This is a genomic window from Staphylococcus hsinchuensis (assembly GCF_038789205.1).
Lineage (GTDB): Bacteria > Bacillota > Bacilli > Staphylococcales > Staphylococcaceae > Staphylococcus > Staphylococcus hsinchuensis.
Genome location: NZ_CP128355.1, coordinates 1,325,036 through 1,382,706, shown reverse-complemented (window position 1 = coordinate 1,382,706; position 57,671 = coordinate 1,325,036). Strand labels below are relative to the sequence as shown.

Sequence of the window (57,671 nt, the reverse complement as noted above, 5' to 3'; positions counted from 1 at the left end):
TACATTCTTATATACTGAACCAACTAAACTTAAAAATCCACCTGAAGAATGGCCTAGAACAGCAAAATTTGAAGGACTGATTCATCGTTTCCGCCGTTCGTTTTTACTTAATGATAACTTTGAGAAAAAACGTTTTAAAGAAGCGATAGATCGAGTTGTTACTTCAAGTAAATGTCCAAAATGTGAAGGTAAACGTTTAAGTCAAGAAGTTTTAAAATGTAAAATCAACGGTCTAGATATAGCAGATTTTACTGCTTTAACAATTGATGAAGCGCTGAAGTTTATTCAACAAATTAAATCTGAAAAGGCTCAAGTCATCATAGAACCATTAAAAAATCAACTTGAATCACTCAGCTATATCGGGCTTCATTATTTAACATTATCGCGTGAAACGAACACGTTATCTGGTGGCGAATCTCAAAGAATCAAACTTATTCGTCATCTTAATAGCCCTTTAACAGATTTAGTTTATATTATAGACGAGCCGAGTATTGGTCTGCACCCAGATGATATTGAACGCATAAATGAAATCATTTTGTCTCTGAAATCTAAAGGTAATACGGTACTCGTAGTTGAACATGACCCTGACGTTATTCGTATCGCTGACCACATAATAGACTTAGGTCCGTTAGCTGGTAAAAATGGAGGCGAAATTACATTTACTGGTGACTACCAATCATTGATAAACTCCACAACAAGTACTGGACATGCACTGAGACAACAACATCATTTTAAAAATGAAATAAGAAAACATGAAAATTTCTTTAAGTATGCTCATATTAAGCACAACAACATTAACGACATTTCATTTAAAATTCCGGAACAAGCAATGACGGTTGTTACAGGTGTAGCAGGTTCAGGAAAGAGTTCACTAATCCATGCTGCACTTAATCATTCTGAACAATCTATATTTATTGATCAGAAGCCCGTTCATGCATCTAACCGTTCTAACTTGCTCACTTATCTTAATATTTTTGATGATGTGAGAAGTTACTTTAGTGAAAATACCAAGCTCAAGAAGTCTATGTTTAGTTATAATTCAGAAGGTGCTTGTCCAGAATGTAATGGTAAAGGTGTATTAAAGACAGAATTAGCATTTATGCCAGATTTCACACAAGTTTGTGATGTTTGTAAAGGTAAGAGATATAAACCGAAAGTATTAGAAGCTACAGTAGATGGTTATTCAATAGCAGATATTCTCGATTTAACTGTTGATGAAGCTATTCATTTCTTCAAAGAGAAACCTAACATTTCAACGCCATTGCAATCTTTAAAATCTACAGGACTTAATTACATGACACTCGGACAGTCTCTAGATACATTATCTGGTGGTGAAGTACAACGCGTTAAATTAAGTAGATATATGACACATACGGTTCAAGATAAAATATTTATCTTCGATGAACCTACTACTGGTTTACACGAAGAAGATATACCTGTGTTATTGGAGTGCTTCAACAACTTAATCGAACAGGGCAATACGTTAGTGATTATTGAACATAATTTAACAATGATGACGTTTGCAGATTGGATGATTGATATTGGTCCATATGCAGGTGAAAACGGAGGCCAATTACTTTATGAGGGAGAGCCAAACGGTCTGTTAGATTGCAAAGACTCAGTAACCGCAAAGCATTTACAACGCTATATTTCTAATTAATGATATTTAAAAAGACCCAGCCAATGTATATAACATTGGCTGGGTCTTTTTAAATGAAATTATAAACCTAAGGTCGCTTTCAATAATGAAGTTGTGTGTCCACCTGGGTAAAGTACATATAATAATATATATACTGCTACGCCCGTAATTGCTGTAAAGAACCATACAATCGAAGCAATTGGACCAACAAATCGATGCACTTTAAATTTATCTTTAAATGCAGTTATGATTTGGATTAGTCCAAGTACCCCACCAATTGTCGCTAAGTTGATATGGAATACAAGGAAAATCGTGTAGTACGTCTTTATAGAATCTGGACCACCGAATGCTGTATTTCCAATAAATATCGTTCTTGAAACGTATATGATGAAGAACGAAAGTGCGAATACAGCAGCGGTTAACATGATTTTTTTATGACTTTCAATTTGTCTTTTCCAAATTTTGCGCCAACCTATTGCAACAAGAATGGCACTTATAACTATGAAACTGGTACTTAATGTAGGTAATATTGGTAAATTCATAAATTTCATCCTTATAAATATATAATTAGAACATTTGAATAAGTGAGACCACAACTACGAGTACAAAGAATACTACTAAATAATTTAAGGAATAAATAAACATCTTTGTAGCCCATTTCGTTTGATCTGAATCCTTTTTAAAGCTTGTTAATCCCATATAAATCCAACTGAGATTTAGTAATGTCGCTAATATAATAAATGTAACACCTAAATCGCTTAATAGGAATGGTAATGGAAGTAATAGTACAAGCCAGATAAACATGCTTACTCTCGTACGTTTAAATCCTTTAACTGAAGGTAGCATCGGGATATTAGCTAATGAATATTCATCTTTTCTCTTGATGGCTAAAGCGTAAAAATGAATTGGTTGCCAACAAAATACGACTAAAAATAATGCAATAGCTACCATACTGATATTTCCTTCAATAGCAGTCCAGCCAATTAACGGTGGAACTGCACCAGGAAAACTACCTATTACAGTATTCCATACAGTGTGTCGCTTAGACCAAATTGAGTAAAAAGAAACATATCCTACAATGCCTAACAGACCAATGACCCCTGATGGAATATTTAGTGCAAACAATAATGCTTCCCCAATAAGCATCATCCCAAAACTTAAAATTAATAAGTTTCTATCGGAAATACGTTCATTAACTGTGGGTCTTTGTTGTTTACTAGGCATGATACGATCGATATCTTGATCGTAATAATTATTTACAGCACATGCCCCACCCATGATTAACGTAGATCCTACTATCATCATTAATATTTGTGGTACAGACGAGAGAAAGGAGTGGTTTGCCAACACTATCGCAAGCCAAGCACCTGCAAATGCAGGAATTAAGTTACCTTGTACAAGCCCCATTTTAATAATTTGCTGTAACTCTTTAAAAGTTAATCGGCTTGTGTCATGTGACAAAGTGATATCTTTGTTCATAATCTCCCTCCTAAATTTTTCATATAATACAATGATATATTATTTTATAGTGATTTACTACATGTTTATCTAGATATTTGTGACACTTTAAAGACATTCAAAAATCGTCAATTTTATGACACAATTACTATATCATTTATTGTTATAATTATAGTTAAGGTTTATTATACGTTAAACAAAGATTATATTTGGGAAGTTAAAGCGCAATATTATCATGTCTTTATACGCTATTACATTTTATAAAGTCCCAATAGTTATTTTTAAGTGGGGTGTTCATTATTGTTTAACAAACGAAATCTCAAATGGTTATCGGTAACAGCTACACTTATCATGGTATGGGTACAACTTGGTGGAGCATTAGTGACGAAGACGGGTTCAGCAAATGGTTGTGGCTCTGATTGGCCATTATGTCACGGTGCGCTCCTACCCCAAAATCTACCGATACAAACGATTATTGAATTAAGCCATAGAGCTGTTTCTGGATTATCATTAATAGTAGTTATCTGGCTCACAATAGTAGCATGGAAACATATCGGTTATATCAAAGAAGTGAAGCCATTATCACTTATATGTATCGCCTTTTTATTGTTGCAAGCACTTATCGGTGCAGCAGCTGTCATGTGGCAACAAAATGCATACATTCTTGCCTTACACTTCGGTATTTCTTTAGTATCTTTCTCTTCTGTATTTGTATTGACGTTAATCATATTCGAGGTGGATCGAAAATACGAAGCAGATGAGCTATTCATTAGAAAACCTTTGCGTATCTATACATGGATTATGGCAGCAATTGTTTATTTAACGATATATACGGGCGCACTTGTACGCCATAAAAAAGCAAGTCTAGCATATGGAGATTGGCCATTACCGTTTCAAGACATTATCCCTCATAACTCACAAGATTGGGTTAATTTCACTCACCGAGGTATGGCATTAATCGCATTTATTTGGATTATGCTCACGTTTATACATGCGATTAATCATTATAAACATAATCGCACTATTCGTTATGGATATACGGCATCGTTTATTCTTGTGATATTGCAAGTGACAACAGGCGCACTATCAATCATTACACATGTGAATTTATTTATTGCACTATTGCATGCACTATTTATCACACTGCTCTTCGGATTAATTACGTACTTTATCGTACTCATGTTAAGAACAATACGCAGTGCAAAGTAATTCAATTTAGGAAAAAGGCAACGTCACATCAATACGTGACGTTGCCTTTTTTACTCTTCAGATTCGAATTCTACTAATAAATCTCCTGTTTCAATTGCATCATCTTGTGCTACCGTAATATTTTTAATCACGCCATCAAATGGTGCTTGAATTGTTGTTTCCATTTTCATTGCTTCTGTAATAATGAGTGGTTGTCCACTTTTAACAGTATCACCAATTGTCACTTTCACTTCATTTACTGATCCTGGCATCTGTGCACCAATATGGTTTGGGTTAGATTTATCGGCTTTAGGTTTCACACTTGCGTTTGTTTGTGCGTTTTCATCAGTGATATAAATACGACGCGCTTGACCATTCATATCATAAAAGATAGTACGCACACCCTCTTCATCAGGTTCAGTGATAGTTTTGAGCGTAATAATTAAACGTTTACCTCTATCGATTTCAATCTCAACAGTTTCATTAGCACGCATACCAAAGAAAAATGTTGGTGTATCTAATAAAGATATATTACCAAATTGTTCTTGAGTTGCTCGATATTGTTCATAAACCTTTGGATATAGTACATAACTGATAATGTCTTGCTCGGTAACCTCATTTTGTTGTTTATTTTCTAGTTGTTTACGAATTTGTTCAAAGTCCACAGGTTCAAGATATTCACCTGGTCTCGCTGACAATGGCTTCTCACCTTTCAATATGACATCTTGTAATTGCTTGTTGAAACCATTAACCGGTTGACCAATTTCACCTTTGAAAAAGGATACCACAGATTCTGGAAAATCTAATTTATGTCCTTGATCAATTACTGATTGTTCGTCTAAGTCATTTTGTACCATATATAATGCCATGTCTCCGACTACTTTAGAGGATGGTGTAACTTTTACCAAATCTCCGAATAGGAAATTCACACGTCGGTACATATCTTTCACTTCATTAAATCGATGACCAAGTCCTAAACTTTTAGCTTGTTGACTTAAATTAGAATACTGTCCACCTGGCATTTCATGTTGATAAATTTCAGTATTCGGCGATTTTATATCACTTTCAAAATCACTATAATATTGACGAACAATATTCCAATAATGCGATAGCGATTCTAAACCGTTTACGTCGGTACGAATGTTACGTTCAAAACCATTGAGCGCATAAGCTAAGGAATTACCACTTGGCTGACTCGTTAATCCGCTCATTGCAGCCACTGCAGTATCTATAATATCTACACCTGCATCTATCGCTTCTTTATAAATCATTAATCCGTTACCACTCGTATCATGTGTATGCAAATGAATTGGTAAATCAATAGCCGCTTTCAATTCACCTACAAGTTCATATGCTGCTTTCGGCTTTAATAAACCAGCCATGTCTTTTATCGCTAACATGTGGAACCCTTCTCGTTGTAAGGTCTTAGCCATTTTCACATAGTAGTCTATCGTATAAATATCAGATCTGTTTGGATTTAAAATATCACCCGTATAACAAATAGTACCTTCAGAAATCTTACCGGCATTGAGCACCGCTTCATTGGCAACTTTCATTTGATCTACCCAATTTAATGAATCAAATATCCTGAAGACATCAATACCCGCTGCTGCACTCTCTTTCACGAACTTTTTAATCACATTATCAGGATAGTTTTTATAACCAACAGCATTTGATGCTCGTAACAACATTTGGAATAACACATTCGGAATAGCTGTTCTTAATCTTTCTAAACGATCCCATGGGTTTTCTTTTAAAAAGTTATAAGCCACATCAAATGTTGCACCGCCCCACATCTCTAAAGAAAAATGATCTTGCATTACATCTGATGTTTTCGAAGCGATATTCATCATATCTTTCGTACGAACACGCGTAGCTAATAATGACTGATGGGCATCTCTAAATGTCGTATCAGTCAATAGCACATCATCTTGGTCTTTAACCCATTTAGCAACTGCTTCAGGTCCCTTTTGATCTAATAATTGCTTAGTACCTGAAAGACTTTCAATGTATTGCTTCGACACAGTAGGCGTTTTAAAAGTTTCAAAATGAGGTTTCGGACGCTTATCTACGTTTGGAAATCCATTAATCGTGACATTACCAATGTATTCTAGTGTCTTTGTTCCTCTATCTAAAGAAGGTTGGATATCAAATAATTCAGGTGTCTGTTCAATAAATTTCGTTGTATAATCTCCCGTTTTAAAATTTGGATGACGCATCACATTAATTAAAAATGGTATATTCGTTTTGACGCCTCTTATACGCATTTCTTGTAACGAACGATCCATTTTTTCTTCGGCCTGCTTGTAGGACATGCCATGGGTAGATAATTTTACTAATAATGAATCATAAAAAGGTGATATTTCTGCACCTTGGAAACCGTCACCAGCATCTAGTCTCACACCGAACCCACCACTTGAACGATAAGCGATAATTCTCCCTGTATCAGGCATAAAGTCATTTAACGGATCTTCTGTTGTAATACGACATTGAATAGCATACCCTAATGTCTGAATCGAATTTTGTTGTGGCATTGAGATAGCTTCGTCAAAGAGTTTCTCACCATTCGCAATTAACAACTGCGTTTTGACGGTATCGACACCTGTAATCATCTCAGTAATGGTATGTTCAACTTGTACACGCGGATTCACTTCAATAAAGTAGAAGTCTTTACCCGATACTAAGAATTCAACAGTCCCAGCATTAACGTAACCGATATTTCTCATGAGCTTAATTGCTTCCTCACATATTCGCTCTCTCAAATTGTCCTTTAAAGCAACAGAGGGTGCTACTTCAACCACCTTTTGATGACGTCGCTGAATAGAACAATCTCGCTCATATAAATGTACGATGTTCCCATGTTCATCACCAATTACTTGGACTTCTATATGTTTTGGATTATCAATATATTTTTCAATATAAACTTCACTGTTGCCAAATGACTTTTCAGCTTCTGATTTAGCTCGGTAAAATGCATCTTCTAATTCTGATTCAGAATTAACTATACGCATCCCTTTACCGCCCCCACCACTTATTGCTTTAATCATTAATGGGTAACCAGCTTCTTCAGCGAAAACTTGCGCCTCATTATAACTTTCAATTGGTCCATCTGTACCAGGAATAACCGTCAAACCTGCATTAATCGCAGTCGTTCTTGCTTTAACTTTATCCCCAAACATATCAAGATGTTCAGTGTAAGGACCTATAAACTTAATTCCTTCTTCGGCACATCGACTGGCAAATGTTTTATTTTCACTTAAAAATCCATAACCAGGATGTATCGCATCAACGTCTGCATGTTTAGCAACCTCAATAATCCGTTCAATATTTAAATAGGATTCAGCCGGTCCAAGATCCTCGCCTACTAAATACGATTCATCTGCTTTATATCTATGTAAAGCACCTTTATCTTCATTTGAATATATTGCTACCGTTTGAATGTTTAATTCTGTTGCAGCTCTGAAAATTCGTATTGCAATTTCTCCTCGGTTAGCTACTAATAGTTTATTGATTTTTTGCACAATAAAGCCCCCTTAAAGTGATTGAATATTCAAAAAATTAGGGATGTGAATTTATTAAGAAAAATCAATTGCTTATGAATGAAACATAAAATACTGGAAAGTGAATACAGTACGACTGAGTCATCACTCCATGTATCAGTTTTTCCTCATATATTCGTAACAACTTTACTTACCTATCAAACATACTTTAAATTTACTTATTTCCTACATCTATTTTTCTTAATCCCTAGATAAAATATTTTATCATAAATATTGCATAATTAGAAGTTATACAAAATCATAATGAAAACTTATGTAAATAATTTATAGCTTACGACTGTTTTACTCTTACATATACACAGTGTATAAACGCTAATTGAAATTTAGCATGAACTAAAATAGGACTAGAACATTTCCTGTTCTAGTCCCTTTATTTATACATTATTTAACTACATTGAATCGTTTGGAACCTTGCTTTTTCTTAGCTTCATCTTTCTTGATTTGCTTAGCTGTTATTAATAATAGACCCATGGCTATACTTAAACTGATCATTGAAGAACCACCGAAACTAATGAAAGGTAATGGCACACCTGTTAATGGAATCGTACCTGAAATACCGCCTAAGTTTACAAATGTTTGTGAACCGATATAACTTGCAATACCTACACAAACTAATTTATAGAAAAATGAATTCGTTTTATTAGCTAATTCAAAAGCTCTATAGACGATATAAAATAATAAACAAATGACAAATAATCCACCAAGTAATCCTAATTCTTCACAAATAATTGAAAAGATAAAGTCGGTGTGTGGTTCAGGCAAGTAACCTAATTTCATAATACTGTTACCTAAACCTTTACCAAATAAACCACCATTACCAATTGCGATTAATGAGTTAGAAATATGGTAACCCGTACCTGATTCCTTATTGAATGGATTAGTCAACGTACTAAAACGTGCTGTTAAATAATCAGGCACTAAACCAACGAGTAGTAATAATGTTCCTATAATTGCGATTGCTAATAATATGACTAAACCAAATTTAATTGATTTTTCAACTCCGATTCCAGCATAGAATAGTATAGAGAAGAAAATAATAACAATTAATAAAGTTTGTCCAATGTCACCTTGTAAAAATACGAGCGCAATACAAAACGCCATTAAAATAATTGGTGACGTTAATAGTTTGGGTTGTTTAAAAATCTTTGGCCGTTTTTTCTCAATCATGTATGGTAAGTAAAGAATTAGTGCAATCTTTAATAATTCGGAAGCTTGTAAGTTCATAAATCCTAATTTAATCCAACTTCTTGAACCATTGATATTACTTCCGATTGCTAATGTTGCAACTAAAAGCACAATAATTCCCAGTATCATAATCTTTTGAAAGCGTGTTGTTTCAAGAATTTTAACATTCATGAAAAAGGCCATAAAGAACACGAGTATTAAACTCATAATTACATACACTAACTGTCGTGTGTAAAAGTAAGTCCCCGGCACGGACACCCCACCAGTCAATGAACCTTTCGTAGCAGGTACCATACTCGCACTATATACCATGACCAAACCAATGAGACATAAAAGTAGGTATGTAATTACTAATGGGAAATCGATATATTTGACGTTACTGCCTATATATCGAAAAAATTGCTTTATGTTATTCATTTGACATATCATCCAATTCTACTTATTATTCATATCAATTTTGTTATGTTCACAGTATAAATTAAATTTAAAAGCGAAATTTATCTAATAAACAGTGAGCTTGTTTCATTATATCAAACTTAGTCGTATTTTCTCGAATAAATATATCTTAAATTTAATATTTCAGTTTAACTATTGTTGTTTTGCCGTCAAAATTAAGAAAAGTGACTAAAAGATCATCAATGAGTTTGATATCCTAGTCACTCTTCATTATTTATATCGATTTATATTTATTGTTACTGTCAATTTCTTAAATAGATTTAAAATCAATATAATTTATCTTAGACCAATTATACATTTGTAAATGCATCGTGCAATTTAGAAAGTTCTTTCTCTAATCGAAGCATTAAATCTTTGCCCGCTTCGCTTTCTACTAAACCTAATTCGACTGCGAAATCTACTTCCTTTTGCAAACCATACATTTGCGTGTCAAGAACCTCTTCGTATAATGGGCATTGAGGTAAAGTAAGATTATCCATCTGTACTTTAATGAGTTGTAGAATACGATTTGCATCTTTATTTAATTGGTCATATGCCGCATTATTAAGCTGATCACGCTTGGCCATGACATACTCCCCCTATCAATTGTAACTTTATAATTAAAAGTGTATCTTACTAAATATTAAAAAGCAAGTAAATTTCCTAATATACTTTAAACGATTTTATGTGATAAAATGGACATTAAAGAAAAATTTATCCTTACTATTTATAGTTCTCAGATGAGTGTTTTAACTTAAAGTTAATAGAAAATTGAGAAGTATTCATTTTAAATTAATGATTACCTATTTTTTTCTGTTACTTAACTACATTTTATAAACAAACTATAAATAAATTAAATATATATTAGGAGTGGAATTATGATTCAAATAACGGGTGCAGTAAATTTTCCAATTACGTTAGATAGTACGACTTGGATTTTTGATGATCGAAAGGTTCAATTAGAAGATTTAGAAAATGGTGTCTTCGATGGTACTAAACCAATTAGCTTTGATGATAATCGCGAATGGAACCGTGCAATTTTAGAAGGTCAAACAAATCCTCCTACATTAAACTCAGAAATTAAGTATAAAAAACGTGCAGTATTAGAAGGTTCATTCGTTATCAACATGACACCATTCTTTAAAAATGCTGAAGTCAAACCGAATGGGACAGCAATTCGACTTTTCAATGATGAAAATCATATCGAAGTACCAATCGATTTATTACCATATTTATTCTTCCAATTTGCTAAAGATGGAAAGAAATTATATTCAGATAACGCCGTAGATAGTTTCGTATATATTCCTGAGGAAGGTTATTCTTATCAGTTCGAACACGTAACAAATATAGAGGTGATTTAAATGAAGAAAGTTCAATGTATCATTTGCGATATTGAAGTATATATCGATGAAAATACATTAGAAGCTAAACGTTTACGCAACGATCCTATGCATACATTTATGTGTGATGAATGTAAGAGTAGGCTTGATACACCAAAACATCGAAATCAAGAAACGACTTTCAATCACCATTAAAGATAAAAAAACCCTGAAGTACAGTAATTGTACTTCAGGGCTTTTTTATCTTTATTCTTCCTCTTGCATCATTTGTTTAACACGTTTTGCTTCTTTTTCACGTGCTGATTTATTAAGGATTTTCTTTCTAATACGAATTGTTTCTGGTGTCACCTCAACAAGTTCGTCATCATCTATAAATTGTAATGCTTCTTCTAAAGTCATAACTCTTGGACGTTTCATTGTTACTGTTTGGTCTTTGGTAGCAGAACGTATGTTAGTTTGGTGTTTTTCTTTTGTGATATTAACAGTTAAGTCATTTTCACGATTATGCTCACCAACAATCATACCTTCATAAACTTCAGTTCCTGGTTCCATGAAGTTTGTTCCACGATCTTCTAAGCCCATGATTGCATATGAACTTGCTTGACCTTTGTCTAATGAAACGAGTGCACCATTTCTACGACCACCTAGACGACCTTTCACGCGAGGTTTGAACTCTTCAAATGTATGGTTAATAATACCATAACCATGTGTTTGTGACATGAATTCAGTAGTGTAACCGATTAAACCACGTGCTGGAACCATAAAGATAATACGTGTAAGGCCATTGTCAGTTGTAACCATATCTAACATTTCACCTTTACGTTGTCCTAATGATTCAATTACTGCACCTGTGTACTCTTGTGGTACCTCACATTGTACACGCTCAAATGGTTCACATTGAACGCCATCGATTTCTCTTAAAATAACTTGCGGTTTAGAAACTTGTAACTCATATCCTTCTCTACGCATGTTCTCAATGAGAATAGATAAGTGTAATTCACCTCGGCCTGCTACTGTCCAAGTGTCAGGTGATTTCGTTGGTGTAACCTTTAATGAAACGTCTGTCTCTAATTGTTGATCTAGACGTTCTTCGATTTGACGTGCAGTAACGTAGTCACCTTCTCTACCAGCAAATGGTGAGTTATTTACTTTAAATGTCATTTCTAATGTTGGTTCATCTATTCTTAATACTGGTAATGGTTCTTGATTGTCGTGAGGCGTTACTGTTTCCCCAACGTTAATATCTTCCATACCTGAAACGGCAATTAAATCTCCTGCTTGTGCTTCGTTTACTTCTTCTCTTCTTAGACCGAAGTAACCGAAAATTTTCGTAACACGGAAGTTTTTAACTGATCCGTCAAGTTTTAATAGTGATACGTTGTCACCAACGCGCATCGTACCTCTAAATACACGTCCAACGCCGATACGTCCTACATAATCGTTGTAGTCTAATAATGCGACTTGGAATTGCAATGGTTCATCTTTATTATCAATTGGTGCTGGTACGTATTCAATAATTGTTTCATATAATGATTTCATGTTTTCATCTTGTTTATCTGCTTCTAAGCTCGCAGTACCATTCACAGCTGAAGCATAAACTACAGGGAATTCTAATTGTTCGTCAGAAGCTTCTAATTCGATGAATAAATCTAACACTTCATCAACTACGCCTTCTGGTCTCGCTTCGGGTTTATCAATTTTATTTACGACCACTACTGGTTTTAGGTCTTGTTCTAACGCTTTTTTCAATACGAAACGTGTTTGTGGCATCGTACCCTCATAAGCATCTACAACAAGGACAACCCCATCAACCATTTTCATAATACGTTCAACTTCGCCACCGAAGTCAGCGTGTCCCGGAGTATCTAAAATGTTGATACGTGTATCTTTGTAATCAACCGCTGTATTTTTGGCTAAAATTGTAATACCACGTTCTCTTTCTAAATCATTAGAATCCATCGCTCTTTCATCTACATGTTCGTTTTCACGAAATATACCAGATTGTTTTAATAATTCATCAACTAATGTTGTTTTACCATGGTCAACATGGGCGATGATTGCTATATTTCGAACGTCTTCTCTCTTATTAGTCATTTTACAATTTCCTTTCTAGAATAGATTCCCACTTTTCTTTGCAACTTATTTATTATATCATATAATATGTTAAAGAAAACTATAAAGGTGTGGTTGGATGCAACAAAAAAAATCAAAATCAATATTTTGGATTTTAGCAATAGTTGCAATTTTATTCTTGCTATTATTTAGCTTTAGTTTAGCTGCTTCTAATGTTCCAATGATGATTTTAACACTTATATTGTTCATTGCAACATTTGGTGTTGGCTTTACGCTTAAAAAGAAATACAGAGAAAATGATTGGTTTTAAATCAGTTATTTTGAGCTATACAACTTTTTGACGCAAGATCCTATGTAAAGGGAACTTGCGTCCTTTTTTATCAACATTAATAGTAGACATTTAGTTATTTAAACGTTCATGTAATAAATTTATCGTTGATTGATGTTTACTAAAATGTTGTTGCATTAATTCTTCATGTAATGATGGATTTGCGATAACTACAGAGTTTGCTTGATAAATAGATAAATCGCCACCCTTCAAGTTAGAGGCTTTACCATTTACTTCATTTAAAATAATAACGCCGCCTGCAAAATCCCAAGGCTGTAATCGTGGTGTCATATATGCTGCTAATTTACCAGTAGCAACCGCTACAATTTCCAAGGCTGCAGATCCGTATGCTCTAGAACTTCGAGCGGATTCAACAATTGGTTTAAACATTTCTCCTAACTTTGGTTTCGTTAGCCAGTTTGGATTGATTCCAATAATACTACGGTGCAGTTGAGTAGCTTCTATTTGAGGTAAAGGTTGTTCATTTTCAAATGCACCTTCCCCTCTTTTCGCATGATACAACACATCATTCATGACATCATACACGAAGCCAGCATAGGGTTGCCCATCTTGAAAAATTCCAATAGAAATGGCGAAATTTTCTTGTTGATGCACAAAGTTTAATGTTCCATCAATCGGATCAACTACCCATGTGATGCCTTCCACATTTGTTATATCGTGACCATGACCTTCTTCACCTATGATGGAATGGTTCGGATATGTTTTATTAACATTTTCTACGATATAAGCTTCAGTTGCTTTATCTACGTTTGTCACTAAATCATTTGGATTCGATTTAGTTTCAATATTAATATCTTCTTTCATTATTTTTTTAACGTTATTACCTGCCTCAATGATGAGCCCTTTCGCAAATTCATATACAGACATACAATCAGCTCCTTTTACACCTTTATTATAAGTTAAAAGCACAATAAATGCTGTTAATTATATAAAGGAATAATGTATGTACTTTAAAGCTTTATAATCATCGTTACCCTATTATCTTCCCGTTTACACTTACGATATTAACAGAACAAATATTAGCTAATCCTATGCGATGAGCCGTGATAAAATCTATGCTACAATAAATAAAAACGTGAAAAGATAGGAGAATTTCATGACTAAATATACTTTTAAGCCGAATGATTTTAAATCGTTTGAAGTTGAAGGTCTTAATGAACGAATGGAAGCCCTTGATAAACATGTTCGCCCACAACTCAATGAACTGGGGACGTATTTTGCAGAGTATCTAGAAACAACCACTGGTGAAACGTTTTACCCACATGTAGCCAAACATGCGCGTAGGAGTGTCAATCCACCAGTAGATACGTGGGTTGCTTTTTCCACTAATAATCGAGGTTATAAAATGCAACCTCATTTTCAAATAGGTTTATTTAGAGATCAATTATTTGTAATGTATGGCGTCATGCATGAGGCTAAAAATAAGGCTGATCAAGTAAAAGTGTTCGAAGATCAATTTAATAAACTGAAAAATTTACCCGACGACTATAGTATTAGCTTAGATCATATGAGTCAGAAAAAGACCTATATCAATGAAATGACTGACGATGACATTAAAAAAGCGATAGATAGAGTTAAAAATGTTAAAAAAGGTGAACTCTTTATAGCTCGTACTTTATCACCACAAGACAAGCAATTAAAAACTGATAAGGCTTTTCTAAGCTTTATCGAAGACACTTTTGAACATTTCTTAATGTTTTATCGATAAAGCGAAAGAGGTGTGGGCATGTAAGTAAATGCCCACACCTCTTTTTCGTTAAATAACGATATTTAATAAATATAAGGGTCGTTTTCTTTTTTCTGTTGATGTTGGTGGTTCATATCTTGTTCTTTATTCGTAAATTGCTGATTTTGATGCGTAGTGTGCTTTTTGCCATTACGTACAATGAGCATAATCGCTACGACCACCCAAAGCAATGCTGAGAGTAGATTCATAGTGAAAAAGACTAAAAGAGCAATAACAAAAAATAAGCATATACATAACACACGCTTTTTCTTCATAATCAATGTCGCAATGATTCCTAAAATAACAACCGCACCTAATATTCCTAAAAGGACAGGCATCGCCATTTGCGATTGTGCCATTGTTTGATCAGCATTAGCCCCTAATTGATTTGAACTTTTAAGACTAGCTTTAAATTGAGGCGCGTTATTCATGAATAAATAGGATATGAGTAATATTATAAAATATATTGCACTTATCCCTATAGCAATCCAAGAAATAATTTTCTCTGGCATTCTGTTCATCATAATTCCCCTTTCAAATATGTAGTTCAATCATATCAAAATTAAAACAATATCACTAACGACTATAACAAATTTAAGCAATCATGATTCAAAAAAAGAGTCTGAGACAAAAATAAGTGTCTCAGACTCTTTATCAATTTGGCAGTAGATGTCTGAATTGAAAATACGCTTAGAACAAGCTTTTTCAATCCTAGTCATCCTTGCCGGGGTGGGACTACGAAATCTCTATTAGAAAATTCGATTTCTGTTCCACTCCCTTTTACATTAAAATCGATATTATTTTTCTTCGTCGTTGTTAGTTTTTGAATTCGTCTCTACGTTTTCATCTTGAGTTGAATCATGAGAATGCATTTTTTTACGTTCATCAAAATTCATTCTACGTTGATTGACTGCACTTGGTTGTTGCTTTCTCAATTCTTTCTTACGACGTTTTCTTTCTTTCTTTTCTTGTTTGATACGTTCTTTTTCCTCAGCTTTTTGTTGTTTCATTCTCGCTGCTTCTTCACGTTCTTGTTGTTTACGACGCTGTGCCTCTTCACGTTCTTCTTGCTTTCTACGTGCTTCTTCTTCGGCTTGTTGTTGTTGCTGTCTTTGACGTTCTTCTTCAGCTTCTTGTCTTCTAAGTCGTTGTTCTTCTGTCTCTACGTGATTGCCTTTTTCATCATAAACATTGCTCACTTGACCAAACTCGTCTTTACTATTTTCAATATCATCACTATTGTCTTTTTGAGCTTTATTTTTATAATTGTATTTAGCTTGTCGAGACAACACTTGAGGTTCATCATCATCTTTTTTATTGTAGTCTGAATTAACCTTTTCTGCTACTGCTGAACTATAACCACCTCTTCTAAGTTGTTGATCTTGGTGATCGTCTTCATATGCATCAGAAGTAGGTTGATGTTTATAATGATTGTCTGCTTCAGGTTCATAATCATAGTCATAATCTGAATCATATTCATGTTGGTTACCAGCGTAATGCGCAGGCACGATTTCAGATTTGTCTTTTCTAGCAAACATCATAATTGCAATAATGAAAAATAGCACTGGTATAATTAATGTTACGAGTGGTACAACAAGTGGTAAAGTTATAACCATCGCTAATAAGAATAAAAATCCTGATAAAATTCTAATGTTCATGGAAATTAAAGCCAAGAATGATATTAATAAACAAATGATTAAATATACAATTAATGCCCAAATACCATTTTGCAACCATATAACAAATTGTGTCGTATTAAAATTACTTGTTCCAAGAATTTGTTGGATTAAATCATTATTATTTAAAAAGCTTTCTAAATTTCGAATTGAACTGTCATCACTAAATGATACTAATGCGATAAACATCGTTGCAATAGTTAAAAACAGTAAAAACAGCCAACTCAACCAACCCAATACCTTTTCTGCAAGACGGCTCACAGGACGTCTTACTTGAGTATATTGCTCTCCTGACATGTTTTACAACTCCTTACGTTTCTTATCAAACTATTATACCGAAATCATTATTAAATAACTACTCACATCTACTTAATTGAAACACTTTTAACCTTGGAATGAGGACATGTTTTAAGTGTTACGTTATTAAATTACATGTTTTGTTTTGCATAAAAATAACATATTTAGCTCATTAATGAAATCAATAAATAGTAATATATGTTTTACAGTAACTCTCACATTAATAAACACTTTCATTATTTAAATAATTTCTAAAAAGACAAATACCTCTAAAAATTATCATACAAAAGTATTTTTTGTGTTTTAACCATTATAACATTTTTTTACATATGAAATGTATACTACTTATATACGAGATAACAAAATTTCAAATATTAAATGCCTGAAGAGTTAAAGTATTTTTGGTCGTCATTTGAAGTTTGCACAGTTTTTACGGCTTTATAACTGTCATACCCACTACTCTTTTCAAAAGTTTTAAAAATTTGTTTTTCCTCTGCCTTACCTGGCACAATTTTTTTAAATTGCTTATAACGGTTTAGCAATGTTGTTCCTTCAACACGATCTTCATAAAATGATTCTACCGCATTAAAAAATGAGACAACTTCCATCATTTCCTCATTGGTCCAATCTAAATCTATCGGATATTGATATTCCATAATGAAATTTCTCCTCTTAATTTTTATTAAGTTATTTAAAGTAATTGAATGGTGCACCATAAATTGAAAAATAACCACTAGTAAGCATACCAGTGGTTATTTTCTGTAGATTATTTAAAAGTTCAGTTGTAATTATATAAATTACATAGTGTGGATTGGTAAACCTAAAGCTTTTTCAGCAGCTTCCATTGACATTTCACCTAAAGTTGGGTGAGCATGTACTGTTAATGCTAAGTCTTCAGCATTCATACCTGATTCAATTGCTAAACCTAATTCAGAAATAATGTCTGAAGCACCAGAACCAACAACTTGAGCTCCTACTAAAGTATTGTCTTCTTTAAGTGTTAACAATTTAACGAATCCGTTTGTATCATCTAGTGATAATGCACGGCCATTTGCTGCGTAAGGGAATTTAGCAGCTTTCACTTCTAAACCTTCTTCTTTAGCTTGCGCTTCTGTATAACCAACTTGAGCTAATTCTGGTTCAGTGAAGCAAACTGCTGGCATACCGATGTAGTCAACTTCTGCAGCTTCACCTGAAATAGCTTCAGCTGCTACTTTCGCTTCATAACTAGCTTTATGTGCTAGTGGTAATCCTGGAACGATATCACCAATTGCATAAATGTTTTCAATTGAAGTACGGCTTTGTTTGTCTACTTCGATTAAACCACGGTCAGCAAATTTCATACCTAATTCTTCTAAACCAAGTTCGTCTGTATTTGGTTTACGACCTACAGTTACTAATACGTAGTCAGCATCGATTGTTTGCTCTTCACCGTTAACTTCGTAAGTAACTTTAACGCCGTCTTCAGTTTCTTCAGCTGATTTAGCCATAGCTTCTGTGACGATTTCAACGCCTTTTTCTTTCATACCTTTCTTAACTGGTTGAGTCATTTGTTTCTCGAATCCACCTAAGATATCTTTAGCGCCTTCTAAAATCGTAACTTCTGAACCGAAGTTTGCGAATGCAGTACCAAGTTCTGAACCGATATATCCGCCACCAACAACAACTAATTTACCTGGTACTTCTTGTAAACCTAAAGCACCTGTTGAGTCGATTACGCGATTACCGAATTCGAAGTTAGGGATTTCAATTGGTCTTGAACCAGTAGCAACAATAGCGTTTTTGAAGTTATAAGTTTGTGCACTTTTTTCGTCCATAACGCGTAAGCTGTTATTGTCTACGAAGTAAGCTTCACCTTTAACAATTTCAACTTTGTTGCCTTTTAATAAACCTTCAACACCACTTGTTAATTTGTGAACAACTGATTGTTTGAATTCTTGAACTTTGTCAAATTTAAGTGAAACACTTTCAGCAATAACACCTAAGTTTTCAGAGCTCTTTGTTTCATCGTAACGATGAGAAGCATGTAATAATGCTTTAGAAGGGATACAACCAACGTTTAAACATACCCCACCTAGTTCACCTTTTTCTACGATTGTTACTTTTTGTCCTAATTGTGCTGCACGAATTGCTGCAACGTATCCTCCTGGTCCTGCTCCGATAACTATAGTATCTGTTTCAATTGGGAAATCTCCAACTACCATAATTTTACCCCTCCATTAATAATAATTCTGGATTATTTAATAATCGTTTGATGTGATTCATTGCGTTTTGTCCAGTAGCACCATCAATTTGTCTATGGTCAAAGCTTAATGATAATGATAATACTGGAGCTGCAATAATTTCTCCGTCTTTCACAATTGGTTTTTGTGCAATACGGCCAATTCCTAAGATTGCTACTTCTGGGTGATTGATAACTGGTGTGAACCATTGGCCACCAGCTGAACCAATATTACTAATTGTACAAGTTGCACCTTTCATTTCTTCTGAACTTAGTTTACCATCTCTTGCTTTAACTGCAAGTTCATTGATTTCATCTGAAATTTGGAACATAGATTTGCGATCAGCATGTTTAACAACAGGTACTAATAAACCTCTGTCTGTATCTGCTGCGATTCCGATATTCCAATAATGTTTATGCACAACTTCTCCAGCTTCTTCGTTGAATGAAGTGTTAAGCGCTGGATATTTCTTAAGTGCAGAAACAAGTGCTTTAACAACATACGGTAAGAATGTTAATTTCGTACCTTGTTCTGCTGCAACTTCTTTGAACTTCTTACGGTGATCCCAAAGTTCTTGTACATCAATTTCATCCATCAACGTAACGTGAGGAGCCGTATGTTTTGAATTAACCATTGCTTTTGCAATTGCTTTACGCATTGCAGGGATTTTTTCTGTTGATTCTGGGAATTCTCCTTCAGTTGAAACAGGTGCAGATTGTGCTGACTCTGGACCTTGAGCTTGACTTTCTTCACTTTGATCAGAAGATGCTGCTGCATCGCCATTTAAGTAAGCATCGATGTCTTCTTTAGTTGTACGACCATTTTTACCTGTAGCAGCAACTGCTTTGATGTTAACACCATTTTCACGTGCATATTTACGCACTGATGGCATTGCTTTAACACGTTTGTTTTCATCTACATCTTCATCAGAACTTTCTGATTTAGCTGGTTCTTCAGATGTTTCTGATTTTTCTTCTTTTTCTTCTTGTGGTTCTTCTTTAGATGAATCAGCTGAATCGTCACTATCGCTACCTTTAAATTGCATTTCTTCAGCATCAGGTGCGTCAATCTTAACGATTGTGTCACCAACGACCGCTACTGTCCCTTCATCAACTAATACATCTTCAATTGTTCCAGAAACAGGTGACGGGATTTCAACAACAGATTTATCATTTTGAACTTCTGCTAAAACGTCGTCTTCTTCAATTTGATCTCCAGCTTTAATAAACCATTTTACTATTTCACCTTCGTGGATACCTTCACCAATATCGGGTAATTTAAATTCAAATGACACGTTATTATCCTCCTAATATTCAATTTAACTCTAAATGAGACAAAGAACGTGTGACAAAATGTCAGTTCTTATCTTTTATATAAACGCTAATGAGAGAGATAAACGTCATCTGCTCTCATTAGTAGTTATTAAAATTCTAATGTTGCTTTAGCTTTTTCAATAATATCGTTTTTGTTTGGTAACCAAACATTTTCAGCTTGAGTGAAAGGATATACTGTGTCAGCAGCTGCAACACGTGCAATAGGTGCTTCTAATGAAAGGATTGCACGTTCTGCTAATTCAGATGCTACTGTAGCACCTACACCAGCTTGACGTTGAGCTTCTTGAACAACTACAGCGCGTCCAGTTTTTTCAACTGAAGCTACTAATGTTTCAATATCGATTGGTTGTACTGTTCTTAAGTCGATAACTTCAACAGAGTATCCTTCTTTTTCTAACTCTTCAGCAGCTTTTAATGATTCTTGAACCATTGCACCGTAAGCGATTAAAGTAATGTCATTACCTTCTTGCTTCACGTTCGCTTTACCGATATCAATTGTATATTCTTCTTCAGGCACATCTTCACGGAATGAACGGTATAATTTCATGTGCTCTAAGAATACAACTGGATCGTTACTGCGAATTGCAGAAATTAATAATCCTTTAGCATCATATGGGCTAGATGGGATTACGACATGTAAACCTGGTGATTGAGATAAGATACCTTCAAGGTTATCTGCGTGTAATTCAGGTGTATGTACCCCACCACCAAATGGTGCACGAATAGTTACAGGTGCTTGTTTTGAGTTACCTGAACGGAAACGTGTACGTGCAATTTGGCCTGCAATCGCATCAAATACTTCAAATACGAAACCTAAGAATTGAATTTCCATTACCGGGCGGAATCCTTCAGTCGTTAAACCTAAGGCTAACCCACCAATACCTGATTCTGCTAATGGTGTATCGAATACTCGGTCTTCACCGAATTCTTTTTGTAAACCTTCAGTTACACGGAATACACCGCCGTTTACACCAACGTCTTCACCGAAAAGTAACACGTCTTCATCGTTTTGTAATTCAGTTTTAAGCGCATTATTTATCGCTTGAACCATTGTCATTTGTGCCATCTGTTACTTCGACTCCTTTTCTTTATAGATTTCATATTGTTCTGCCAAATGTGAAGGCATTTCATCGTACATAATCTCCATGAGATCAGTAACAGATTGTTTTTCTGTGCTGTCTGCTTCTTTAATTGCAGCTTTAATATCAGCTTTCGCACAATCGATGACTTCGTTTTCTTTTTCTTCTGACCAAAGATCCTTAGCTTCTAAGAACTTTCTGAAGCGAACAAGTGGATCTTTTTTCTCCCATTCAGAGTCTTCATCTGAAGTTCTGTATTTTGTAGGGTCATCACCAGCCATTGTATGTGGGCCGTAACGATAAGTCACTGTTTCAATAAGTGTAGGACCTTCACCATTTACAGCACGTTCACGCGCTTCTTTAGTAGCTTGATAAACAGCTAAAGCGTCCATGCCGTCAACTTGCAATCCAGGAATACCAACTGCGATAGCTTTTTGCGCTAATGTTGTAGCAGCAGTTTGTTTACTACGTGGTGTTGAAATTGCATAGTTGTTATTTTGAATTACAAAGATAGCTGGTGCTTTATATGCAGAGGCAAAGTTTATACCTTCATAGAAATCACCTTGTGATGAACCGCCATCACCAGTATAAGTGATAGCTACAGCTTGTTTACCACGCTTCTTAATACCTAGTGCAACACCTGCTGTTTGTACATATTGTGCACCGATGATGATTTGTGGACTTAATGCGTTAACGCCTTCTGGCATTCTATTTCCTTTGAAATGACCTCTTGAGAATAAGAAAGCTTCTGTTAAAGGTAATCCGTGCCAGATGATTTGTGGTACGTCACGGTAACCTGGTAATATAAAGTCTTCTTTCTCTAATGCATATTGTGAAGCGATTTGAGAAGCTTCTTGACCTGCTGTAGGTGCATAGAAACCTAATCTACCTTGTCTGTTTAATGAAATTGAACGTTGGTCTAAAATACGTGTCCATACCATTCTTTCCATTAATTCAGTAAGTTCTTCATCTGATAAATCCGGTAATAAATCTTCGTTTGTAACATTACCTTCTTCATCCAAAATTTGTATCATTTCAAATTGCGATTGAGTATCGTTCAATACTTTCTCTGCATCGAATTGGGCTTGTAATTTCGGAGCCATTCAATTCACCATACCTTTCCCGTATAATAGAAATTCATTTTATCCTTTAATATTGTATCACAAAACTGTTATACTGTTAAACAATTATAAAAAGTTCTGTAACACTTGCAATGACTACAGTTAGAGAACTGTATTATTATTTATGAGCGGTCTGTATCACTCAATTTGCAAACATACATAAAACAGTGTGTTCTTTTATGTAAGCGCCCTCATTTAATATTTTATATCTTCACCTTTTAAATTTCAAATCAATATACTTGTTCAACTCTAAGCTAGCGAATCGACATCTGCCTTTTCTGTTTTCACTTTATTTGTTGCTTTGGAGTAATCTTTAAACGCTTTGTTCATCTCTTTATATGCTTTTGATACTGATTTTGATTTTTCATTAATTGTATTTTGGTCAACTTGACCTTTCGCTGTGTAGTTGAACATATCTTTTTCTTTTTTCATGATATTTTCGTAAACTTCAGCGTACTTATCGTGTGCTTTATATTTGTCTTTCATTGCATCGTTGAGTTGTTTAACTTCTTTTTTCTTTTTCTTATTTTCTATTTTACCTATGTGTTTTTCAGCTTTTTTAAATTCTTTTTCAGATTTAGCCATTGCATCTTGCTCTTTCTTAAATTGCTGTTGACGATCATCAACGTTTTTTACTACCTTATTAGATGTTTCTTTTACTTTTTGTTCATCTTTTCCATCAATATTTTGTACTAATTCTTGTTTCTTCTCTTCTAACTTGTTTAGTTTTTTACCTACTGATGTAAGAGATTTTTCTTCATCAAATGCACTTTGAATATTTTTATTATACGCTTTGATTTCTCCCTTATCAGTCGTACAACCTGCAACTAACAAAGTAGATGCTAACACAGCACCGATGCCATACTTTAATTTCATTTTTGAAAAATCCTCCTTTATTTGAATGTAATGTTATATAATAATTTATTATAAATCAAATGTATCACTGTATTTTACTGCCTAATCTTTGGTATATTTTACAATAAGGAAGGTGTATGAATAAATGTTAACTATGAAAGATATTATTCGAGATGGACACCCTACACTTCGTGCTAAAGCCGAAGATGTTCATTTCCCTTTATCAGATGAAGATCGAAATACTTTAAAAGAAATGCGTGAGTTTCTTATTAACAGTCAGGACGAAACGACAGCTAATAAATATGGTCTACGTTCTGGTGTTGGTCTTGCCGCTCCACAAATCAACGTTTCGAAAAGAATGTTAGCGGTATATTTACCAGATGATGGAAACGGTAAGAGCTACGATTTAATGCTTGTCAACCCGAAAGTAATGAGCCATAGTGTACAGGAAGCTTATTTACCGTCTGGAGAAGGTTGTTTAAGTGTAGATGAAAACATTCCTGGTCTTGTGCACCGTAAAAACAGAATCACGGTGAAAGCTTATGACATAGATGGAAATGAAATTAAGTTAAGATTAAAAGGTTATCCTGCCATCATATTACAACACGAAATCGATCATCTTAACGGTGTAATGTTCTATGACTATATCGATCAAAACAATCCACTCCAACCACATGATGATGCCGTTGAGGTTTAACATTCTTATGAAAATAGTTATAGCCATCAACTCTAGCGTAAAAGTTAGGTTGATGGCTTTTTCTTATAAAAAATCATCTCGACGTTCTGTGTACTCAACATTTATACCTTCTAATTGCTGTTTTATATGTTTGAGTTTATTTGTATCTATAAATTCAGGATCATGGTTGTGTTTGACATATACTTGATCCCCTTCTACGTTATCGATAATTTCGTCATAGTTAAAAAACATAATGACTTGTTCAGATCTAATTTCAAATGTAATTCCTGTAAATATTTTGTCAGAGCGTTTTTTCTCAACTTTAATATCCTCAATAATTTGCGTTACATGATCCAATGTTATCACCCTTACTTTTCTTTCTATAATGGTGCCCAATTATTCTAAATATATCGGACGCTTCACTTTAATCATAATGAACTTCTCACACTGACTCAAGCACAAATATATTCAATGTTAAAAATATTTTCCATTAAATGGAATTTAGTGTATAGATATTTATTTCAAAGCATTCATATTAAAAGAACAACAAAAATAAAACTGCTTTATTTATTTCTTCACATCATGTAAAATGAGTAATAACTGAAAACACATAGCTTAATAATGTATTTTTTTAGCGAACGAACAACAATAAATCCTAGCAACATACTTGGCACATTCGCTAGTATGTTATTTTATATTCGGTAATAAAACGATATAACAATAAAGTATTTTTTATATAGATCGTACGTTTTAATCGATGAATTTATAGGATTCAAATAAATAATAATTTCTAGTTATTACAGGAGGAACAGTCAATAATGGCAGTATTTAAAGTATTTTTTCAACATAACAAATCTGAAGTAATCGTACGTGAAAAGACACAAACGATTTATGTCGAAGCACAATCAGAAGAACAAGTAAGACGTTATTTAAAAGATAGAGACTATAATATCGAATTCATTACTAAATTAGAGGGCGCACATTTAGAATATGAAAAGCAATCAGAAGACTTTAACGTGGAGCAAGCGCAGTAATGAAACAAATCCAAAAAAATGAAGTTGCGATATACGCACTTGGTGGTTTGGGTGAAATCGGTAAAAATATGTATGCCGTTGAATACCAGAACGAAATTGTAATTATCGATGCAGGTATTAAATTCCCTGATGATAATCTTTTAGGTATAGATTACGTCATCCCAGATTTCACATATTTAGAACAAAACCAAGACAAAATTGTAGGATTATTTATAACGCATGGACATGAGGACCATATTGGTGGTGTGCCCTACCTATTAAAACAAATTAACGTGCCAATTTATGGTGGACCTTTAGCATTAGGTCTAATTAGAAATAAATTGGAAGAACATCATCTATTGAGAACAACAGAACTTATTCCGATAGATGAGTCCAGTGTTATTAAGTCTAAACATATGGAAGTTTCTTTCTATTTAACGACACATAGTATACCTGAGGCTTATGGTGTTATAGTAAATACGCCAGAAGGTAATATCGTGCATACTGGTGATTTTAAATTTGATTTCACGCCAGTTGGTGAACCAGCAAATATAGCTAAAATGGCAAAACTTGGTGAAGAAGGCGTACTTTGTTTACTTTCAGATTCAACCAATTCGTTAGTTCCAGATTTTACATTAAGTGAACGTGAAGTTGGACAAAATGTCGAAAAGATTTTCCGTAATTGCACAGGAAGAATCATATTTGCAACCTTTGCATCAAATATATACAGAGTCCAACAAGCTGTCGAAGCTGCAATCAAATATAACCGTAAAATAGTTACGTTCGGTCGTTCCATGGAAAATAATATTAAAATTGGAATGGAACTCGGTTATATTAAAGCGCCACCTGAAACGTTTGTAGAACCAAATAAGATTAACAGTATTCCGAAACATGAATTACTCATCCTTTGTACTGGTTCTCAAGGTGAGCCAATGGCAGCGTTGTCTCGTATTGCGAACGGTACGCATAAACAAATCAAAATTATTCCAGAAGATACAGTGGTATTTAGTTCTTCACCAATTCCTGGTAATACGAAGAGCATTAACCGTACAATTAATGCGTTATACCGAGCTGGTGCAGATGTCATCCATAATAAGGTTTCAAATATACACACTTCTGGTCACGGTTCCCAAGGCGACCAACAATTGATGTTACGATTAATTAGACCTAAGTTTTTCTTACCTATTCATGGTGAATATCGTATGTTAAAAGCCCACGGTAATTCCGGTGTCGAATGTGGCGTCAATCCAGACAACGTCTTTATCTTTGAAATTGGTGATGTTTTAGCACTTACGAAAGATTCAGCTCGAAAAGCCGGAAGAATCCCATCTGGTAATGTACTTGTAGATGGTAGTGGTATTGGAGATATCGGTAACGTCGTGATTCGAGACCGTAAATTATTATCTGAAGAAGGTCTTGTCATTGTAGTCGTTAGTATCGATTTCAAGACAAACACTCTACTGTCTGGGCCTGATATAATTTCACGAGGTTTCGTTTATATGAGAGAATCAGGTCAATTGATTTATGATGCTCAACGTAAAATCAAAACTGATGTTATTTCAAAATTAAATCAAAATAAAGATATTCAATGGCATCAAATTAAATCATCAATCATTGAAACGTTACAACCTTATTTATATGACAAAACAGCACGTAAACCAATGATTTTGCCAGTAATTATGAAAGTCAATGAAGATAAAAATAACCAACCTTCCAAAAAATCACAAAGCAATTCACATAAATCAAGTAAAAGAGATACTAAATCTGGACCTAAGAAGTTTAAAAACTTCAAGAAGAATAAAAAAGAATTGACTGATAAAAAACAGTCATAATCAATAAAAAGCACGTGAATGATTTATAATCATTCACGTGCTTTTACTATATTCAGTTATCTGACAACCTTTTTTCTCGAAACGATTTAAGTCATTATCGTGACCTATCATGATGAGAATGTCGCCTATTTCAACACTAATATTAGGATCCGGTGATACAAGAATTTCTCTACCGCGTTTAATTGCAATAATACTTATACCGAATTGTGCACGAATATCTAAGTCAATAATTGATTGTCCGGCCATCTTTTCACTTGCTTTAATTTCAACAATTGAATGTTCATCCGCAAGTTCAAGATAATCTAACACACTCGCACTTGCCACATTATGTGCAATACGACGACCCATATCTCTTTCAGGGTGTACAACTGTGTCCGCGCCTATTTTATTTAATATTTTAGCATGATAATCATTTTGGGCTTTGGCAGTAACCTTTTTAACCCCTAATTCCTTTAAGATAAGTGTAGTTAATGTACTAGATTGAATATTTTCCCCGATTGCAACAATCACGTGGTCAAAATTTCTTATACCTAAACTCTTCATTACAGTTTCATCCGTTGTATCTGCAACTACAGCATGTGTAGCGATATCACTGTATTCGTTCACACGTGCTTCATCCATATCAATCGCCATAACATCCATATCTAAAGCGTTAAGTTCTCTTACAATACTTCCGCCAAATCGGCCTAAACCAATGACTACATATTCTTTATCCATAATTGTCCTCCAACTAAAAATCGAGGTAAGTTGATCCAGTTCGTACGTAAGATACGTAAAGTATGAATCAAACTCACCTCAGCATTATTATATGGTTATTTCTTGCCTCTCACATAAGAGGTATCAAAGATAAATAATCTCATTAACAATATTAACGATGGTATGAGTAAAAGTAAAGCAAAAATGAATACAACGATTAACGTAATCGCCATGCTTGGATTCGTAACGCTTTGATTAAGTTTAATATAAGGGTCTAAAATATAAGGCAATTTACTCATGCCATAACCGAAAAATGCAAAAGCCATTTGGAACATGACCATGATAAATGCGATACCATGATATTTCTTAATTAACGTTAGTATCATTGCGATTACAAAGAAAATAAAACTTAGTAAAAACATCCACCAGTAATGTGTAACAGCAACTTCAAAATGGTGTTTGTTTTGTACACGTAATGATAAAAATACAAATAATGAAATAGCTATCATCGGTGGCCCCCAGAACAAGAACCAGTATCTCAACAATTTATATGCTTCAGTATCTTTAGCTTTAGAAGCATAGTAAGTTAAAAATCCTGAAGAAATATATAATACCGAAACAATGGCTAAAAATACTACTGCCCATGCGTACGGGCTTAGCAATAATTCTGTCCAATTTAAATCTAAATGCGATTCTTTTCCAGTTATATAACCACCTTCAGATATTGTTAAAACCGTTGCCAGTGAACCTGGAATAAACAATCCTGCTAAACCATACATAATCAACCAAGGTAGCTTTGTATCTGGGCCATAATTTTCAAAGGCATAAAAAGCACCTCTAATTGAAAGGAGTAATAGTGCTACAGAAGCTGGTACCAACAAGACTGTCCCGAAATATTTAGCTGTATCCGGGAAGAATCCAACCATCCCAACAAAGAAAAATACAAAGAATACGTTCGTTACTTCCCAAACTGGGTTGAGATAACGTGCGATAATATGATTAATCTTCTTATCCTGTTTCGTGATTTTAGCATGGACCGTAAAGAACCCAGCACCAAAATCAATAGATGCCACGATGATATAACAATATAAAAATACCCACAATACTGTAATACCGATATATGAATAAATCATGACTTAGCACCTCTTTCGATTTTCACTTTTTCAACGTCTTTATATGCCGGATTGTTTCGATACATTCTTATTAACACATAAGCACTTGTGAATAATAATACAAGATACAATAACGCAAACATAATTGTGACGAGTGCTAAGCCCCCTGCTTGTGTTGCGGCGTCAGCAACTTTTAGATATCCTCGCACGAGCCATGGTTGACGTCCTTGCTCAGTTAAGAACCAACCAAATTCTATGGCTAATATTGATGCAGGCCCTGTTAAGATTGTGCCAATCACCATCGCTTTCGAAAATGTAAAGCGTCTTAATTTTTTTATTAATAAGGTAAGGATAAAGACACCTGAAATAATGAAACAAAATACGCCCATAAATACCATCAGATCAAAGAAGTAATGCACCATCATTGGTGGACGTAATTCTTTAGGGAAATCATTGAGTCCCTTCACCTTAGTATTTACGTTATTATCTGCTAAAAAGCTAAGTACACCTGGTATTTCTATAGCGCCTTTTACTTTTTCAGTTTTCTCATCTAAACTACCAAATAAAACTAAATTTGCTTTAGATTGGGTATCAAAATGCCATTCATATGCAGCAAGTTTTTCAGGTTGTTCTTTGTGTAAAAATTTCGCCGATGCATCTCCAGCTATCATAGCACCTACAGTAAACACAATACCTAATATCATCGTTAATTTGAGTGCTTTTTTATGATAAGCTGTATCTTGTGAAAATTTATTTTTTAATAATTTATAAGCGGCAATACTTGCTAATACAAATGCCATCGTCATATAAGCAGTAGCAACAACATGGAATGAACGAATAATAAATGAATCATTAAACATTGCTGCCCATGGTTGAACATTAACCATTTTTCCATGTTTCATTTCAAAGCCAGCTGGTGTGTTCATAAATGAATTCACTGCCGTAATAAAGAATGCTGAGAATGAACCACCGAGAATAACTGGTAAACTTATGAGGAAATGCGTCCATTTATTTTTAAATCTATCCCATGTATATAAATAAATGCTTAAGAAGATTGCTTCGAAGAAAAATGCGAAAGTTTCCATAAATAATGGTAAAGCTATAACATGACCACCCATTTGCATGAAGGTCGGCCATAGTAATGAAAGTTGTAATCCAATAATTGTACCGGTTACAACTCCAACTGCAACCGTAATCGTATAACCTTTAGTCCAACGCTTAGCTAAAGCAATATACTGATAATCATTACGTTTCAAGCCTATAAACTCGGCAATCGCGAACATTAATGGCATACCTACCCCAATTGTTGCGAATATGATATGCACAGCGAGTGTCATGGCTGTTAGAAAACGTGCGATTTCAATTGAATCCATGTAATCACCTTTTTTCTATATATTTGTGATAATCACATTAACACTTTTAGTATATTCCTTTTTAAATCATTTTAAAATTATATATAACACAAAAGAGTGACAAATTAGTGGCGTATGTATAGAGAAATCATATACTTGAATTTCTTTAAAATGTTACCTATATTAAAATGAGTTAAATTATATTGAAGGGATGATGAAGATGACAAATATCGTAATATATACTCAAGATGACTGTCCACCTTGTGAATTTATAAAAAACTATCTTTCCGACAAAGACGTTTCATACACAGAAAAAAATATTTCAAATTCACAATATAGAAATGAAATGATTGATTATGATGCTTTTGCAACTCCTTTTATCTTGTTAGATGATGAACCTATGTACCAAGTAGATATGGACAAATTGAATAAGAGATTAAATATTGATTAATATACAAAAAAGAGTCTGGGACAAAATAGATGTCTCAGACTCTTTATCATTAAGGAGGGACTACGAAATTTTTGTTTGAAAATTCGATGTCTGTCCCACACCCGATTTTTATTTATCATGTAATTGCGATTATTTTGCGTAATGATCAACTAATGTTTGAACTTCTTCAGTTGTCGCACAGTTAATTGCTTTAGCAGCTAATTCTTCCATTTCATTTTGACTTAAACCTTTGATTTGGCGACGTGCTTTAAGTACAGATGTTGCACTCATTGAAAACTCGTCTAAACCAAGACCTAATAATAATGGTATTGCTGTAGCATCTCCTGCCATTTCACCACACATACCTGTCCATTTACCTTCTTTATGTGAAGCGTCAATGACTTGTTTAACTAAGCGTAAAATTGAAGGGTTATATGGTTGATATAAGTATGAAACACGTTCAGACATACGATCTGCTGCCATCGTATATTGAATTAAATCATTCGTACCAATACTGAAGAAATCAACCTCTTTAGCAAAGATATCTGCTAAAGCCGCAGTTGAAGGTATTTCTACCATGATACCTAATTCGATATCATCAGAAACTTCTACACCTTCATTTTGTAATTTTTCTTTTTCTTCAAGTAATAATGATTTTGCATCACGGAATTCTTGTATTGTTGCTACCATTGGGAACATAATATTTAACTTTCCGTAAGCAGATGCGCGTAACAGTGCTCTAAGTTGTGGTCTGAAAATATCAGGCTGATCAAGACATAGACGAATTGCACGGTATCCAAGGAAAGGATTCATTTCATCCGGTAAATTAAGATATGGTAATTCTTTATCCCCACCGATATCTAACGTACGCACAACGACGCGTTTGTCTTCCATTGTTTCAAGCACTTTTTTATAAGCTTCGAACTGTTCATCTTCAGATGGTAACTCATTTCTACCCATGTAAAGGAATTCAGTACGGTAAAGACCGATACCTTCTGCACCATTATCCATCACACCAGTTAAATCATCAGGTGTTCCGATATTTGCTGCAAGTTCTGCATGTTTGCCATCTAACGTTTTTGTTTCTTCATCACGAAGTTTTTGTAATTCTTTTTTATCTTCAAAGAAACGTTCACGCTTGTTTTCATAAGCAATGACTTCATCATCAGTAGGGTCAACTATAACTTCACCTGTTAAGCCATCTACAATAATCATGTCACCTTGTTTAACTTCTTTGGAAATTGTTTTAGTACCTACTACGGCAGGTATCTCTAAAGAACGACTCATGATAGCTGAATGCGATGTTCTTCCACCAATGTTCGTAACAAAACCTTGCACGAACTCTTTATTTAATTGTGCAGTGTCTGAAGGTGTTAAATCGTTCCCAACGATGACAACGCTTTCATCAATCATACTAGGATTTGGTAATTCGACACCTAATAAATGTGCTAATACACGTTTAGAAACATCGCGGATATCAGCAGCACGTTCTTTCATGTATTCATTATCCATAGATTCAAATATAGTAATGAATTGACCAGTAACATCTGTTAATGCAGTTGGTGCGTTAACTTTTTCATTTTTTATTTTTTCTTCAATCGGTTGAATTAATTCTGGATCATCTAACACAAGTAAATGTGCATCAAAAATAGCTGCTTTATCAGCACCTATATTTTTTTCAGCATTGTTTCTAATCTTTGTTAACTCAACTTTGGATGTTTCGATAGCCTTTTTAAACAATTGTAGCTCTGCGTCTACATCAGTAACCTTTTCATTGTTAAATGACAAATCCGGCTCGACAATTAGATAAGCTTTGGCAATTGCTACACCATCAGATGCAGCAATCCCATTAATATAATTTGCCATATTATTCAGTTAAACCTTCTTTAGATAAGATTTCAGTTACTGCTTCAATTGCTTCTTTTTCATCGCTACCATCAGCATAGATGTTGATTTCAGCATCTTTACCTACGCCTAAGCTCATAACACCCATGATTGATTTTAAGTTAACTTTTTTACTATTATATTCAAGTTGAATATCTGAATCGAATTTAGATGCAGTTTGAACAAGCATCGTAGCTGGTCGTGCGTGAATACCTGTTTCGTCAATGATTATATATGATTTTTGTTCCATATTAAGATTTCTCCTTCGCATAGTTAGACTCGTTAGTTTATTATAAAACCTATCAATGTTTTATACAAATAAGATTACCAAAATATGCATGTAAATTCAATGCGTTATACCTGTGATGTAGCGTAATTTGGGCCAAATGCGGTTAAAGTGTAATAAAATTCTAACTATTCAAACATCTTTCTGTAACGGATGTTTTGAGTTTCTAATTTTAAAATTGATAAAAAAGAGTCTAAGACAAAATAAATGTCTCAGACTCTTTCTCAATAAGTGGGAGTAAGGAATCTCTATTAGAAACTTCGATTACTGTTCTACTCCTTTAATTTCATATTTATTTAATTAGACAATTTCTTTTACTACTTTTTCACATTTTTCAATGTGTTCATCGCCCATTTTTTTCATGAAATAATAACTTAATGATGCTGAAATAGCTTGACCTACAATTGGGAACCATTTCGTTTGTTTAGCTGCTACTCTTTTCGCAACATCTTTAACAACCATTTTTAATAATGCTTCTGAAATTTTTTTCCCAATAAATTGACTACCTTGAACAGCTGCGGCAGCAAATACACGTTCTCTCATGTCGTCGCCCATTGTGCTTACTTGATTATGATCTACACCATAAATTTTGTTTATATCTTCTATGATGTCTTTCATTAATTTAATATCCACACCAAAGTCTAAACCAGGAATCGGAACGACACTTACGCCTGATGAAAGCATTGATTTCTTTTTAACTAAAGTTTGCGCACGTTGACGTCTTTCAGCAATATCATCACTTGTTACTGGTAAGTTACTTTTTTCACTAATTTCTTCTATATTTAATACTTTATTACCAACTTTTTGTGTGAATTTATTCGTCACTTTATTTTTTATACCCATGAATTTCACTCCTCGTTAATATATTCATATTGAATGAATTACCCTATTTGAAGAAAATTATTGTATTTTAACGAAAATCGCTTTTAAATATTTTGAAGGTTTATAATGTGGATGTGTTTTAAAATCTTTCGGCAAGCCCATAACTTCTGCTAATTCAAAGTCTACACCAGCTTGTGTTAAAGTATCTTTCACTACCTTTTTAAAAGCTTTCAAATTAAATGTACTATTATTTGTACATAACAACATTGTGCCTTGAGGTGCGAGTACCTGCAAAGCGCCTTGAATCAATTTATCATAATCTTTCGTTACAGAAAATGTTTTCTTTTTATTTCTAGCAAAACTAGGCGGATCAACAACGATGGTGTCATAATCAAATTGATGTCTACTCGCATAATTGAAAAAGTCAAAAGTATCCATAACGAAAATATATTGTGATTTTGGGTCAATACCATTAAGACCAAAGTTTTCTTCCGTTAAAGGACGTGACCGGTTAGCTAAGTCCACACTCGTCGTTACTTTTGCATGTTCAACAGCAGCAACTGAAAATGCACCTGTATAGCTAAAAACATTTAATAAACGCTTATTTTCGGAAAATTGATCTTTTAATTTCTTTCTTACTTCTCTTTGATCAAGAAAAATACCTGTCATTGGACCATCATTTAAATCAACATTATAAAATGTGAAGTTTTCTTCTATTACAATTGGAAATTCTGGAGCTTCTCCGTCAACAAAGCCACCATCAATTTGTGCATCTTTAAAACGTGTTTTCTCAAAAATTGAAGTATATTCAAATACATTTTTAAAGGCTTGTAATACACTGTAACGGAATTTATAAATGCCTTTTGAATACCATTGAATTAAAAAATGACCATCATAATTATCAATAGTCAAACCACCGACGCCGTCACCTTCACCATTAAATATTCTAAACGCATTCGTACCTTCTATATTATAAAAATATTGACGATCTTCTTTCGCGATTTCAAATAGTCGTTCGAAAAATTGTGTATTAATCACTTCATTTTTATCGTAACTTAACACCCAACCTATACCTTTATGTTGTTTACCAACGTATGCTGTAGCAATATAATTACCTTGATCATTTACGAGATGAAACAGTTCTCCATCCTTTAAATGATCGTATGCATATAAATCTTCTTCTTCAATTAATGGATATTCATTTAAATATTTCGTTTCTTTACCTTTATTTAATGTGGCAGTCTTCATTACATTTTGTCCGCCTTTCCTAATTTATCTGTTATTTATTCATTTTATCATCTTGGTGAGGTTAAATACCATGTTCATTTAAACATATTTAAATTACTGAAAAAAGTTAACCCAATATTGTTATATATAGTTGTAAATTTAACGATAAACACTATCTTTTCATTTGATTGTAGCTCAATAAAAAAATCGACAAAGTACATTAATCATACTTTGTCGATTATTTCTTAAGTTAATGAGTAATTTCATCGATTAATCTTTGGATGGTTCTCGCAATTTAATTACGAAAGCTACTGTAATTGTAATTAACATTAATAATAATGTTGGCGTAATAAATGTTGAGAATAATGAACCATGGACCATGATGTTTGCGAATTCTGTTAATAATTTGAAGAATAATATACTTACTAAGAATAAATGTAAGAAGTAGAACTTACCTCTTAAATAATTCGTTAATGTAGTTAAAATGTAAGCAATCATGATTAACATTAGAATTAATAATGTTACCCATTCTATGACTACTTGTGTTTGTGATAAATCCCAAGAATCACTTGTGAAGATTTCGCTTCGGTTACTAAATTCAAATAAAGTAAAGAATAGTAACACTGCCCCACAGAAGAGCTCTACGTAAAATGTTTTAAGCCATTTTGGTTTTTTCATCCAATTTGGAATATCATCTTCTTGAATATCAATTTTCTCTTTCCATTTAGTGATAAACTTATCTTTTTTATCTCTAACCTTTTGTAAATCAACGCTTCTTCTTGTTTTTCTAGTAAACTCTGTTGTTTTGTCTTGTATACTTTTAAAGTGTTCTTTAGTTTGATTAGACATTGATTCTTTTTTAGTTCGTGATAATTCCGGTTCTTCTTCCCCTAATTCCTGTTTCGTTAAAGGCAATGATCTTCTTAAGAATAAGAAATTCCAAATCGCCATTTGACCTAATAACCACATAATTAAGAAGAAAGTGTTCACACTTAAGATGTCTACAGGTACAATCTGTTTATCATCTATACGACCGTATAGTACAATTTGCGTTAACAAATAGGTAATACCATATGAAAAGATTATCCATAAGAAATGGGCTTTTCTATGATTAGGATTTAATTCATCCTTATAAATAATGTAACCTATATGTATAGCAAACGGTATGATGAATATGATTGCAAAGAAACTATAAACTTGCGTCATTAATGCAATTGTAATGATGAAGAATAAAACACCTATGACTAAAAAGAAAATAGAAATATCGTAATCATAGCTCGTTGTTCTAAAAAGTGTTACGCCAATATAAATTAATGCAATTCCAAATAATATTATTAAAATAGCACTGATAATCGGGAAACTCCCAATATAATTACTCATCACACGAATTATTTCTCTAAAAAATGCATTTATAAAGTCCCATACATTATGAATATGTAAGTCAATCTTACCTTTACCATTTAATTTGTTTATTAATGATAAGTTCACTAAAATAATGAGACCTAAAAATAGAGAAACAATGCCAATAATATAACTGTATAATATCTCAGCGTGCTTCTTTAAAAAGGACATACCATTCACCTCAAGGTTATTATATATGAACATCGCGTTCTTGTCTTTAATAAATTAGCAAATAAGTCTTTAGTATGATATAAATACCTTATAATTTGCATATTTAAACTTCTACAATACATGTGACAAAAATTTTTAGTACAGAAATTCCAACGTCCTCCATTATATCGTCGACGTTATAACAATTGTTAGTGGTTTAATTTTATCGAAACGGGTAAATATAGAGTGAAACATATTTTACAAATATGGTAAGGAGTGTATGTGATATGAGTAAAGAAGAACAAAACAAACAAGCTGCCGAAGAAGCAAAAAAAGCTGAAGATAAATTAAAAGAACAACAAGAATCTAAAGATGAAGGTTCTGAAGAAACACAACAAGATATTCAAGACACATTAGACTAAAAAATAGATTAACGTCATTCCCTTTTACGTGAATGGCGTTTTTTAATTCATGATTTTTCTTATATTCAAATTACCACAAACATCTGCGTCTGAGACAATAATAGGTTTTTCAGACTTTTTATCAACTTGGCAGTAGATGTCTGAATTGAAAATGCGCTTATAACAAGCTTTTTTCAATCCTAGTCATCCTTCCCGTGTGGGACTACGAAATCTTTATTAGGAAATTCGATTTCTGTCCCACTCCCTTTTTGTCAATGAGTGAAACTACGAAATCTCTATAATAGAAATTTCGATTTCTGTCCCAGTCCCAATTTACGAAAAGAACATTCCATGATAACCTTGACAGGATGTAACAAAAGGCATACATTAGAATTAAAATTTAAATATAACATTCGCACTAGGGGTGTTTTGTGACTGAGATGAGGTAAACCCTCAAACCCTTCGAACCTGATCTAGATGAAACTAGCGTAGGAAAGTGTACCGAATCAATGTGTATACACAAACTGTGATTCGGATGCTTTCGTACGCACAATCTATTTTAGGTTGTGCGTTTTTATATTAGGAGGAAGAACAATGTCAAAAGGACTCAAATTATCAGAAATACTTGTTACCGTATTAATTGCTGTTGTCTTTGCGGTCATATATAACCTTTGGTATGTAGTTTACAATGCAATGAAAGTAACTGGGCTACATATTGAAGAGCTTTCTTATGGCGCATGGTTTATGGCTGCTGTTGTTGCGTACTTAATTATTCCAAAAGTAGGAATCGCATTATTAGCAGAGTTTGCTGCAGGCGCTGGGGAAACAATCATTACAGGAAAATTCGATCCCGCCGTAATGATTTATGCCTTTATCCAAGGTTTAGCTTGTGAGATTATATTCGCTATCTTTAGATATAAGTCTCGTTCAGCAATGGTCGCAATGCTCGCCGGATTATTAACAGCTATCTCTACATTACCTTTAGATTTTGCATATGGTTATTTAAATGAACTAGCAGGATGGAATTTAGCATTATATATTATTTTCCGTCTCATCGGAGGCATCGTAGTAGCTGGTTTATTCTCTTACTTAATCGTTAAGGCATTAGATCAGACAGGAGTAACGAGATTGTTTAGAACTTCAAACAAAAGTGACTACGACAATTTATAAGGGGCTCTTAATGTGATAATCGCAAAAAATTTACGACTTAAATATCCAAGTGTCGATCATAAAACATTTGATAATTTAAATTTAGAAATACCTGATAAACAAAAGGTATTACTTGTTGGTCCATCTGGCTCTGGCAAAAGCACTTTATTGAATGTTTTAAGTGGAATTGTGCCAGAATTAATCGATTTACCAATGAAATACGATAAACTCCAAATTGATAAACATTGTGGCATGATATTCCAAGATCCCGATGCACAATTTTGTATGCCTAAAGTATACGAAGAACTTGCATTTGTGTTAGAAAACCGTCAAGTGCCCAGAGATGAAATGGACAGACACATTGAAGAAGCCTTATCAGCTGTAGGACTAGATGTCGATAAAGAACAATACATTAACCATTTAAGTGGCGGTATGAAACAGAAGCTTGCAATAGCTGAAACATTATTGCAACAAGCCGACACACTGTTTTTAGATGAACCAACCGCGATGTTGGATATCGAATCTACCGCTGATTTGTGGAACAAAATTAAGGACTTATGGTCAAATCAAACTGTCATTATTGTCGAACATAAAGTTGAACACATTTGGCAACATGTGGACCGCGTTATTTTAATTAACTATGATGGTGCGATTGTTGCAGATGATACACCGATAAATATTTTAAACAATTATGAACATCTGTTATCTGAATATGGTGTTTGGCATCCGAAAGCATGGAACGCAGCACCACAACCTATTAAATACCAACCGCAAATAACAGATGATGATAAATTTGAATTTAAAGATACTCATATAAAACGGAGTAAACATGAACTCATCCACATCCCCTATCGAGAAATCGACTCAGGTGAATGGATTACGATTACTGGACGTAACGGCTCGGGTAAAACAACTTTACTTGAATCAATGATGCAGTTAATTAAATACGATGGGAAAATGTATTTTAATCAGAAAAAATTGTCTAAAATTAAAGAAGCAGCTCAACATATGTATCTCGTATATCAGAACCCAGAATTACAATTTATGACGAATTCTGTATATGAAGAAATCAATATTCAGTTTAAAAATCATAAAACAGATGAAAAGAAAGCGGACGCGTTAACACTATCAATGTTACAAACATTAGATTTAGAAAGAGTTAAATCTCAACACCCATTCGAGCTTTCAGTGGGTCAGAAACGACGTTTAAGCGTTGCGATTGCTTTAAGTTCTAATTCAAAGTTTATTATATTAGATGAACCTACATTCGGATTGGATAGTCATAATACATTCAATTTAATCAATTTATTTAATGAACGTATTACGAAAGGTCAAACGATTATCATGGTAACACATGATCCTGAAATCATATCACGCTATCCTACACTTCGTTTACATGTAAATCAACAACAATTGGTTGAAGTCGAGGAGGTAGCTCATGTTTGATATTTGGAAAAAACATTATACATTTGTTGATGACGTCAACATTATCACCAAACTTACTTTAGGTATCTTATTGTTCTTTTATGTCATCTTTATACACCAGTTTGATTATATGTTATATCTAGGAATATTCATGTTGGTGTTCTTGTTATTATTTAGTGGTTTAAAGATGAAAGTGACACTATCATTTATCGTCGCCACGATATTTTTCTGTTTTTTATCTTGCCTCTTCATGATTTTTTATGGTGAAGGCACTCATGTCATTTTCAAATTCGGATTTATAAAAATCAGTGTGGAAAGTTTATATCGAGGGTTGCACTTAGCTTTACGTTCATTTACTGTCGCAACTTATGGTATGGTGCTTGCCTTCACATCTGAAATAGTTATGATTTTTTATAGTCTTATGCAACACTTAAAGGTAAAACCTAAGTTTGCATACGCCTTTATGGCAGCTATCCGTATGGTTCCACTTATGATAACTTCACTCATTCAATTAAGGCGCTCTTTAAAAATGCGTTATCAAATGATAGATGCCAAAAATTATAGAGGTTTTAAGAGACTCAAACATTTACTTATTCCTTTATTAAGTCAAAACATCCGCAAGGCTCATCAATTATCCGTTGCGATGGAGAAAAAAGGATTCCAAGATGGCAAGCGAACATATTATTACTATGCAGGTTTCTCTTACAAAGATTTAATCTTTATTATAGTAGTGCTATGTATTGTGCTTGTAGCAGGTATATGTGCACATATGCTTCCAATATCAGGCATCCATGATGTGCGTGTTTCAAATATGTATTAATTTAAATTAAAAAATCGTCGACATCAAAACGCTTTATATGATGTCGACGATTTTTATTTATTTTTTTATTGCTTTATCACTAATATCTGAACGATAGAAGAGTGCATCACTTTCTATTTTATCAACCGCTTCATAGGCTTGTACTTTCGCTTTTGCGATATCATCACCTTCACCTATCGCTAAAATAACACGTCCACCAGAAGTTACATATTTGTCTTGCTCTTTCTTTAATCCACTTACAAAATACTTACCATCTAAAGTGAAACCTGATACTTGTTTACCCTTTTCATAACTACCAGGATAGCCTTTTGATGCTAACATTACACCAACAACTGATTGTGATTTCCATTTAAATGTAATGGGTTGTTTTTGCTCTAAATCAATGATGTGTTGCATTAAGTCGCTTTCCATACGCGTTAATAATACTTGTGCTTCAGGGTCTCCAAAACGTGCATTAAATTCAATTACTTTTGGACCTTCTGACGTTAAAATCGCACCAATATATAACAGACCAAAGAACGGTGTACCTTCCTCAACCATCGCTTTTGCAATAGGTTGCGCAATCTTGTCGTTTGTTTGTTGTAACACATCTTCACCGATATGTGGCACTGGACAATAAACACCCATACCACCTGTGTTTGGACCTTCATCATGATCGAAGGCACGTTTATGATCTTGAGCAATACAATCGAATGGAACTGCATATGTTCCATTAACAAATGTCATTAATGAGAACTCTTCACCCTCTAAAAATTGCTCAAAAACAACGATACCGTCTTCTTCAGGATAAAGTTTCTCAACAGCTTCATTTGCTTCTTCTAAATTATTAGCAATGATAACGCCCTTACCTGCAGCTAACCCGTCTTTTTTCAATACAATTGGGTATTCACAACGTTGGATATAATTTTGAGCCTCGGTTTTTGTTTTGACTTCTTTGTATTCTGCAGTAGGTATGTCATATTTTTGCATGAGCTGTTTGGCAAATAGCTTTGAACCTTCGATTTGGGCTGCTGCTTTTTTAGGACCAAATACTTTTATGTCATTTGCTTCAAGTTTATCTGCTAAACCTTCAGTTAAAGGTTGTTCAGGCCCAATAACTGTCCAATCGATATCATGTTCTTGTGCAAATGACACGATTGTATCATGGTCTGTTTCAGCTATATCACTTTGCACTTGTGCAATTTCTGACATTGCATCATTTCCTGGTATGGCAAATAATTCATTGACGAGTGGAGATTGATGTAATTTATGCGCTAGTACATGCTCTCTACCACCTGCACCTATGACTAAAATTTTCATACTTGATTTACCTCCATAATATTAGTGTTTAAAATGACGTACGCCAGTTGTTACCATTGCAATTCCGTGTTTGTTTGCCATCTCAATAGAGTCTTTATCTTTAATAGAGCCACCAGGTTGAATAATCGCTTTGATGCCTGATTGTGCCGCAAGCTCTACTGTGTCATCCATAGGGAAGAAACCATCTGAAACCATAACGACTTCATCATTAATTTCGATTGCTCTTTCGATGGCAATTTTTGCTGAACCAACACGATTCATTTGACCAGCACCAATACCAACAGTTTGTTTAGGGTTCGTTAAAATAACTGCATTACTTTTAACTGATGCAACGACTTTCCAACCTAATAACATTGCATCCCATTGAGCTTCCGTAGGTTCTGCTTCGGTAACGACTTCCATCTCTTCACGATTTGTAACGACGTTATCTTTATCTTGAACGAGATATCCTCCTGAAACAGATACAACCTCTTTTTCACTATTATCAATCGTCATATCAATTTCTAACAATCTAATATTTTTCTTCTGACTTAATACATCGAACGCTTCTCGCGTAAATTTAGGTGCGATGACTACTTCTAAAAAGATTTCATGTAAAGACTGTGCTAATTCAGTATCTACTGTTCTATTGAATGCTACAATACCACCAAAGATTGATTGACTATCCGCTTCGTATGCATATTTGTAAGCTTGTTCAATTGTATCTGCTACCCCTACACCACATGGATTCATATGTTTAACTGCAACAGCTGCTGGTTTATCAAATTGTTTTACTAATGAAAGTGTAGCGTCTGCATCTTTAATATTATTGAAACTTAACTGTTTACCATGTAATTGTTTTGCACCAGCTAATGTATGCAATGCGTCTGAAGTACGTACGAAATGCGCAGATTGTTGTGGGTTTTCACCGTAGCGTAATTGTTCTTTATTATCTTTGAAGAACTCAACAATTGCAGCATCATATTGATTTGTGTGATCAAATACTTTAATCATCAATGATTTTCTGAAATCTTCATCTAAATTATCGTTTTCTAATCTTTCGATTACGTCATTATAATCAGATGGGTGTACAACAGTTGTGACATGTTTAAAGTTTTTAGCTGCTGCACGTAACATTGTCGGTCCACCGATATCAATGTTTTCAATTGCATCCATTTCAGTAACATCAGGATTAGCTACTGTTTCTTGGAACGGATATAAATTCACAACTACCATATCGATTAAATCAATATGTTGTTCTTTTAACTGTTCAAGATGTTCAGGTTTATCACGATCTGCTAAAATGCCACCGTGTACTGATGGATGCAATGTTTTCACACGTCCATCCATAATTTCTTCAAATTGCGTTAAATCTGAAATTGATTTAACAGGGACATCAGCATCGACTAAAGTACGCATTGTGCCTCCTGTTGAATACAACTCATATCCTAATTTGTTTAAAGATTGAGCAAACGCAACAATGCCACTTTTATTTGATACACTTAAAATTGCTTTTTTCATGTTACTTAGCACCTCTTATTGAATGATTTTTGATATAACTTCTGGATATAATTGATGTTCGATTGCTTTGATACGCTCTTCCAATTGTGCTTTCGTATCTTCTTTATAAATTGGACAAGTTCCTTGTTCGATAATTTCTCCTGTGTCCATCCCACTGTCTACATAATGTACGGTTGAACCTGTCACCGTATCTCCACTTTCAAATGCTTGTCCAACTGCATCTTTCCCTTTGTATTTAGGTAAAAGGGACGGATGTATATTTAGAATCCGTCTATCATATGCATTGAGTATATGCTCACCGATAAGCTTCATATAACCAGCTAAGATAATCCACTCTACTTTCTCGGCAGTTAACCATTCTATAATCTTTCGTTCGTAATCTGCTTTAGAATCAAAGTTCTTCAACTCATTAATATGCACATCGAGGTTGAATTTTCTAGCGCGTTCGATACAATAAGCATTAGCTTTATCAGTATATAAAGCTGTTACTTCAATATTTTGTAACTTTCCTTCTTCGATAGCATTCATGATGCTTTCAAAGTTACTGCCTGAACCGGACGCAAAAATAGCTATTTTGGTCAATTTTCTACCCCCGTTAACTCTATTGACTTCTCGCCTTCTACAATTTCACCAATTTGATATGCATTTACTTGATGCTTATTTAAGATTTCTAAAGTTTCTGTAGCTTTATCTTCATCAACAATGAGTGTAAAACCAATTCCCATATTAAATACGTTGTACATCTCATCAGTTGAAATTTCGCCTTCTGATTGAATCCAATTAAAAATTTCTGGTGTTGGGAATTGAGTTACATCTACTTTCGCTGTTACACCTTCTGGTAATGCTCTAGGAATATTCTCATAAAATCCACCGCCAGTAATATGTGTCATTGCATGGATTTTAATTTGCTCTTTTACTGCTAATACAGGTTTTACATATAATCGTGTAGGCTCTAAAAATGCTTCTAAATAACTTCGGTTGTCATCAAATTGATCGTCTAAATTAATATTTGATTGTTTAATTAATCTTCTAACTAAACTATAACCATTTGAATGAACGCCACTTGATTCAAGACCAATGATTACTTGACCTGGCTTGACTGAAGAACCATCGATATAGTCATCTTTTTCAACTGCGCCTACTGCAAAACCAGCTAAATCATATTCACCTTCATGGTACATTTCGCCCATCTCAGCTGTTTCTCCACCGATTAAAGCAGTGTTTGTTTCCTCGCATCCATCACTAACACCTTTAACAATCTGTTCAATTACCTCAGGAACCACTTTGTTTGTCGCAATATAATCTAAGAAGTATAAAGGTTCTGCACCTGTCGTTAAAATGTCGTTAACACACATTGCAACAGCATCGATACCAATTGTGTCATGCTTATTATGATCGATAGCAAGCTTTAATTTCGTACCTACACCATCAGTTCCAGATACAAGTAAAGGTGCTTTCATCTCTAGCTGTGATAAATCAAATGTTGCTCCGAAACCACCCAGTCCACCTAGTACTTCTTTACGCATCGTGCGTTCCACATGGCTCGACATTCGTTCAACCGCTTCATAACCTGCGTTAATATCTACACCTGCTTTTTGATATGCTTTAGACATTCAAATTACCCTCTTTATCAAAGTATTGTTTGTGATTTGCTAAATATTCTTTTTGTCTTTCGCTCAATTGATCTATGAAATTCGGTTCATAATCGTATAATCCGGCTGGATAATCACCTGTAAAACTTTCTACACATAATCCACTGTATGGGACATCTTCATCTAAACCAATAGAGTCAATTAATCCATCTACTGAAAGGTAAGCAACAGAATCAGCACCGATATGTTCGCTTATTTCTTCTGGTGATTTATTTGCTGAAATTAATTCTGACGTAGTAGAAACATCAATGCCGTAAAAGCTTGGGAACATAAATTCAGGTGATGCAATACGTACATGTATTGATTTCGCACCTGCATCTTTAAGCATGCGCACAATTCTACGGCTTGTCGTACCTCTTACAATTGAGTCATCAACTAGGACGATATTTTTATCTTGTACAATATCTTTCACAGCTGATAATTTTACGCGTACACCTTGTTCACGGAGTTCTTGTGTCGGTTGAATAAAAGTTCTTGCAACATATTGGTTTTTTACGAGTCCCATTTCATAAGGTAAACCACTTTCTTCGGCGTACCCAGATGCAGCAGAAAGTGATGAATTCGGTACACCAATCACCATGTCGGCATCTTGCGCAGGACTTTCAATCGCTAATTGTTTACCAGATTGTTTACGTACGGCGTGTACGTTTTTACCTGCAATTGTAGAATCTGGTCTTGCAAAATAAATATATTCCATAGCTGAAATCGCTGTCGTAGTATGATGTGTATATGATTCCACTCGAATACCGTCATCATTTATTACAACATATTCACCTGCATGGATATCACGAACGAATTCGCCACCTAGTACATCTATTGCACAAGTTTCACTTGCTAATATATACGCACCGTTTTTCATTTTACCGACAACTAACGGTCGGATTGCATTAGGATCGACTGCCCCGTATAGTGCATCTTTTGTTAATAATGCAAACGTGAAACCACCTTTAATCTTTCTTAAGCTTTCTTTTAATGCTTCTTCAAATGAAGGTGCTTTACTTCTACGAATTAAGTGCATAATTACTTCAGTATCTGATGAAGAATGGAATATAGATCCTTGATGTTCTAATGCTTTTCTTAAACTTTGCGCATTGATTAAATTACCATTGTGACAAACTGCTACACTCATATCATAGAAATGATATACGAACGGTTGAATGTTTTCGATGCCTTTATTTCCAGATGTTGCGTATCTCACATGGCCGATTGCATGTTGGTGCGATTTTAATGATTCTAATTTAATGTCTGAAATAGCTTCAGTTAATAAACCTAAACCGCGCTCACCTTTAAGTGTTTCTCCATTTGAAACTGCAATACCGGCACCTTCTTGACCACGATGCTGTAAACTATGCAGTCCCATATAAGTTAATTGTGCTGCCTCGTTATGATTCCAAATACCAAATACGCCACATTCTTCATTTAATCCACTGATGTCATACATTGAGGAATTGCTCCTTCCCATATTTCATTCAGATTTGAAACTTCGCGTTCCACATTCGTTTGTTTATTTGTAACTTTGAAACTGTTATCTGATGTTAATGTTCCAATTTCAACTGCATTATCTATGTCTAATGACTGACCTTCTTTAACTGTTACGATATAGCGTCCTTGTGTTTCACTAAATAATTGTTCATTCGTAACATCTAATTCAACATCCATACCCAATTGGTAATGTGCACTTAATTTAGCTAGTGTAATTAATAAACCACCTTTACCAACTGTTTGTACATGTGATGCTACGCCATTTCTAATTGCAGATTTGATCGCTTCACCTTTTTGAATTTCATCTGACAAATCAATGCTTTCAAATTCGTGATTGACTTTATCAAATAATAATTTCTCAATTTGACTTCCACCAAAGTCATTATTTGTTTCGCCTACCACATATACTTTTTCATTCGCTTGAGGTTTAAAGTCATTTAAATAATTGATATCTTCAATTAAACCGACCATACCAACTATTGGAGTTGGGAATATAGAAGTCTCACGTGTTTCGTTATATAATGAAACATTTCCTGAAACGACTGGCGTTTCTAACGATCTACAAGCTTCCGCCATGCCTTTTGTAGAATCATTTAATTGTTGATAAATTTCTTTTTTCTCTGGTGAACCGTAGTTAAGACAATCCGTCATAGCTAATGGTGTGGCACCTACTGCGATTAGATTACGATAGGCCTCTGCTACAACCATCTTTCCACCTTCATAAGGATTATTAAATACATAACGTGCTTCACCATCAATTGTTGAAGCTATAGCTTTATTTGTGTCTTCCACTCGTACTACAGATGATTGAAGTCCTGGTTTGATAATTGTATTCGCACCAACTTGTTGATCGTATTGTTCGTATAAATAACGTTTAGATGCTATCGTTGGATGTTGTAACAATTGATCAAAGACATTGTTAACGTCGATATCGCTGTAATCATTTTTACTTTGGTTATACTCAGGTGCTTCACCTTCTAAGACATAAACAGGAGCTTCATCAGATAATGGTTGAACAGGAATATCTGCATAAACTTCATCTTCATAAGTTAATACGAATTGATCTGTATCTGTAACTTCACCAATAACTGCACTATCTAATTCATGTTTTTCAAATAAATCTAAGAACTTATCCTCAGTGCCTTTTTCAACTACGAGTAACATACGTTCTTGCGTTTCTGATAACATCATTTCGTACGGTGAGATGCCTTCTTCTCGTGTTGGAACCTTTTCTAATTGTAAGTGTAGGCCACTTCCACCTTTAGCTGCCATTTCTGAAGAAGATGATGTTAAACCAGCAGCACCCATATCTTGGATACCTATAAGTTCATCGTACGTAATCGCTTCTAAAGTAGCTTCCATCAATTTCTTACCTACGAATGGGTCCCCGATTTGAACAGAAGGTCGTTTACTTTCGCTATCTTCACTCAATTCTTCAGATGCAAATGTAGCGCCGTGAATGCCATCACGCCCTGTTTTAAGACCGACATAAATTACAGAGTTTCCTACACCTTTAGCTGTACCTTTTTGTACCATGTCGTGGTCGATAATACCTACACACATTGCATTTACTAAAGGATTGCCATCATAGCGATCGTCAAATTCAATTTCACCAGCTGTAGTTGGAATTCCGATACAGTTACCATAACCACCGATACCTGCAACTACACCATTTAATAAGCGACGATTTTGTTTTTCTGTTAATTCACCAAAACGTAAACTATTTAATAGATTAATAGGTCTTGCACCTATTGAAACGATATCTCTAATAATACCTCCGACACCAGTTGCTGCACCTTGATATGGTTCAACGGCTGAAGGGTGGTTATGTGATTCAACCTTAAATACTACTGCTTGATTGTCGCCGATGTCTACAACACCTGCACCTTCACCAGGACCCATTAATACATGTTCACCTGATGTTGGGAATTGTGTTAAAAACGGTTTTGAATGTTTATAAGAGCAATGTTCACTCCACATAACTGAGAAGATACCAATTTCAGTAAAATTTGGTTCTCTTTCTAATATTTCACAAACTTTATCGTATTCAGCATCACTTAAACCCATGTCTTTATACAAACGTTCTAATTTAATTTCTTCCGCACTAGGTTCAATAAATTTAGACATTTTGTTCCCTCCAACTATTCACCATTGCTTCAAATAATTTCATACCACTATCTGTTCCTAAAATAGACTCTATTGCGCGTTCAGGATGTGGCATCATTCCACAGACATTTCCTTCTTTATTTACGATACCAGCAATATCATTGTATGAACCGTTAGGATTGTCTTCGTATTTTAAAATAATTTGATTATTTTTTTCTAAATCTTCGTACATTTCTGACGTGCAATAATAATGTCCCTCACCATGTGCAACAGGATATACTACGACTTCATCTTTATCGTATAAATTTGTATACGGTGTTTCATTATTGATAACTTTTAGTGATTCATTACGACTAACAAATAGATGAGAATCATTGTGTAATAAAGCACCAGGTAATAAACCTATTTCAGTTAAAATTTGGAAACCATTACACACACCTAATACAGGTTTACCTTCGTCCGCTAAACGTTTTACTTCCTTTATAATAGGTGCCACACTAGCCATTGCACCTGATCTTAAATAATCACCAAATGAAAATCCTCCAGGGATAAGCACCCCATCAAAGCCTTCTAAAGATGTATTACGATAATCAACGTAATCTGCATCTACGCCAGATTTTATGGCTGCATTGTACATATCACGGTCACAGTTTGACCCTGGAAATTTAAGCACTGCAAACTTCATTATGCTTTCTCTCCTTCTTCCACGACTTTGTAGCTATATTCTTCGATAACCGTATTTGCAAATAGTTTCTCACTTAATGTAGTTACGACATTATTTACCGCTTCATCTGTCGCTTCATCTACTGTCATGTATAAAACCTTACCAACGCGAATATCATTCACCTGCGTATAACCTAAATCATGTACCGCACGGTTTAACGCTTGTCCTTGAGTATCTAATACTTGTGGTTGTAATGTGATATGCAATTCAATAGTTTTCATTTTTATAATGCCTCCAATTTATTTAAGAAAGTTTCATATGTGTCAATAATTGAACCTGTGTCTTCACGATAAACGTCTTTATCTAAGTTTTTATCACTATGCTTTTCCCAAATACGACATGTATCAGGAGAAATTTCGTCTGCTAGTAATATTTTACCCTCTGGTGTACGGCCAAACTCGATTTTAAAATCTACTAATCTTAAATTCATTTCATCCATTAAGTTAACTAATGCTTGATTTACTTCAAGTGCAGCTTGTTTTAAATGACCTACTTCTGCTTCAGAAGCAAGGTGCAATAATTGGATATGGTCTTCGGTAATTAGTGGATCATTGAGGTCATCATTCTTATAGAAAAATTCGACTAACGGTGTGTCAAATTCGTGACCTTTTTCAAAACCAAGACGTTTTGTAATTGAGCCAGCTGCAATGTTTCGGACTACTACTTCTAATGGGATAATTTCTACTGATTTAACAAGTTGTTCCGTTTCAGAGAGTTGCTTTACAAAATGACTATTTACGCCTTTAGATTGAATATATTCAAATATTTTTGAAGTAATCAGATTGTTTAAACGACCTTTCCCTTCGATTGAATCTTTCTTAGCACCGTTTCCTGCTGTCACTTCGTCTTTATACTCAACGCGTAATACATCAGATTGCTCAGTTGAATAGATACGTTTTGCTTTACCTTCATATAATAAAGACATTAATTATATCTCCCTTCAAATTTCTCTAACATTTCACTCTCAGTTTGATTAACATCATCCGTTAAGATTGTAATGTGTCCCATTTTTCTATCAGGTTTACGCTCAGTCTTTCCATATACATGGACATGCCATTCAGGATGCGAACTAAATTGATCTTCAAGTAAATCTAAATCTCTGCCTAATAGGTTCATCATGACAGCTGGTTTAAGTAATTCAATATTCGCAGGTAATTGTTGACCAGTCACAGCTAAAATGTGTGTGTCAAATTGCGAATAATCACACGCCTCAATTGAATAATGTCCAGAATTGTGAGGTCTTGGTGCAATTTCATTAACGTATAAATTATCATTTACATCAATAAAGAACTCTACTGTAAAAGTACCTACAAAGTGAATATGATTGATAATTTTTTCAACTTCTTCACGTGCTTCCTGCGTTTTATCTGATCGTGCAGGAACGATTGTTTTAAATAATATTTGATTTTGATGTTCATTTTCCTGTAGTGGGAAATACGCAATTTGGTTATCGTTACCGATTGTCACGGTTAGAGATACTTCCTGTTGTAATGCTAAATATTGTTCAGCCACGCATTCTTGTTCTTTTACAAGTTCAGTAGCTTCATCTAATGCACTCTCATCTTCAACTAATATTTGACCTTTACCATCATATCCACCGAATCTCGTTTTTAAGATAAAAGGATAACCGATTGTATCTATAGCCTCTTGTAAATCACTAGGCTCAGATATTTGTACGAAAGGAGCAATTTTCGTTTGAGCCGCTTGGAGTGATTCTTTTTCCGTCAATCTATCTTGTAGTAATTGAATAGCTTCGTATCCTTGAGGAATATTATATGTTGAGACTAATGTTTGTAACTGTGTTGCTGAAATATTTTCAAATTCATACGTAATTACATCTGACAGTTTACCTAATTTATTCAGTGCATCAATGTCGTCATAATTCGAATTGATAAAATCATTGGCAACATACTGACAAGGACATGCTTCGTCCGGATCCAATACGATGACCTTGTAACCCATCTTTTGTGCTGACTGGGCCATCATCTTACCAAGTTGTCCGCCGCCTATAATTCCAATTGTTGAACCAAAGTTCAATGTTTTAAAGTTCACGTTGCATTTCACTCACTTTCTCAACCAATGATCTTTCATAATTTTCTAATTTTTCACGTACTTCATCATTTTGAATACTGAGCATTCTTGCAGCTAAAATGCCTGCGTTTTTGGCTCCTGATTTACCTATAGCTGTTGTTGCAACAGGAATACCACCTGGCATTTGAACGATTGATAATAAAGAATCTAATCCTTTCAAGCTCTTAGACTCAATTGGCACACCTATAACTGGTAAAGTTGTCATAGACGCAACCATACCTGGTAAATGAGCTGCACCACCTGCGCCAGCTATAATAACATCGTAACCATTTGCTCTTGCTTCATTTGAAAATTCAAACATTAATTGTGGCGTACGATGTGCTGAAACTACCTTTTTATCGTACGGAATTTCGAATTCTTCAAGCATTGCGCAACTTTCTTTCATTGTTTCCCAATCTGAAGAACTACCCATAATGACTACCACTCTCAAATTGAACACCCTTTCAGAAATTTGAAATAGTACTACTAATCGTTGTATATTACAAATATAGCATAACAATTAAACCATGGTTTTTCAATCAAAAATCGAACTTTAAAACAATTTTCGTTCTTAATCTACGTCTTTTGGTTGGTATTCGGTGTACATTCTATGTTAAAGTTAAGTTAATCACTTCGAGGAGGAATATACATGGTCGCAAAAATTTTAGATGGTAAGCAAATTGCTAAAGACTATAGAGCAGGACTTCAAGAACAAGTTGAAACATTAAAATCACAAGGTTATACACCTAAATTATCAGTTATATTAGTAGGTAATGATGGTGCTAGCCAAAGTTATGTAAATGCAAAGAAAAAGGCAGCAGAAAAAATTGGTATGATTTCTGAAATCGTACATTTAGATGAATCTACGAGTGAAGAGGAAGTATTAAACGAACTAAACCGTTTAAATGAAGATGATTCTGTAAGTGGTATTCTCGTTCAAGTTCCACTACCTGAACAAGTTAGCGAACAAAAAGTATTAGAATCAATCAACCCAGATAAAGATGTGGACGGTTTCCATCCTATTAATATTGGTAAATTATATATCGATGAACAAACTTTCGTTCCGTGTACACCATTAGGTATTATGGAAATTTTAAACCACGCAGATATGGATATCGAAGGTAAAGATGCGGTCATCTTAGGTCGTAGTCACATCGTAGGGCAACCAGTTTCTAAACTTTTACTACAAAAAAATGCTTCAGTTACGATACTACATTCAAAAACAAAAGATATGCATCAACATTTAAAAAATGCCTATATCATTGTAAGTGCGGTAGGTAGACCTGGATTAGTTACTAAAGATGATGTTAAAGAAGGTGCAGTTGTAGTAGACGTTGGTAACACACCAGATGAAAATGGAAAATTAAAAGGTGACGTTGAATACGAAGACGTTAAAGAAATTGCAGGTGCAATCACACCAGTACCTGGTGGCGTTGGCCCAATGACAATCACAATGGTGTTAAATAATACATTAATCGCAGAAAAAATGCGCAGAGGTATTAAATAGATATAAAGTTGTGCTTAGGCATAAATATTACTGATTAAAAATAAACGTTAATTTCTATTGAGATATAAATAGAAATTAACGTTTTCTTTGTTTTATGCAATTTTGAATCAAGTTCCCTTCACTTCTTATACTCTTAAAAATATCCCTAATGTTTATGTTACATTACAATTAAATAAGAACATAAAATGACCTAAAATTATACATAATTTCTCTCAATGAAAAAACAACTAAGTTATCGTATAAGGTTTGTACTAGTTATATTGATTTCACCGGAAATGTAAAAAGGAGAAGTAAATAAAAAATGAACAAGACCTTAAAAATTTTAATAATTTCTATTATTTGTATCATTCTTACCTTAACAGTTTGGATTTTAAGTGTGATTGCTTATCAGAAACATAAGAGTGAGAAAATTATCGATCATGTCATAGAACGTAAAGGTTGGGACAAAAAAATAAAACACGAAAAGATGAGCTTTAATATAATGATGGGCGACGCTGAAAAATGGGTTGTATATAAAGATCAACCTAATGTTCATTATTGTTATGTAGTAACCCCAAAACCTGCACTTAGTAATAGTGACAATGATTATGTTGTTACTGATATGACTGAATTAGAAAAAAAGGAATCTTACTATAAATATATTTTAGAGGAAGAACCCTATGTGTCTAAGAACAAATCGTAAAATGTTTTCAAGATTAATGAAACGAGTATAAAACCTAGCTTTCTATAATAAGAATTATGTTATCGTATATCGTTATTACAGATTATATTTTTATAAATTTATAAAAATATAAATTATTACATAATCAAATTAGTAATAAATATAAAACAGACTAGCAAAAATTTGCTAGTCTCTTTCCATTTATTTCAAATCATATTTTTCATCAAAGTGATGTCTCTTTTTATATTTTTCACGCTTTTTCTTATTATTCCAATATTTATTATATTTATCTTTTAAATTTGCATCACCAGTTATTTTACCATTATCATCAACATCATATTGATATGTATTATAAGGTTCATCTTTATAAGTGACTTCTAAATAGTTATATCCAGTATTTAACGTGAAAGTGGGCTCTTCTGTTTTGATTCTCTTTTCCCACCCTTTTTTCTTAAGTACACGATGAACTTTCTCTTTGATTTTAGCTTCTTCATGTTTTTGATAATTTAAATACATATGTTTTCCTGCATAGATAATTACGACTAAAGCAATAATTAAAATAATGACGACAATTGAAATAATTTTAAATATTTTTTTCATATTAAGCTCCTAAAGTAAATTTTTATTCTTGTTAATATTTTGTAAAAAATAAATATTATTCTACCTTTTTATGATATGTTTTTAAATGTAATAAAGTCAAATCAATCGAAGAAATTAATGAAAAAGTTAGTTAAGAACTTATTATGTGGCACTGTTTTAACTACAGTAAGTGTCAATGCACAAGATGATAGCTCAAATAACTTGAGTCGTTGAAAGAATTGCAAGAAGAAGGTGGTGTTTCTAAATCAATTGAGGTTAAAAATTCCAATGCATATTATATACAACGTCACTACCTATAACAAAACATTATATTAATATTAATAAACGCCTAAACCTTTATTTCACAAGGTTTGGGCGCTTTCGGTCATATGTTGTTTTTACATCTGTAATAAATAGTTGATGTAAATCGTTTTCATTTGTACATGTTTTGTATCTTTATTTAATTTGTGGGGTTTAAGTTTTACTCGTACCTCCCCCAGTTTTTTAATATCTTTTATAGTTATTTATGCTTGTATGCTTAATTTAGGTATAAATGATTCGAAATGAATTTTCGAAGGCGCGATGCCCATAGCTTTCAATGTTTCAATCATAGATTGTAAAAATGATTGGCCACCGCACACATAAATTTCAGTTTCATCATTAATATAATTTTTTAAATAGCTTTCATCAATATAGCCATTTTTACGTTTATCATATATTACATAGCTACTATTATTTCCAGATTCTGCAATTTCAGTTAATGTTTCTTCAAAAGGAACATCATTTATATCAGAAGTGTTTTGAATAAAATTAACTTCATTTTCCCCTTTCGAAAGTTGTTTGAACATTGGAATTAATGGCGTTACACCTATACCAGAACCAATAAATAGTTGTGGATGCGTTTCATTTTGAATAGAAAAAGCGCCTACAGGTGCAGATAATTGAATTTGATCACCGACTTTGTATTCATCATGTAAAACGGTAGAAACTTCACCTTCATGTTCTGTTGACGTATCTCGCTTTACTGCGAAAGTTAATGTATCATTATTTCCTTCAATAATAGAATAGTGTCGTTTTGCACGGTATGGTAGATGTTCACTTTCTATATCAACTGTAATAAATTGACCTGGTGTAAAATGACTGAAATCGAACTGTTCTGATTTTACTGTGAATGATTTAATATCTGTTGAAACTTGTTCAATTTGTAAAATTTCGAATAATTCGAATCCTTCCCAAGCCATTTGTTCATATATTTGTTGTTCTACTTTAATAAAGACATCAGCGATTTCTTGGTAAGCTTTTCCCCACGTTACGACGATTTCATCCTCGCTATCTAAATCTAATACTTCTTGTATAGCTTCTAACAAATGCTTTCCTACAATGTCATATCCAGCTGGTGGTACTTGTAATGCACAATGTTTATACGCTATTTCTTCTACAACAGGTAATATACGCGTTAGATCTTCAATATTCATTGCTGCTGCGAGAACGCTTTGTGCTAATGCAGTTGATTGTAAACCTTTTTTCTGATTCGTTTGATTAAACATATTTTTTAGTTCAGGATGCTGATTAAACATGCTTTTATAAAAATAAGAAGTGATTGCTACGCCCTTTTCTTGTAAAACTGGTACTGTTTGTTGAATAATATTTTTTTCATTTTCATTTAACATTTTAAGCTACTCCCTTATTCAAAATATATATCCTTCAATAATTATTATAATACAAAACATCGTTCAAAATAGTTTTATGTGATAATATTCATAAATATGTCACTTTACTTAATTTTAACTCAAATTTTTATACTAGTTAAAATTCGATGGTTATATTGGTACTATAGTATGATGTTAAATATATTCATTTATCGTATATTGATATTAAATCAACTAATGGTTTTTCAAAGCGGAGGTTAACTTTATGAATAAATTAATACAATCATTATCAGCAATTGGCGTTTCAGCTACATTAGTAACCCCTAACCTAAGTGCTGAAGCTACTGACAATACAATTCCCCAACTCAAAGGCACAAAAGACACAGTTATTGAAAAAGGAGAATATTACAATCTACTTAAAGGCGTAAGCGCTTATGACAAAGAAGATGGTGATTTAACTCACAAAATTACTGTTGATAGTGACATTAATACAGATAAAGTTGGTAAATACAAAGTCGTTTATAAAGTTGAAGATTCTGATGGTGCAGTCAATGAGTCAACGCATTATGTAGAAGTAAAATAACATTACATAAAATATTACAATTAATGTTAAATCGTTCTATATAATAGTTATATTTTATGACTGAATAGAAATATGGCACTTTTCACAAAATGTACACATAATTTTAACAAATCCCAAAATGCCCGACAGATCTTGATTCTGTTGGGTTTTTTAATTTTTTTAAATAATTTTTTTGTGATAAGCACTTGTAAATATCGCGTAATATCTTAAAATTGATGATAAGCCCTACAATTGTAGTATTAGGAGGTCAATAAAGTGTCAAAATTTAAGTCTTTGCTTCTACTATTAGGGTCACTTATGTTACTAAGTGGTTGTTCTAATGTAGAAGTTTTAAACCCAAAAGGGCCAATGGCAAGCGATTCTAGATTCTTGATTATCTATTCAATTATCTTCATGCTTGTTATCATTGCCGCGGTGCTTATAATGTTCGCGCTATTCCTATGGAAATATAGAATAGGAAACACCAAAGAATCTGGTAAAATGCACCACAATTCCTTAATGGAACTTATCTGGTTTATTATTCCAGTCATCATCGTAATTGCTTTAGCTATTCCAACAGTTAAATCACTTTACGAATATGACAAACCAGTTAAGAAAAAGGATGACCCGCTTGTTGTTTATGCTACAAGTGCTGGTTTTAAATGGTTCTTCAGTTATCCTGAACAAAAGGTAGAAACGATTAACCATTTAACAATTCCTAAGGATCGTCCTGTTGTCTTCAAACTCCAATCAATGGATACGATGACAAGTTTCTGGATTCCTCAACTAGGTGGTCAAAAATACGCTATGACAGGTATGACAATGGATTGGACCTTAACAGCTAGTGAAGAAGGTAAATTCAGAGGACGAAACTCAAACTTCAACGGTGAAGGTTTCGCCCGTCAAACTTTCGATGTTAACTCAGTCAGTCAAAAAGATTTTGATAAATGGGTGAAAAAAGCTCAATCTAAGAAAAAATTAAAACAAGATACATTTGATAAGCAACTTTTACCTACGACTGAAAACAAAAAATTAACATTCAGTGGTACGCATATGGCGTTTGTCGATCCTGCAGCTGATCCAGAATATTTATTCTATGCATACGATCGTTATAACTATGTTCAAAAAGATCCAAACTTTAATTCTGAAAAACAAATTAAAGAAGATGTATTAGATAAACCTGATCAACCTGCACGTAAGCCTAAGATCACAAACCCTAACTATAAACGTCATGGCATGACACCTACGATTCTGAAAAATGACGAACCATATGACAGTGAATTCAAAGAAAAAGAATCACATAATATGGATGAAATGGAAAAACTCTCTGAAGGTGCTAAAGACAAAGAAGCATCTAAAATTGAGAAAAAAGACCAAGAAAATGGAGGTGGACATTAATGAACTTTCCATGGGATCAATTGATCGTTCATGGTAACTGGATGATTACAATGGCACAGATTGGTGCCCCATTCTTTATCATTGGACTCATTGCCGTTATTACGTACTTTAAATTATGGAAATATCTTTACAAGGAATGGTTCACGTCTGTCGACCATAAGAAAATTGGTGCGATGTACTTAATCTGTGCTGTACTGATGTTTGTCAGAGGTGGTATTGATGCATTATTACTACGTGCTCAATTAACGATTCCAGATAATAAATTCTTA

The 57,671-nt window shown here is 33.9% G+C and carries 57 protein-coding genes and 1 riboswitch (2 of these 58 running past the window's edge); of the genes, 19 read left to right on the top strand and 38 right to left on the bottom strand.

Translation table 11 applies throughout. The features are described from left to right. A protein-coding gene (locus QQM35_RS06940; protein ID WP_251516125.1) for an ATP-binding cassette domain-containing protein crosses the window boundary here: on the top strand, positions 1–1,660 show its 3' portion. The gene continues 599 nt to the left of window position 1, outside the view; only the last 1,660 of its 2,259 coding nucleotides appear in the window; its start codon lies beyond the left edge, outside the window; it ends in the stop codon at positions 1,658–1,660. 59 nt (positions 1,661–1,719) lie between these two features. Here the strand turns inward: QQM35_RS06940 and QQM35_RS06935 are convergent, their stop codons facing one another. Next, complete coding sequence (locus QQM35_RS06935; protein ID WP_251516123.1) at positions 1,720–2,181, bottom strand: DUF420 domain-containing protein; 462 nt, start codon at positions 2,179–2,181, stop codon at positions 1,720–1,722. Positions 2,182–2,206: 25 nt separating this feature from the next. Continuing rightward, entirely contained in the window at positions 2,207–3,118 is a 912-nt protein-coding gene (gene cyoE, locus QQM35_RS06930) for a heme o synthase (protein ID WP_342610295.1), read from the bottom strand. A 279-nt stretch (positions 3,119–3,397) separates the two neighbouring features. On the opposite strand from cyoE, the gene QQM35_RS06925 reads away from it, so the two are divergent. Beyond that, positions 3,398–4,306, top strand: coding sequence for a COX15/CtaA family protein (locus QQM35_RS06925; protein WP_251516119.1), 909 nt, complete (start codon positions 3,398–3,400; stop codon positions 4,304–4,306). Positions 4,307–4,356: 50 nt separating this feature from the next. Here the strand turns inward: QQM35_RS06925 and QQM35_RS06920 are convergent, their stop codons facing one another. The 3 genes from QQM35_RS06920 to QQM35_RS06910 all read right to left on the bottom strand — a co-directional run bounded on the left by QQM35_RS06920 (position 4,357) and on the right by QQM35_RS06910 (position 10,052). Continuing rightward, positions 4,357–7,806 (bottom strand): pyruvate carboxylase, encoded by a 3,450-nt coding sequence (locus QQM35_RS06920; protein WP_251516117.1) that lies wholly within the window; start codon positions 7,804–7,806, stop codon positions 4,357–4,359. Between the two features lie 420 nt (positions 7,807–8,226). Beyond that, positions 8,227–9,447 carry a cell division peptidoglycan polymerase FtsW gene (gene ftsW / locus QQM35_RS06915; protein WP_251516115.1) on the bottom strand — a complete coding sequence of 407 codons (1,221 nt, stop codon included), beginning with the start codon at positions 9,445–9,447 and terminating at the stop codon, positions 8,227–8,229. A 329-nt stretch (positions 9,448–9,776) separates the two neighbouring features. Further along, positions 9,777–10,052, bottom strand: a complete 276-nt coding sequence (locus QQM35_RS06910) for a YlaN family protein (RefSeq protein ID WP_251516113.1) — start codon at positions 10,050–10,052, stop codon at positions 9,777–9,779. Positions 10,053–10,343: 291 nt separating this feature from the next. Here QQM35_RS06910 and QQM35_RS06905 point away from each other — a divergent pair, with 291 nt between their 5' ends. Together QQM35_RS06905 and QQM35_RS06900 are read left to right on the top strand one after the other, a co-directional pair. Next, positions 10,344–10,826, top strand: a complete 483-nt coding sequence (locus QQM35_RS06905) for a hypothetical protein (protein ID WP_251516111.1) — start codon at positions 10,344–10,346, stop codon at positions 10,824–10,826. After that, positions 10,827–11,000 carry a DUF2197 domain-containing protein gene (locus QQM35_RS06900; protein ID WP_251516109.1) on the top strand — a complete coding sequence of 58 codons (174 nt, stop codon included), beginning with the start codon at positions 10,827–10,829 and terminating at the stop codon, positions 10,998–11,000. 51 nt (positions 11,001–11,051) lie between these two features. Here QQM35_RS06900 and typA read toward each other — a convergent pair whose 3' ends face one another. Beyond that, entirely contained in the window at positions 11,052–12,899 is a 1,848-nt protein-coding gene (gene typA, locus QQM35_RS06895; RefSeq protein WP_342610294.1) for a translational GTPase TypA, read from the bottom strand. 97 nt (positions 12,900–12,996) lie between these two features. On the opposite strand from typA, the gene QQM35_RS06890 reads away from it, so the two are divergent. After that, positions 12,997–13,188: a DUF5325 family protein gene (locus tag QQM35_RS06890; RefSeq protein WP_251516106.1), complete on the top strand. Its 192-nt coding sequence runs from the start codon at positions 12,997–12,999 to the stop codon at positions 13,186–13,188. 90 nt (positions 13,189–13,278) lie between these two features. On the opposite strand, the gene QQM35_RS06885 is transcribed toward QQM35_RS06890, so the two are convergent. Further along, positions 13,279–14,094, bottom strand: a complete 816-nt coding sequence (locus QQM35_RS06885; RefSeq protein ID WP_251516104.1) for an inositol monophosphatase family protein — start codon at positions 14,092–14,094, stop codon at positions 13,279–13,281. A gap of 229 nt (positions 14,095–14,323) precedes the next feature. Here QQM35_RS06885 and QQM35_RS06880 point away from each other — a divergent pair, with 229 nt between their 5' ends. After that, positions 14,324–14,935: a YktB family protein gene (locus tag QQM35_RS06880; protein WP_251516102.1), complete on the top strand. Its 612-nt coding sequence runs from the start codon at positions 14,324–14,326 to the stop codon at positions 14,933–14,935. A gap of 62 nt (positions 14,936–14,997) precedes the next feature. Here the strand turns inward: QQM35_RS06880 and QQM35_RS06875 are convergent, their stop codons facing one another. The 8 genes from QQM35_RS06875 to QQM35_RS06840 form a co-directional block, all read right to left on the bottom strand. Further along, positions 14,998–15,474 carry a DUF4064 domain-containing protein gene (locus tag QQM35_RS06875; RefSeq protein WP_342610293.1) on the bottom strand — a complete coding sequence of 159 codons (477 nt, stop codon included), beginning with the start codon at positions 15,472–15,474 and terminating at the stop codon, positions 14,998–15,000. Positions 15,475–15,750: 276 nt separating this feature from the next. Further along, positions 15,751–16,926, bottom strand: a complete 1,176-nt coding sequence (auxB, locus tag QQM35_RS06870; RefSeq protein ID WP_251516098.1) for a lipoteichoic acid stability factor AuxB — start codon at positions 16,924–16,926, stop codon at positions 15,751–15,753. A gap of 374 nt (positions 16,927–17,300) precedes the next feature. After that, entirely contained in the window at positions 17,301–17,582 is a 282-nt protein-coding gene (locus QQM35_RS06865; RefSeq protein WP_251516096.1) for a UPF0223 family protein, read from the bottom strand. A 141-nt stretch (positions 17,583–17,723) separates the two neighbouring features. Continuing rightward, positions 17,724–19,130 carry a dihydrolipoyl dehydrogenase gene (gene lpdA / locus QQM35_RS06860; RefSeq protein ID WP_251516094.1) on the bottom strand — a complete coding sequence of 469 codons (1,407 nt, stop codon included), beginning with the start codon at positions 19,128–19,130 and terminating at the stop codon, positions 17,724–17,726. Positions 19,131–19,134: 4 nt separating this feature from the next. Continuing rightward, complete coding sequence (locus QQM35_RS06855; RefSeq protein WP_251516091.1) at positions 19,135–20,442, bottom strand: dihydrolipoamide acetyltransferase family protein; 1,308 nt, start codon at positions 20,440–20,442, stop codon at positions 19,135–19,137. 128 nt (positions 20,443–20,570) lie between these two features. Beyond that, on the bottom strand, positions 20,571–21,548 hold the full coding sequence (locus QQM35_RS06850; protein ID WP_251943149.1) for an alpha-ketoacid dehydrogenase subunit beta: 978 nt from the start codon (positions 21,546–21,548) through the stop codon (positions 20,571–20,573). 3 nt (positions 21,549–21,551) lie between these two features. Next, positions 21,552–22,664: a pyruvate dehydrogenase (acetyl-transferring) E1 component subunit alpha gene (pdhA, locus tag QQM35_RS06845; protein WP_342610292.1), complete on the bottom strand. Its 1,113-nt coding sequence runs from the start codon at positions 22,662–22,664 to the stop codon at positions 21,552–21,554. Positions 22,665–22,931: 267 nt separating this feature from the next. Then, the gene (locus QQM35_RS06840; RefSeq protein ID WP_251516086.1) at positions 22,932–23,558 is read right to left on the bottom strand and encodes a YkyA family protein; all 627 of its coding nucleotides are present in this window, start codon (positions 23,556–23,558) and stop codon (positions 22,932–22,934) included. Positions 23,559–23,682: 124 nt separating this feature from the next. Between QQM35_RS06840 and def the strand changes: the two genes are divergently transcribed. Continuing rightward, complete coding sequence (gene def / locus QQM35_RS06835) at positions 23,683–24,234, top strand: peptide deformylase (RefSeq protein ID WP_251516084.1); 552 nt, start codon at positions 23,683–23,685, stop codon at positions 24,232–24,234. Between the two features lie 63 nt (positions 24,235–24,297). Here the strand turns inward: def and QQM35_RS06830 are convergent, their stop codons facing one another. Next, a complete protein-coding gene (locus QQM35_RS06830; protein ID WP_342610290.1) occupies positions 24,298–24,579 on the bottom strand; it encodes a hypothetical protein in 282 nt (93 codons plus the stop codon). 452 nt (positions 24,580–25,031) lie between these two features. Between QQM35_RS06830 and QQM35_RS06825 the strand changes: the two genes are divergently transcribed. Then, complete coding sequence (locus tag QQM35_RS06825; protein ID WP_251516080.1) at positions 25,032–25,247, top strand: DNA-dependent RNA polymerase subunit epsilon; 216 nt, start codon at positions 25,032–25,034, stop codon at positions 25,245–25,247. Beyond that, positions 25,247–27,058 (top strand): ribonuclease J1, encoded by a 1,812-nt coding sequence (rnjA, locus tag QQM35_RS06820; RefSeq protein ID WP_251516078.1) that lies wholly within the window; start codon positions 25,247–25,249, stop codon positions 27,056–27,058. The genes QQM35_RS06825 and rnjA overlap by 1 nt, the downstream gene beginning before the upstream one ends. A gap of 33 nt (positions 27,059–27,091) precedes the next feature. Here rnjA and QQM35_RS06815 read toward each other — a convergent pair whose 3' ends face one another. The 3 genes from QQM35_RS06815 to QQM35_RS06805 form a co-directional block, all read right to left on the bottom strand. Beyond that, entirely contained in the window at positions 27,092–27,775 is a 684-nt protein-coding gene (locus tag QQM35_RS06815) for a potassium channel family protein (protein ID WP_251516076.1), read from the bottom strand. A gap of 95 nt (positions 27,776–27,870) precedes the next feature. Further along, positions 27,871–28,887 (bottom strand): cytochrome d ubiquinol oxidase subunit II, encoded by a 1,017-nt coding sequence (locus QQM35_RS06810; RefSeq protein ID WP_251516074.1) that lies wholly within the window; start codon positions 28,885–28,887, stop codon positions 27,871–27,873. Beyond that, positions 28,884–30,239 (bottom strand): cytochrome ubiquinol oxidase subunit I, encoded by a 1,356-nt coding sequence (locus QQM35_RS06805; RefSeq protein ID WP_251516073.1) that lies wholly within the window; start codon positions 30,237–30,239, stop codon positions 28,884–28,886. Before QQM35_RS06805 ends, QQM35_RS06810 begins: the two co-directional genes overlap by 4 nt. A 199-nt stretch (positions 30,240–30,438) precedes the next feature. Between QQM35_RS06805 and QQM35_RS06800 the strand changes: the two genes are divergently transcribed. Further along, positions 30,439–30,669, top strand: a complete 231-nt coding sequence (locus QQM35_RS06800) for a glutaredoxin family protein (RefSeq protein ID WP_251516071.1) — start codon at positions 30,439–30,441, stop codon at positions 30,667–30,669. 129 nt (positions 30,670–30,798) lie between these two features. On the opposite strand, the gene ptsP is transcribed toward QQM35_RS06800, so the two are convergent. The 5 genes from ptsP to auxA form a co-directional block, all read right to left on the bottom strand. After that, on the bottom strand, positions 30,799–32,514 hold the full coding sequence (gene ptsP / locus QQM35_RS06795) for a phosphoenolpyruvate--protein phosphotransferase (RefSeq protein WP_251516069.1): 1,716 nt from the start codon (positions 32,512–32,514) through the stop codon (positions 30,799–30,801). 1 nt (position 32,515) lies between these two features. Next, positions 32,516–32,782, bottom strand: coding sequence for a phosphocarrier protein HPr (locus QQM35_RS06790; protein WP_251516067.1), 267 nt, complete (start codon positions 32,780–32,782; stop codon positions 32,516–32,518). Positions 32,783–33,118: 336 nt separating this feature from the next. Continuing rightward, the gene (locus tag QQM35_RS06785) at positions 33,119–33,661 is read right to left on the bottom strand and encodes a DUF697 domain-containing protein (RefSeq protein ID WP_251516065.1); all 543 of its coding nucleotides are present in this window, start codon (positions 33,659–33,661) and stop codon (positions 33,119–33,121) included. A gap of 57 nt (positions 33,662–33,718) precedes the next feature. Then, complete coding sequence (locus QQM35_RS06780; protein ID WP_251516064.1) at positions 33,719–34,888, bottom strand: class I SAM-dependent rRNA methyltransferase; 1,170 nt, start codon at positions 34,886–34,888, stop codon at positions 33,719–33,721. 249 nt (positions 34,889–35,137) lie between these two features. Next, a complete protein-coding gene (gene auxA, locus QQM35_RS06775; protein ID WP_251516061.1) occupies positions 35,138–36,439 on the bottom strand; it encodes a lipoteichoic acid stability factor AuxA in 1,302 nt (433 codons plus the stop codon). A gap of 266 nt (positions 36,440–36,705) precedes the next feature. Between auxA and graF the strand changes: the two genes are divergently transcribed. Further along, positions 36,706–36,840, top strand: coding sequence for a glycopeptide resistance-associated protein GraF (gene graF, locus QQM35_RS06770; RefSeq protein WP_251516059.1), 135 nt, complete (start codon positions 36,706–36,708; stop codon positions 36,838–36,840). 42 nt (positions 36,841–36,882) lie between these two features. Here graF and QQM35_RS06765 read toward each other — a convergent pair whose 3' ends face one another. Continuing rightward, entirely contained in the window at positions 36,883–37,017 is a 135-nt protein-coding gene (locus tag QQM35_RS06765) for a hypothetical protein (protein WP_342610289.1), read from the bottom strand. Positions 37,018–37,229: 212 nt separating this feature from the next. Next, positions 37,230–37,331: riboswitch (TPP riboswitch) on the top strand. A gap of 82 nt (positions 37,332–37,413) precedes the next feature. Here QQM35_RS06765 and QQM35_RS06760 point away from each other — a divergent pair. The 3 genes from QQM35_RS06760 to QQM35_RS06750 are packed head-to-tail and all read left to right on the top strand — an operon-like array spanning position 37,414 to position 40,213. Further along, on the top strand, positions 37,414–37,989 hold the full coding sequence (locus QQM35_RS06760) for an ECF transporter S component (protein WP_251516057.1): 576 nt from the start codon (positions 37,414–37,416) through the stop codon (positions 37,987–37,989). Positions 37,990–38,001: 12 nt separating this feature from the next. Then, on the top strand, positions 38,002–39,414 hold the full coding sequence (locus tag QQM35_RS06755; protein ID WP_251516054.1) for an ABC transporter ATP-binding protein: 1,413 nt from the start codon (positions 38,002–38,004) through the stop codon (positions 39,412–39,414). Next, positions 39,407–40,213 (top strand): energy-coupling factor transporter transmembrane component T family protein, encoded by an 807-nt coding sequence (locus tag QQM35_RS06750; RefSeq protein WP_251516051.1) that lies wholly within the window; start codon positions 39,407–39,409, stop codon positions 40,211–40,213. Before QQM35_RS06755 ends, QQM35_RS06750 begins: the two co-directional genes overlap by 8 nt. 57 nt (positions 40,214–40,270) lie before the next feature. Here the strand turns inward: QQM35_RS06750 and purD are convergent, their stop codons facing one another. From purD to purE, 11 genes are read right to left on the bottom strand one after another with little or no spacing between them, the layout of a single operon-like run. Next, entirely contained in the window at positions 40,271–41,512 is a 1,242-nt protein-coding gene (gene purD, locus QQM35_RS06745; RefSeq protein WP_251516048.1) for a phosphoribosylamine--glycine ligase, read from the bottom strand. 21 nt (positions 41,513–41,533) lie between these two features. Further along, positions 41,534–43,012, bottom strand: a complete 1,479-nt coding sequence (gene purH / locus QQM35_RS06740) for a bifunctional phosphoribosylaminoimidazolecarboxamide formyltransferase/IMP cyclohydrolase (RefSeq protein ID WP_251516045.1) — start codon at positions 43,010–43,012, stop codon at positions 41,534–41,536. Positions 43,013–43,027: 15 nt separating this feature from the next. Further along, positions 43,028–43,594 (bottom strand): phosphoribosylglycinamide formyltransferase, encoded by a 567-nt coding sequence (purN, locus tag QQM35_RS06735; RefSeq protein ID WP_251943160.1) that lies wholly within the window; start codon positions 43,592–43,594, stop codon positions 43,028–43,030. Next, positions 43,591–44,625: a phosphoribosylformylglycinamidine cyclo-ligase gene (gene purM, locus QQM35_RS06730; RefSeq protein ID WP_251516039.1), complete on the bottom strand. Its 1,035-nt coding sequence runs from the start codon at positions 44,623–44,625 to the stop codon at positions 43,591–43,593. The genes purN and purM overlap by 4 nt, the downstream gene beginning before the upstream one ends. Next, positions 44,618–46,105 carry an amidophosphoribosyltransferase gene (gene purF / locus QQM35_RS06725; RefSeq protein ID WP_251516036.1) on the bottom strand — a complete coding sequence of 496 codons (1,488 nt, stop codon included), beginning with the start codon at positions 46,103–46,105 and terminating at the stop codon, positions 44,618–44,620. Before purF ends, purM begins: the two co-directional genes overlap by 8 nt. Continuing rightward, complete coding sequence (gene purL, locus QQM35_RS06720; protein WP_251516033.1) at positions 46,084–48,273, bottom strand: phosphoribosylformylglycinamidine synthase subunit PurL; 2,190 nt, start codon at positions 48,271–48,273, stop codon at positions 46,084–46,086. Before purL ends, purF begins: the two co-directional genes overlap by 22 nt. Next, a complete protein-coding gene (purQ, locus tag QQM35_RS06715) occupies positions 48,266–48,937 on the bottom strand; it encodes a phosphoribosylformylglycinamidine synthase I (protein WP_251516031.1) in 672 nt (223 codons plus the stop codon). The genes purL and purQ overlap by 8 nt, the downstream gene beginning before the upstream one ends. Next, entirely contained in the window at positions 48,937–49,197 is a 261-nt protein-coding gene (gene purS / locus QQM35_RS06710; RefSeq protein WP_251516028.1) for a phosphoribosylformylglycinamidine synthase subunit PurS, read from the bottom strand. Before purS ends, purQ begins: the two co-directional genes overlap by 1 nt. 2 nt (positions 49,198–49,199) lie before the next feature. After that, the gene (gene purC, locus QQM35_RS06705) at positions 49,200–49,901 is read right to left on the bottom strand and encodes a phosphoribosylaminoimidazolesuccinocarboxamide synthase (RefSeq protein WP_251516025.1); all 702 of its coding nucleotides are present in this window, start codon (positions 49,899–49,901) and stop codon (positions 49,200–49,202) included. Beyond that, positions 49,901–51,028: a 5-(carboxyamino)imidazole ribonucleotide synthase gene (gene purK / locus QQM35_RS06700; protein ID WP_251516023.1), complete on the bottom strand. Its 1,128-nt coding sequence runs from the start codon at positions 51,026–51,028 to the stop codon at positions 49,901–49,903. Before purK ends, purC begins: the two co-directional genes overlap by 1 nt. Continuing rightward, positions 51,018–51,497: a 5-(carboxyamino)imidazole ribonucleotide mutase gene (gene purE / locus QQM35_RS06695; RefSeq protein ID WP_251943163.1), complete on the bottom strand. Its 480-nt coding sequence runs from the start codon at positions 51,495–51,497 to the stop codon at positions 51,018–51,020. The genes purK and purE overlap by 11 nt, the downstream gene beginning before the upstream one ends. A gap of 198 nt (positions 51,498–51,695) precedes the next feature. Here purE and folD point away from each other — a divergent pair, with 198 nt between their 5' ends. Beyond that, positions 51,696–52,553, top strand: a complete 858-nt coding sequence (gene folD / locus QQM35_RS06690) for a bifunctional methylenetetrahydrofolate dehydrogenase/methenyltetrahydrofolate cyclohydrolase FolD (protein WP_251516017.1) — start codon at positions 51,696–51,698, stop codon at positions 52,551–52,553. Positions 52,554–52,854: 301 nt separating this feature from the next. Continuing rightward, entirely contained in the window at positions 52,855–53,235 is a 381-nt protein-coding gene (locus tag QQM35_RS06685) for a DUF3139 domain-containing protein (protein WP_251516015.1), read from the top strand. Between the two features lie 180 nt (positions 53,236–53,415). On the opposite strand, the gene QQM35_RS06680 is transcribed toward QQM35_RS06685, so the two are convergent. Both QQM35_RS06680 and QQM35_RS06675 read right to left on the bottom strand, forming a co-directional pair. After that, on the bottom strand, positions 53,416–53,814 hold the full coding sequence (locus tag QQM35_RS06680; protein WP_251943165.1) for a DUF3139 domain-containing protein: 399 nt from the start codon (positions 53,812–53,814) through the stop codon (positions 53,416–53,418). Positions 53,815–54,317: 503 nt separating this feature from the next. After that, positions 54,318–55,463, bottom strand: coding sequence for a globin domain-containing protein (locus tag QQM35_RS06675; protein WP_342610288.1), 1,146 nt, complete (start codon positions 55,461–55,463; stop codon positions 54,318–54,320). Between the two features lie 244 nt (positions 55,464–55,707). Between QQM35_RS06675 and QQM35_RS06670 the strand changes: the two genes are divergently transcribed. The 3 genes from QQM35_RS06670 to qoxB all read left to right on the top strand — a co-directional run. Next, positions 55,708–56,025 (top strand): immunoglobulin-like domain-containing protein, encoded by a 318-nt coding sequence (locus QQM35_RS06670; protein WP_251516011.1) that lies wholly within the window; start codon positions 55,708–55,710, stop codon positions 56,023–56,025. Positions 56,026–56,280: 255 nt separating this feature from the next. Further along, positions 56,281–57,402, top strand: a complete 1,122-nt coding sequence (qoxA, locus tag QQM35_RS06665; RefSeq protein ID WP_251516009.1) for a cytochrome aa3 quinol oxidase subunit II — start codon at positions 56,281–56,283, stop codon at positions 57,400–57,402. After that, on the top strand, positions 57,402–57,671 hold the beginning of the coding sequence (gene qoxB, locus QQM35_RS06660; protein WP_342610287.1) for a cytochrome aa3 quinol oxidase subunit I. The gene runs 1,719 nt beyond the window's last position; the window shows 270 of its 1,989 coding nt (coding positions 1–270); its start codon is at positions 57,402–57,404; its stop codon lies off the right edge, out of view. The genes qoxA and qoxB overlap by 1 nt, the downstream gene beginning before the upstream one ends.

What these genes read in the sequence shown, in the direction of transcription:
- QQM35_RS06935 (WP_251516123.1), bottom strand. Translation starts at nt 2,181, where the DNA reads ATGAATTTACCAATATTACCTACATTAAGTACCAGTTTCATAGTTATA.
- cyoE (WP_342610295.1), bottom strand. Translation starts at nt 3,118, where the DNA reads ATGAACAAAGATATCACTTTGTCACATGACACAAGCCGATTAACTTTT.
- ftsW (WP_251516115.1), bottom strand. Translation starts at nt 9,447, where the DNA reads ATGAATAACATAAAGCAATTTTTTCGATATATAGGCAGTAACGTCAAA.
- QQM35_RS06910 (WP_251516113.1), bottom strand. Translation starts at nt 10,052, where the DNA reads ATGGCCAAGCGTGATCAGCTTAATAATGCGGCATATGACCAATTAAAT.
- QQM35_RS06905 (WP_251516111.1), top strand. Translation starts at nt 10,344, where the DNA reads ATGATTCAAATAACGGGTGCAGTAAATTTTCCAATTACGTTAGATAGT.
- QQM35_RS06900 (WP_251516109.1), top strand. Translation starts at nt 10,827, where the DNA reads ATGAAGAAAGTTCAATGTATCATTTGCGATATTGAAGTATATATCGAT.
- typA (WP_342610294.1), bottom strand. Translation starts at nt 12,899, where the DNA reads ATGACTAATAAGAGAGAAGACGTTCGAAATATAGCAATCATCGCCCAT.
- QQM35_RS06890 (WP_251516106.1), top strand. Translation starts at nt 12,997, where the DNA reads ATGCAACAAAAAAAATCAAAATCAATATTTTGGATTTTAGCAATAGTT.
- QQM35_RS06885 (WP_251516104.1), bottom strand. Translation starts at nt 14,094, where the DNA reads ATGTCTGTATATGAATTTGCGAAAGGGCTCATCATTGAGGCAGGTAAT.
- QQM35_RS06880 (WP_251516102.1), top strand. Translation starts at nt 14,324, where the DNA reads ATGACTAAATATACTTTTAAGCCGAATGATTTTAAATCGTTTGAAGTT.
- QQM35_RS06875 (WP_342610293.1), bottom strand. Translation starts at nt 15,474, where the DNA reads ATGAACAGAATGCCAGAGAAAATTATTTCTTGGATTGCTATAGGGATA.
- auxB (WP_251516098.1), bottom strand. Translation starts at nt 16,926, where the DNA reads ATGTCAGGAGAGCAATATACTCAAGTAAGACGTCCTGTGAGCCGTCTT.
- QQM35_RS06865 (WP_251516096.1), bottom strand. Translation starts at nt 17,582, where the DNA reads ATGGAATATCAATATCCGATAGATTTAGATTGGACCAATGAGGAAATG.
- lpdA (WP_251516094.1), bottom strand. Translation starts at nt 19,130, where the DNA reads ATGGTAGTTGGAGATTTCCCAATTGAAACAGATACTATAGTTATCGGA.
- QQM35_RS06850 (WP_251943149.1), bottom strand. Translation starts at nt 21,548, where the DNA reads ATGGCACAAATGACAATGGTTCAAGCGATAAATAATGCGCTTAAAACT.
- pdhA (WP_342610292.1), bottom strand. Translation starts at nt 22,664, where the DNA reads ATGGCTCCGAAATTACAAGCCCAATTCGATGCAGAGAAAGTATTGAAC.
- QQM35_RS06840 (WP_251516086.1), bottom strand. Translation starts at nt 23,558, where the DNA reads ATGAAATTAAAGTATGGCATCGGTGCTGTGTTAGCATCTACTTTGTTA.
- def (WP_251516084.1), top strand. Translation starts at nt 23,683, where the DNA reads ATGTTAACTATGAAAGATATTATTCGAGATGGACACCCTACACTTCGT.
- QQM35_RS06825 (WP_251516080.1), top strand. Translation starts at nt 25,032, where the DNA reads ATGGCAGTATTTAAAGTATTTTTTCAACATAACAAATCTGAAGTAATC.
- rnjA (WP_251516078.1), top strand. Translation starts at nt 25,247, where the DNA reads ATGAAACAAATCCAAAAAAATGAAGTTGCGATATACGCACTTGGTGGT.
- QQM35_RS06815 (WP_251516076.1), bottom strand. Translation starts at nt 27,775, where the DNA reads ATGGATAAAGAATATGTAGTCATTGGTTTAGGCCGATTTGGCGGAAGT.
- QQM35_RS06810 (WP_251516074.1), bottom strand. Translation starts at nt 28,887, where the DNA reads ATGATTTATTCATATATCGGTATTACAGTATTGTGGGTATTTTTATAT.
- QQM35_RS06805 (WP_251516073.1), bottom strand. Translation starts at nt 30,239, where the DNA reads ATGGATTCAATTGAAATCGCACGTTTTCTAACAGCCATGACACTCGCT.
- QQM35_RS06800 (WP_251516071.1), top strand. Translation starts at nt 30,439, where the DNA reads ATGACAAATATCGTAATATATACTCAAGATGACTGTCCACCTTGTGAA.
- ptsP (WP_251516069.1), bottom strand. Translation starts at nt 32,514, where the DNA reads ATGGCAAATTATATTAATGGGATTGCTGCATCTGATGGTGTAGCAATT.
- QQM35_RS06790 (WP_251516067.1), bottom strand. Translation starts at nt 32,782, where the DNA reads ATGGAACAAAAATCATATATAATCATTGACGAAACAGGTATTCACGCA.
- QQM35_RS06785 (WP_251516065.1), bottom strand. Translation starts at nt 33,661, where the DNA reads ATGGGTATAAAAAATAAAGTGACGAATAAATTCACACAAAAAGTTGGT.
- QQM35_RS06780 (WP_251516064.1), bottom strand. Translation starts at nt 34,888, where the DNA reads ATGAAGACTGCCACATTAAATAAAGGTAAAGAAACGAAATATTTAAAT.
- auxA (WP_251516061.1), bottom strand. Translation starts at nt 36,439, where the DNA reads ATGTCCTTTTTAAAGAAGCACGCTGAGATATTATACAGTTATATTATT.
- graF (WP_251516059.1), top strand. Translation starts at nt 36,706, where the DNA reads ATGAGTAAAGAAGAACAAAACAAACAAGCTGCCGAAGAAGCAAAAAAA.
- QQM35_RS06760 (WP_251516057.1), top strand. Translation starts at nt 37,414, where the DNA reads ATGTCAAAAGGACTCAAATTATCAGAAATACTTGTTACCGTATTAATT.
- QQM35_RS06750 (WP_251516051.1), top strand. Translation starts at nt 39,407, where the DNA reads ATGTTTGATATTTGGAAAAAACATTATACATTTGTTGATGACGTCAAC.
- purD (WP_251516048.1), bottom strand. Translation starts at nt 41,512, where the DNA reads ATGAAAATTTTAGTCATAGGTGCAGGTGGTAGAGAGCATGTACTAGCG.
- purH (WP_251516045.1), bottom strand. Translation starts at nt 43,012, where the DNA reads ATGAAAAAAGCAATTTTAAGTGTATCAAATAAAAGTGGCATTGTTGCG.
- purM (WP_251516039.1), bottom strand. Translation starts at nt 44,625, where the DNA reads ATGTCTAAAGCATATCAAAAAGCAGGTGTAGATATTAACGCAGGTTAT.
- purF (WP_251516036.1), bottom strand. Translation starts at nt 46,105, where the DNA reads ATGTATGACATCAGTGGATTAAATGAAGAATGTGGCGTATTTGGTATT.
- purL (WP_251516033.1), bottom strand. Translation starts at nt 48,273, where the DNA reads ATGTCTAAATTTATTGAACCTAGTGCGGAAGAAATTAAATTAGAACGT.
- purQ (WP_251516031.1), bottom strand. Translation starts at nt 48,937, where the DNA reads ATGAAGTTTGCAGTGCTTAAATTTCCAGGGTCAAACTGTGACCGTGAT.
- purS (WP_251516028.1), bottom strand. Translation starts at nt 49,197, where the DNA reads ATGAAAACTATTGAATTGCATATCACATTACAACCACAAGTATTAGAT.
- purC (WP_251516025.1), bottom strand. Translation starts at nt 49,901, where the DNA reads ATGTCTTTATTATATGAAGGTAAAGCAAAACGTATCTATTCAACTGAG.
- folD (WP_251516017.1), top strand. Translation starts at nt 51,696, where the DNA reads ATGGTCGCAAAAATTTTAGATGGTAAGCAAATTGCTAAAGACTATAGA.
- QQM35_RS06685 (WP_251516015.1), top strand. Translation starts at nt 52,855, where the DNA reads ATGAACAAGACCTTAAAAATTTTAATAATTTCTATTATTTGTATCATT.
- QQM35_RS06680 (WP_251943165.1), bottom strand. Translation starts at nt 53,814, where the DNA reads ATGAAAAAAATATTTAAAATTATTTCAATTGTCGTCATTATTTTAATT.
- QQM35_RS06675 (WP_342610288.1), bottom strand. Translation starts at nt 55,463, where the DNA reads ATGTTAAATGAAAATGAAAAAAATATTATTCAACAAACAGTACCAGTT.
- QQM35_RS06670 (WP_251516011.1), top strand. Translation starts at nt 55,708, where the DNA reads ATGAATAAATTAATACAATCATTATCAGCAATTGGCGTTTCAGCTACA.